The organism is Kitasatospora arboriphila (assembly GCF_039528095.1).
Taxonomy (GTDB): Bacteria; Actinomycetota; Actinomycetes; order Streptomycetales; family Streptomycetaceae; genus Kitasatospora; species Kitasatospora arboriphila.
In genome coordinates this window covers 57,672-112,544 of sequence record NZ_BAAALD010000008.1, presented here as the reverse complement: position 1 = coordinate 112,544, position 54,873 = coordinate 57,672, and the positions used below count along the sequence as shown (strand labels likewise).

General features: G+C 74.6%; 54 protein-coding genes, 1 pseudogene and 1 riboswitch (2 of these 56 running past the window's edge). Of the genes and pseudogenes, 31 read left to right on the top strand and 24 right to left on the bottom strand.

Translation table 11 applies throughout. The annotated features are described in order from the left end of the window. Positions 1-988: the 5' portion of an alpha/beta hydrolase gene (locus tag ABD353_RS06855; protein WP_344622570.1), read on the bottom strand. 197 nt of this gene lie to the left of the window's left edge; 988 of the gene's 1,185 nt are visible here — the first part of the coding sequence; the start codon lies at positions 986-988; its stop codon lies off the left edge, out of view. A gap of 437 nt (positions 989-1,425) precedes the next feature. Here ABD353_RS06855 and ABD353_RS06850 point away from each other — a divergent pair, with 437 nt between their 5' ends. The 6 genes from ABD353_RS06850 to ABD353_RS06825 all read left to right on the top strand — a co-directional run bounded on the left by ABD353_RS06850 (position 1,426) and on the right by ABD353_RS06825 (position 6,666). Further along, a complete protein-coding gene (locus ABD353_RS06850) occupies positions 1,426-3,282 on the top strand; it encodes a phosphatidylglycerol lysyltransferase domain-containing protein (RefSeq protein ID WP_344622569.1) in 1,857 nt (618 codons plus the stop codon). Between the two features lie 119 nt (positions 3,283-3,401). Continuing rightward, the gene (gene folP, locus ABD353_RS06845) at positions 3,402-4,256 is read left to right on the top strand and encodes a dihydropteroate synthase (protein WP_344622568.1); all 855 of its coding nucleotides are present in this window, start codon (positions 3,402-3,404) and stop codon (positions 4,254-4,256) included. 73 nt (positions 4,257-4,329) lie between these two features. Continuing rightward, a complete protein-coding gene (locus ABD353_RS06840; protein WP_344622615.1) occupies positions 4,330-4,806 on the top strand; it encodes a nuclear transport factor 2 family protein in 477 nt (158 codons plus the stop codon). Between the two features lie 207 nt (positions 4,807-5,013). Beyond that, on the top strand, positions 5,014-5,373 hold the full coding sequence (gene folB / locus ABD353_RS06835; RefSeq protein WP_344622614.1) for a dihydroneopterin aldolase: 360 nt from the start codon (positions 5,014-5,016) through the stop codon (positions 5,371-5,373). 40 nt (positions 5,374-5,413) lie between these two features. Next, positions 5,414-6,013, top strand: coding sequence for a 2-amino-4-hydroxy-6-hydroxymethyldihydropteridine diphosphokinase (folK, locus tag ABD353_RS06830; protein ID WP_344622567.1), 600 nt, complete (start codon positions 5,414-5,416; stop codon positions 6,011-6,013). Positions 6,014-6,171: 158 nt separating this feature from the next. Further along, entirely contained in the window at positions 6,172-6,666 is a 495-nt protein-coding gene (locus ABD353_RS06825; RefSeq protein WP_344622566.1) for a DUF3180 domain-containing protein, read from the top strand. A gap of 45 nt (positions 6,667-6,711) precedes the next feature. Here the strand turns inward: ABD353_RS06825 and ABD353_RS06820 are convergent, their stop codons facing one another. Both ABD353_RS06820 and ABD353_RS06815 read right to left on the bottom strand, forming a co-directional pair. Further along, positions 6,712-8,268: an alpha/beta hydrolase gene (locus ABD353_RS06820; RefSeq protein ID WP_344622565.1), complete on the bottom strand. Its 1,557-nt coding sequence runs from the start codon at positions 8,266-8,268 to the stop codon at positions 6,712-6,714. Position 8,269: 1 nt separating this feature from the next. Further along, positions 8,270-8,539: a hypothetical protein gene (locus ABD353_RS06815; RefSeq protein ID WP_344622564.1), complete on the bottom strand. Its 270-nt coding sequence runs from the start codon at positions 8,537-8,539 to the stop codon at positions 8,270-8,272. 179 nt (positions 8,540-8,718) lie between these two features. Between ABD353_RS06815 and ABD353_RS06810 the strand changes: the two genes are divergently transcribed. Beyond that, positions 8,719-9,822, top strand: coding sequence for a hypothetical protein (locus tag ABD353_RS06810; protein WP_344622563.1), 1,104 nt, complete (start codon positions 8,719-8,721; stop codon positions 9,820-9,822). Positions 9,823-9,943: 121 nt separating this feature from the next. Here the strand turns inward: ABD353_RS06810 and ABD353_RS06805 are convergent, their stop codons facing one another. Beyond that, positions 9,944-10,519: a TerD family protein gene (locus ABD353_RS06805; RefSeq protein WP_030268801.1), complete on the bottom strand. Its 576-nt coding sequence runs from the start codon at positions 10,517-10,519 to the stop codon at positions 9,944-9,946. A gap of 138 nt (positions 10,520-10,657) precedes the next feature. Next, positions 10,658-11,146, bottom strand: a complete 489-nt coding sequence (locus tag ABD353_RS06800) for a hypothetical protein (RefSeq protein WP_344622562.1) — start codon at positions 11,144-11,146, stop codon at positions 10,658-10,660. Positions 11,147-11,408: 262 nt separating this feature from the next. Between ABD353_RS06800 and arfB the strand changes: the two genes are divergently transcribed. Continuing rightward, positions 11,409-11,843 carry an alternative ribosome rescue aminoacyl-tRNA hydrolase ArfB gene (arfB, locus tag ABD353_RS06795; RefSeq protein WP_344622561.1) on the top strand — a complete coding sequence of 145 codons (435 nt, stop codon included), beginning with the start codon at positions 11,409-11,411 and terminating at the stop codon, positions 11,841-11,843. A gap of 40 nt (positions 11,844-11,883) precedes the next feature. Here the strand turns inward: arfB and ABD353_RS06790 are convergent, their stop codons facing one another. Further along, positions 11,884-12,411: a flavin reductase family protein gene (locus ABD353_RS06790; protein ID WP_344622560.1), complete on the bottom strand. Its 528-nt coding sequence runs from the start codon at positions 12,409-12,411 to the stop codon at positions 11,884-11,886. A 280-nt stretch (positions 12,412-12,691) separates the two neighbouring features. On the opposite strand from ABD353_RS06790, the gene ABD353_RS06785 reads away from it, so the two are divergent. Together ABD353_RS06785 and ABD353_RS06780 are read left to right on the top strand one after the other, a co-directional pair. After that, positions 12,692-14,488 (top strand): GGDEF domain-containing protein, encoded by a 1,797-nt coding sequence (locus ABD353_RS06785; RefSeq protein WP_344622559.1) that lies wholly within the window; start codon positions 12,692-12,694, stop codon positions 14,486-14,488. Between the two features lie 92 nt (positions 14,489-14,580). Next, positions 14,581-15,495 (top strand): hypothetical protein, encoded by a 915-nt coding sequence (locus tag ABD353_RS06780; protein ID WP_344622558.1) that lies wholly within the window; start codon positions 14,581-14,583, stop codon positions 15,493-15,495. Here ABD353_RS06780 and ABD353_RS06775 read toward each other — a convergent pair. From ABD353_RS06775 to ABD353_RS06760, 4 genes are all read right to left on the bottom strand, one after another. After that, on the bottom strand, positions 15,473-16,336 hold the full coding sequence (locus tag ABD353_RS06775; protein WP_344622557.1) for a class II fructose-bisphosphate aldolase: 864 nt from the start codon (positions 16,334-16,336) through the stop codon (positions 15,473-15,475). The genes ABD353_RS06780 and ABD353_RS06775 overlap by 23 nt on opposite strands. Before the next feature lie 65 nt (positions 16,337-16,401). Beyond that, complete coding sequence (gene nagA, locus ABD353_RS06770; protein ID WP_344622556.1) at positions 16,402-17,577, bottom strand: N-acetylglucosamine-6-phosphate deacetylase; 1,176 nt, start codon at positions 17,575-17,577, stop codon at positions 16,402-16,404. Further along, positions 17,574-18,506 carry an ROK family protein gene (locus ABD353_RS06765; RefSeq protein WP_344622555.1) on the bottom strand — a complete coding sequence of 311 codons (933 nt, stop codon included), beginning with the start codon at positions 18,504-18,506 and terminating at the stop codon, positions 17,574-17,576. Before ABD353_RS06765 ends, nagA begins: the two co-directional genes overlap by 4 nt. 132 nt (positions 18,507-18,638) lie before the next feature. Continuing rightward, a complete protein-coding gene (locus ABD353_RS06760; RefSeq protein WP_344622554.1) occupies positions 18,639-19,571 on the bottom strand; it encodes an SIS domain-containing protein in 933 nt (310 codons plus the stop codon). Between the two features lie 224 nt (positions 19,572-19,795). Between ABD353_RS06760 and ABD353_RS06755 the strand changes: the two genes are divergently transcribed. Then, positions 19,796-20,590 (top strand): DeoR/GlpR family DNA-binding transcription regulator, encoded by a 795-nt coding sequence (locus tag ABD353_RS06755; RefSeq protein WP_344622553.1) that lies wholly within the window; start codon positions 19,796-19,798, stop codon positions 20,588-20,590. 154 nt (positions 20,591-20,744) lie between these two features. Continuing rightward, positions 20,745-22,037, top strand: a complete 1,293-nt coding sequence (locus tag ABD353_RS06750) for an extracellular solute-binding protein (protein ID WP_344622552.1) — start codon at positions 20,745-20,747, stop codon at positions 22,035-22,037. A 31-nt stretch (positions 22,038-22,068) separates the two neighbouring features. On the opposite strand, the gene ABD353_RS06745 is transcribed toward ABD353_RS06750, so the two are convergent. Next, positions 22,069-22,410 (bottom strand): cupin domain-containing protein, encoded by a 342-nt coding sequence (locus tag ABD353_RS06745; RefSeq protein WP_344622551.1) that lies wholly within the window; start codon positions 22,408-22,410, stop codon positions 22,069-22,071. Between the two features lie 93 nt (positions 22,411-22,503). Here ABD353_RS06745 and ABD353_RS06740 point away from each other — a divergent pair, with 93 nt between their 5' ends. Together ABD353_RS06740 and otsB are read left to right on the top strand one after the other, a co-directional pair. Beyond that, on the top strand, positions 22,504-22,731 hold the full coding sequence (locus tag ABD353_RS06740) for a DUF3263 domain-containing protein (RefSeq protein ID WP_030268825.1): 228 nt from the start codon (positions 22,504-22,506) through the stop codon (positions 22,729-22,731). 37 nt (positions 22,732-22,768) lie between these two features. Beyond that, a complete protein-coding gene (otsB, locus tag ABD353_RS06735) occupies positions 22,769-23,620 on the top strand; it encodes a trehalose-phosphatase (protein WP_344622550.1) in 852 nt (283 codons plus the stop codon). A 53-nt stretch (positions 23,621-23,673) separates the two neighbouring features. Here otsB and ABD353_RS06730 read toward each other — a convergent pair whose 3' ends face one another. Then, positions 23,674-25,143: an alpha,alpha-trehalose-phosphate synthase (UDP-forming) gene (locus tag ABD353_RS06730; protein ID WP_344622549.1), complete on the bottom strand. Its 1,470-nt coding sequence runs from the start codon at positions 25,141-25,143 to the stop codon at positions 23,674-23,676. 60 nt (positions 25,144-25,203) lie between these two features. Beyond that, on the bottom strand, positions 25,204-26,208 hold the full coding sequence (locus ABD353_RS06725) for a glucosyl-3-phosphoglycerate synthase (protein ID WP_344622548.1): 1,005 nt from the start codon (positions 26,206-26,208) through the stop codon (positions 25,204-25,206). Between the two features lie 137 nt (positions 26,209-26,345). Next, positions 26,346-26,479, top strand: a riboswitch (SAM riboswitch). A gap of 17 nt (positions 26,480-26,496) precedes the next feature. On the opposite strand from ABD353_RS06725, the gene thrC reads away from it, so the two are divergent. The 7 genes from thrC (at position 26,497) to ABD353_RS06690 (ending at position 32,192) form a co-directional block, all read left to right on the top strand. After that, the gene (thrC, locus tag ABD353_RS06720; protein ID WP_344622547.1) at positions 26,497-27,774 is read left to right on the top strand and encodes a threonine synthase; all 1,278 of its coding nucleotides are present in this window, start codon (positions 26,497-26,499) and stop codon (positions 27,772-27,774) included. A gap of 30 nt (positions 27,775-27,804) precedes the next feature. Then, positions 27,805-28,110 carry a MoaD/ThiS family protein gene (locus ABD353_RS06715; protein WP_344622546.1) on the top strand — a complete coding sequence of 102 codons (306 nt, stop codon included), beginning with the start codon at positions 27,805-27,807 and terminating at the stop codon, positions 28,108-28,110. Positions 28,111-28,628: 518 nt separating this feature from the next. Continuing rightward, positions 28,629-28,835, top strand: coding sequence for a cold-shock protein (locus ABD353_RS06710; RefSeq protein ID WP_030235075.1), 207 nt, complete (start codon positions 28,629-28,631; stop codon positions 28,833-28,835). Between the two features lie 318 nt (positions 28,836-29,153). After that, on the top strand, positions 29,154-30,776 hold the full coding sequence (gene groL / locus ABD353_RS06705) for a chaperonin GroEL (RefSeq protein ID WP_030268836.1): 1,623 nt from the start codon (positions 29,154-29,156) through the stop codon (positions 30,774-30,776). 189 nt (positions 30,777-30,965) lie between these two features. Beyond that, entirely contained in the window at positions 30,966-31,547 is a 582-nt protein-coding gene (locus ABD353_RS06700; RefSeq protein WP_425555088.1) for a Uma2 family endonuclease, read from the top strand. Between the two features lie 19 nt (positions 31,548-31,566). Then, positions 31,567-31,926 (top strand): hypothetical protein, encoded by a 360-nt coding sequence (locus ABD353_RS06695; protein ID WP_344622545.1) that lies wholly within the window; start codon positions 31,567-31,569, stop codon positions 31,924-31,926. Continuing rightward, positions 31,923-32,192, top strand: coding sequence for a DUF4031 domain-containing protein (locus ABD353_RS06690; RefSeq protein WP_344622544.1), 270 nt, complete (start codon positions 31,923-31,925; stop codon positions 32,190-32,192). The genes ABD353_RS06695 and ABD353_RS06690 overlap by 4 nt, the downstream gene beginning before the upstream one ends. Here ABD353_RS06690 and ABD353_RS06685 read toward each other — a convergent pair. Beyond that, the gene (locus ABD353_RS06685) at positions 32,173-32,802 is read right to left on the bottom strand and encodes an HD domain-containing protein (protein WP_344622543.1); all 630 of its coding nucleotides are present in this window, start codon (positions 32,800-32,802) and stop codon (positions 32,173-32,175) included. The two genes, ABD353_RS06690 and ABD353_RS06685, sit on opposite strands and share 20 nt — an antisense overlap. 76 nt (positions 32,803-32,878) lie before the next feature. Here ABD353_RS06685 and ABD353_RS06680 point away from each other — a divergent pair, with 76 nt between their 5' ends. Genes ABD353_RS06680 through ABD353_RS06670 form a run of 3 tightly spaced genes read left to right on the top strand, consistent with a single transcriptional unit; the run spans position 32,879 to position 34,914 of the window. After that, positions 32,879-33,238 (top strand): PadR family transcriptional regulator, encoded by a 360-nt coding sequence (locus tag ABD353_RS06680; RefSeq protein ID WP_344622542.1) that lies wholly within the window; start codon positions 32,879-32,881, stop codon positions 33,236-33,238. After that, the gene (locus tag ABD353_RS06675; RefSeq protein ID WP_344622541.1) at positions 33,235-34,173 is read left to right on the top strand and encodes a hypothetical protein; all 939 of its coding nucleotides are present in this window, start codon (positions 33,235-33,237) and stop codon (positions 34,171-34,173) included. Before ABD353_RS06680 ends, ABD353_RS06675 begins: the two co-directional genes overlap by 4 nt. Positions 34,174-34,227: 54 nt before the next feature. Further along, the gene (locus ABD353_RS06670; RefSeq protein WP_344622540.1) at positions 34,228-34,914 is read left to right on the top strand and encodes a copper homeostasis protein CutC; all 687 of its coding nucleotides are present in this window, start codon (positions 34,228-34,230) and stop codon (positions 34,912-34,914) included. Between the two features lie 60 nt (positions 34,915-34,974). On the opposite strand, the gene ABD353_RS06665 is transcribed toward ABD353_RS06670, so the two are convergent. Then, entirely contained in the window at positions 34,975-37,041 is a 2,067-nt protein-coding gene (locus tag ABD353_RS06665; RefSeq protein WP_344622539.1) for a HelD family protein, read from the bottom strand. Positions 37,042-37,385: 344 nt separating this feature from the next. Between ABD353_RS06665 and ABD353_RS06660 the strand changes: the two genes are divergently transcribed. Continuing rightward, positions 37,386-37,553, top strand: a complete 168-nt coding sequence (locus ABD353_RS06660; protein ID WP_344622538.1) for a hypothetical protein — start codon at positions 37,386-37,388, stop codon at positions 37,551-37,553. An 82-nt stretch (positions 37,554-37,635) separates the two neighbouring features. Here ABD353_RS06660 and ABD353_RS06655 read toward each other — a convergent pair whose 3' ends face one another. Continuing rightward, the gene (locus tag ABD353_RS06655) at positions 37,636-39,270 is read right to left on the bottom strand and encodes a DNA repair helicase XPB (RefSeq protein ID WP_344622537.1); all 1,635 of its coding nucleotides are present in this window, start codon (positions 39,268-39,270) and stop codon (positions 37,636-37,638) included. Positions 39,271-39,368: 98 nt separating this feature from the next. Between ABD353_RS06655 and ABD353_RS06650 the strand changes: the two genes are divergently transcribed. After that, positions 39,369-39,641 (top strand): hypothetical protein, encoded by a 273-nt coding sequence (locus tag ABD353_RS06650; protein ID WP_344622536.1) that lies wholly within the window; start codon positions 39,369-39,371, stop codon positions 39,639-39,641. A 9-nt stretch (positions 39,642-39,650) separates the two neighbouring features. On the opposite strand, the gene ABD353_RS06645 is transcribed toward ABD353_RS06650, so the two are convergent. Next, positions 39,651-42,185 carry a helicase-associated domain-containing protein gene (locus ABD353_RS06645; RefSeq protein WP_344622535.1) on the bottom strand — a complete coding sequence of 845 codons (2,535 nt, stop codon included), beginning with the start codon at positions 42,183-42,185 and terminating at the stop codon, positions 39,651-39,653. Positions 42,186-42,410: 225 nt separating this feature from the next. Between ABD353_RS06645 and ABD353_RS06640 the strand changes: the two genes are divergently transcribed. Further along, positions 42,411-43,325, top strand: a complete 915-nt coding sequence (locus ABD353_RS06640; RefSeq protein ID WP_344622534.1) for a hypothetical protein — start codon at positions 42,411-42,413, stop codon at positions 43,323-43,325. A gap of 16 nt (positions 43,326-43,341) precedes the next feature. On the opposite strand, the gene ABD353_RS06635 is transcribed toward ABD353_RS06640, so the two are convergent. Beyond that, on the bottom strand, positions 43,342-44,400 hold the full coding sequence (locus ABD353_RS06635) for an ABC transporter substrate-binding protein (protein WP_344622533.1): 1,059 nt from the start codon (positions 44,398-44,400) through the stop codon (positions 43,342-43,344). Between the two features lie 65 nt (positions 44,401-44,465). Then, on the bottom strand, positions 44,466-45,599 hold the full coding sequence (locus ABD353_RS06630) for an alpha/beta hydrolase (protein ID WP_344622532.1): 1,134 nt from the start codon (positions 45,597-45,599) through the stop codon (positions 44,466-44,468). A gap of 157 nt (positions 45,600-45,756) precedes the next feature. On the opposite strand from ABD353_RS06630, the gene ABD353_RS06625 reads away from it, so the two are divergent. Next, entirely contained in the window at positions 45,757-45,987 is a 231-nt protein-coding gene (locus ABD353_RS06625; protein ID WP_344622531.1) for a hypothetical protein, read from the top strand. Positions 45,988-46,095: 108 nt separating this feature from the next. On the opposite strand, the gene ABD353_RS06620 is transcribed toward ABD353_RS06625, so the two are convergent. Then, positions 46,096-46,698, bottom strand: a complete 603-nt coding sequence (locus ABD353_RS06620) for an HAD family hydrolase (protein WP_344622530.1) — start codon at positions 46,696-46,698, stop codon at positions 46,096-46,098. Between the two features lie 375 nt (positions 46,699-47,073). Here ABD353_RS06620 and ABD353_RS06615 point away from each other — a divergent pair, with 375 nt between their 5' ends. Beyond that, positions 47,074-47,457, top strand: coding sequence for a cold-shock protein (locus ABD353_RS06615; RefSeq protein WP_344622529.1), 384 nt, complete (start codon positions 47,074-47,076; stop codon positions 47,455-47,457). 30 nt (positions 47,458-47,487) lie between these two features. Here ABD353_RS06615 and ABD353_RS06610 read toward each other — a convergent pair whose 3' ends face one another. The 4 genes and pseudogenes from ABD353_RS06610 to ABD353_RS06595 all read right to left on the bottom strand — a co-directional run bounded on the left by ABD353_RS06610 (position 47,488) and on the right by ABD353_RS06595 (position 50,856). Next, a complete protein-coding gene (locus tag ABD353_RS06610) occupies positions 47,488-48,330 on the bottom strand; it encodes a 1,4-dihydroxy-6-naphtoate synthase (protein ID WP_344622528.1) in 843 nt (280 codons plus the stop codon). Further along, positions 48,323-48,964 (bottom strand): annotated as a pseudogene (locus tag ABD353_RS06605) (futalosine hydrolase); the annotation flags it as partial. The gene ABD353_RS06610 and the pseudogene ABD353_RS06605, both read right to left, overlap by 8 nt. Before the next feature lie 29 nt (positions 48,965-48,993). Beyond that, positions 48,994-49,512 (bottom strand): hypothetical protein, encoded by a 519-nt coding sequence (locus tag ABD353_RS06600; RefSeq protein ID WP_344622527.1) that lies wholly within the window; start codon positions 49,510-49,512, stop codon positions 48,994-48,996. A gap of 60 nt (positions 49,513-49,572) precedes the next feature. After that, positions 49,573-50,856, bottom strand: coding sequence for an MFS transporter (locus ABD353_RS06595; RefSeq protein ID WP_344622526.1), 1,284 nt, complete (start codon positions 50,854-50,856; stop codon positions 49,573-49,575). Between the two features lie 506 nt (positions 50,857-51,362). On the opposite strand from ABD353_RS06595, the gene ABD353_RS06590 reads away from it, so the two are divergent. Then, on the top strand, positions 51,363-52,244 hold the full coding sequence (locus ABD353_RS06590; protein ID WP_344622612.1) for a DUF3027 domain-containing protein: 882 nt from the start codon (positions 51,363-51,365) through the stop codon (positions 52,242-52,244). 111 nt (positions 52,245-52,355) lie between these two features. Continuing rightward, on the top strand, positions 52,356-54,873 hold the 5' portion of the coding sequence (locus ABD353_RS06585) for a sacsin N-terminal ATP-binding-like domain-containing protein (protein WP_344622525.1). It continues 773 nt past the right edge of the window; only the first 2,518 of its 3,291 coding nucleotides appear in the window; its start codon is at positions 52,356-52,358; its stop codon lies off the right edge, out of view.

Sequence of the window (54,873 nt, the reverse complement as noted above, 5' to 3'; positions counted from 1 at the left end):
CCTCCGTCCTGGTGCTGACCACCAGCAGCGAGGCGTGCGGGGCCGGCAGGTTCTTCAGCCGCCAGTTCAGGTCCGACTGCGAGGCGGCCTGCGCGTCGCCCCGGAAGAGGTCGCCGTCCGTCCAGCGGTCGTTCGGCACCTGGTAGTCCGCGTGCAGGGCGGCCGCGTTCGGGAAGGCGTCCGGACTGCGCATCGCCATCCGCAGCGCGCAGCTCCCCCCGGTCGAGTAGCCGAACACCCCCCAGGAGGCGGGGGAGTGGCTCGCCCGGTAGGCGGACCTGATCGCCGTCGGGACGTCCTTGGTGAACCAGGTCTCCGACCGCGGGCCGCCGGCCACGTCCACGCACTCGGTGTTCCGCGGCGGCGCCACCGTCGGCCGGGCCATCACCACGATCGTCGGCGACATCCGGCCGGCCCGCTCCAGCTCCGACACCGTCTGCGGCACCCGCAGCCCCTCCACCAGGTGCAGCGACGGGCCGGGGTAGCCGCCGATCGCCAGCATCACCGGGAACCGTTCGCGGGCGTACTTCGGGACGAAGTACTCCGGCGGCAGGTAGACGAAGACCTGGTCGGACAGCCCCGACTCGGTGCCCGTCACCTTCACCGAGTCGACCCGCCCGACCTCCTCCGGCCTGCCCGCCGGCAGCACGTCCTTCACCGTCTCCAGCCCGCCCTCGGAGGTCGGCTCGACCAGCTTCTGGGAGTCCGGCGCCGCGCCCTTGGCGTGCTCCGAGCTGGTCAGCGCCAGGGCGGCCCCGCCCGGGTGCAGCAGGTCGTTCCACGAGGTGTAGAAGCTGTACGTGTTGTTGACCGCCAGCGCCAGCACCCCCAGCACCGAGACCTGAACCACCGTCAGCAGGCCCAGGCGCCCCAGCACCGGCAGCGGCCGCTGGCGGGCCAACCGGGGCCACAGCCAGAGGGTGGCGGCCAGGCCCGCGACCGCCGTCGCGATCAGCGAGTACACCAGCGACCTGCTGGTCAGTTCCATGGCGGCGCCTTCCGTCGGGCAGGGTGGGGCCAGGGTTCATCGTGCGTTCGCCCACCACCCCGGGCCACCGGGGCTAGCCTGACCGGGCGTCGGATTCCGACGCCGCCCGGGGTGCTGATCCGGGTGCAACCGAGGCCCTAGAATGCGGCGTCCACCGAGTGCAGTGCGTGAACCACCGTCCCCGTCGTGACGGCCGCTGCGCGCCGTCCCCGCGACCGCCGTCCGGTCGCCCGGTCCCCTGCCGGACCGGGCCCGGGAGCGGTCCACCACCCGTCCCCAGGCTCCCCCTCGGCCCGGGAGGCGCCCGACCGGCATGCCCGCCGGCGGGGCCTTCTTGACCAGCGGATTGCCCGATCAAGGAATAGTCATGAAGGTCCATCACAACTCCTACTTCGGAGTGACAGGACGAGCCGGATCAGCCCCTACGCTGAACTTCCATGAGCGTTCCCGTGTCCGTTGAGCCGTCGACCGAGCAGCCCCGCCGAGGCGGGCTGCAGACGCTGCGCACCCAGGCCGCGGCCGTACCCCGCGCCTGGCTTCCGGGCGTGGTCGGCTACGCCTGCCTGCTGATCGGCCTGCTCGACATCTGCAGCGCCGTCTTCCCGAAGCTCCGCCACACCCGGATGCACACCTTCGCCGGGCAGCTGCCCGGCGCGACCACCACGCTCGCCGCGGCGGGCACGCTCATGGTCGGCGTCCTGCTGGTGCTCCTCGCCCACGCCCTGCGCCGCCGCAAGCGGCGGGCCTGGCGCGCGGTCGTCGTCCTGCTGCCCATGGGCGCCGCCCTGCACCTGCTGCGCTGGCACCAGACCGGCCCCGCCGTGATCTCCCTGGTGCTGTTCGCGGTGATCCTGGTGCACCGCCGCGAGTTCTACGCCAAGGCCGACCCGCGCACCCGCTGGCGCGCGCTCGCCAACCTGGTCGTCATGGGCGTCTTCAGCGTCCTGCTCGGCCTGCTGATCGTGAGCGTCCACCCGAAGTCGGAGATCGGCGACCCGTCGACGGTCCAGCGCCTGGAGGAGACGGTCTACGGCCTCTTCGGCTTCGACGGCCCGATCCGCTACGGCTCCGACCGGATCTCCGACCTGGTCGCCTACTCGCTCGGCGCGCTCGGCCTGCTGACCGCCTTCACCTCGGCCTACCTGCTGCTGCGCCCGGAGAAGCCCGAGCCGGAGCTCACCGTCGAGGACGAGGTCAAGGTCCGCGAGCTGCTGGCCCGCCACGGCACCCGCGACTCGCTCGGCTACTTCGCGCTCCGCCGCGACAAGAGCGTCCTCTTCTCGCCCTCCGGCAAGGCCGCCATCTCCTACCGCGTCGTCTCCGGCGTGATGCTTGCCTCCGGCGACCCGGTCGGTGACGTCGAGGCCTGGCCCGGCGCGATCAAGGTCTTCATGGCGGAGGCCCGCGAGCACGCCTGGGTCCCCGCGGTGATGGGCTGCAGCGAGGTCGGCGGCGAGGTCTGGACGCGCGAGGCCGGCCTCGACGCGCTGGAGCTCGGCGACGAGGCGATCGTCGACACCGCGACCTTCTCGCTCTCCGGCCGCGCCATGCGCAACGTCCGCCAGATGGTCAAGCGGATCGAGCGCAACGGCTACTCCTGCCAGGTCCGCCGGGTCGGCGACCTCACCCTGGAGGAGCGCCGGCAGATCGCCGACGCCGCCTGCCGCTGGCGCGGCACCGACACCGAGCGCGGCTTCTCCATGGCGCTCGGCCGCTTCGGCGACCCGACCGACGACCGCTGCGTCGTCGTCACCGCCCACAAGGCCCCGGCCGAGGGCGAGCCGGCCGGCGCGCCCGGCAGCGACCTCAAGGCGGTGCTGCACTTCGTGCCCTGGGGCCCCGACGGCATCTCGCTGGAGCTGATGCGTCGCGACCGCGAGGCCGACCCCGGCCTCAACGAGCTGCTCATCGTCGCCGCCCTGCAGGCCGTCCCCGCCATGGGCGTCAAGCGGGTCTCGCTGAACTTCGCGATGTTCCGCTCCGCCCTCGCCCGCGGCGAGCGGATCGGCGCGGGCCCGGTGCTGCGCGCCTGGCGCGGCCTGCTGGTGTTCCTCTCCCGCTGGTTCCAGATCGAGTCGCTGTACAAGTTCAACGCCAAGTTCCAGCCGGAGTGGGAGCCCCGCTTCCTCGTCTACAAGCAGACCCGGGACCTCCCGCGGATCGGCTTCGCGGCGATGCAGGCGGAGGCCTTCATCACCCTCGGCATGCCGCGCCTGGGCCGCGCCAAGCAGCGCCAGGGCCTCATGCCCGAGCCCGACCAGGCTCGGCTGGCCGCGGTCACCGAGGCCGCCTGACCGACGGCCGCGCGGCACGGCCCGCACCACCCGCCTGCGGCGGGCACCGGACCCCGGTGCCCGCCGCGGGCGCGTTCCGGCGGCCCGATCCGGCCGCCGGGTGGCTCGATAATGGCCCCATGGACAACCTGCCCGGCCTCCCGACCCTCGACCGCTGCGCCGTGATGGGGGTGGTGAACGTCACCCCCGACTCCTTCTCCGACGGCGGCCTGTGGCTCGATCCGGCCGCGGCGGTGGCGCACGGCCTGCGGCTCACCGCCCAGGGCGCCGACCTGATCGACGTCGGCGGCGAGTCCACCCGGCCCGGCGCCCAGCGGGTCACCGAGGAGGAGGAGCTGCGCCGGGTCGTCCCCGTCGTCCGCGAGCTCGCCGCCGCCGGCGCGGTCGTCTCGGTGGACACCATGCGGGCGAACGTCGCCGCCGCCGCGGTGGAGGCCGGCGCCCGGCTGGTCAACGACGTCTCCGGCGGCCTCGCCGACCCCGGGATGGCCGAGGTGGTCGCCGCCACCGGCGCGCCCTTCGTGGTGATGCACTGGCGCGGCCAGTCCGCCGACATGGACTCCCTCGCCGTCTACGACGACGTGGTCGCCGACGTCACCGCCGAACTCACCGCCCGGGTGGCCGCCCTGCTGGCCGCCGGCGTCAAGGAGGAGCAGCTCGTCCTCGACCCCGGCCTCGGCTTCGCCAAGACCTCCGAGCACAACTGGGCCCTGCTCGGCCGGCTCGACGCGCTGACCGCGCTCGGCCGCCCCGTGCTCGTCGCCGCTTCGCGCAAGCGCTTCCTGGGTACGCTGCTCGCCAACCCGGAAACCGGGGAGCTGCGCCCGGCGAGGCAGCGGGACGACGCCACCGCGGCGGTCTCCGTGCTCTCCGCCCGGGCCGGCGCCTGGGCCGTCCGGGTGCACGACGTGGCCGGCACGGCGGACGCCGTACGAGTGGTCGCGGCCTGGCAGCAGGCCGCCCGAAGGGGGTAGGCGTGGCAGGAGCCCGGCAGGAGACACAGTGCGGGACGACGACGAGGCCGGCCCGCCGATCGGAGGCGGCACGATGAGCGGCGACCGGGCGGCGGCCCTGGAAGTGGACCGCGAGGCCGTCCTGGCGGCGAACCAGGCGCTCTACGAAGCACTGGAGAACGGCGACCTGGAGGCCGTCGAGGCCATCTGGCTGGGCGCCGGGGACGCCGACGACAAGACCGGCGTGGTCTGCGTCCACCCGGGCTGGCCGGTGCTGCGCGGGCGGGCCCAGGTCACCCGCTCGTACATGCTGATCATGGCCAACACCGAGTACATCCAGTTCTTCCTGACCGACGTCGAGTGCGAGGTGCAGGGCGATGTGGCCCTCGTCACCTGCACCGAGAACATCCTCTCCGGCGGCGAGGCCGAGGAGGAGGGCGAACTCGGCCCGCTGGTCGGCGGCAAGGTCGTCTCCACCAACCTCTTCCGCCGCACCCAGGACGGCTGGCGGATCTGGTCGCACCACGGCTCACCCGTTCTGACCAGCGGAGACGACGAGGACGAGGACTGACCCCGCAGGAGGGCCCCGCAGCGTCGCCGGAACGGCACGAAACGTTCACGTCAATCGCCGATCCGGCGCGCGTGGCGCCCCGCCCTGCCGGGTAGACGGTCTGGACCGCGGGCACCCGGAGGTAGATTCGAGGGACGGCGGGCGACGGTGCCCGCCTTCGCCCTGTCCTCGGTCGGGGCCGTCTTCCTGGGAGCAGTGATTCGTTTGCTGGACCGCGTCACCCTGCGGGGCCTGCGTGCCCGCGGCCACCACGGCGTCTTCGAACGGGAGCGCCTCGAGGGCCAGACCTTCGTCGTCGACCTCGTGCTCTTCCTGGACACCCGGCCGGCCGCGGCGGGCGACGACCTCACCAAGACCGCCCACTACGGCGTGATCGCCGAGGAGGTCACCGCGGTGATCGCCGGCGACCCCGTCGACCTGATCGAGACGCTCGCCCAGCGCATCGCGGACCAGTGCCTCAAGCACGAGCCCGTCCAGGAGGTCGAGGTCACCGTGCACAAGCCGGACGCCCCGATCACCGTCCCGTTCGACGACGTGACCGTCACCATCCACCGGGGCCGCGCATGACGTGCCGGCTGCCCCGCCCCCGAGCCGCAGAGGGAACCCGATGAGCACCAGTGACCCGACCGCCTCGCCGACCACGTTCGACCTGGAGCGCCGGGTGGACAGTGCCGACTCCACCCTGCAGACCGTCCGCCACGCCGCGATCGCCCTCGGCGCCAACCTCGGCAACCGCCTGGAGACCCTCCAGGGAGCCGTCGACGCCCTCGCCGACACCCCGGGCATCAAGGTGACCGCGGTCTCCGGAGTGTTCGAGACGGACGCCGTCGGCGGCCCCGCCGACCAGCCGTCCTACTTCAACGCCGTGGTGCTGCTGCGCACCACGCTGCCCGCCGAGTCGCTGCTGGAGCGCGGCAACGCCGTCGAGGACGCGTTCGGGCGGGTCCGCGAGGTCCGCTGGGGCCCGCGCACCCTCGACGTCGACATCCTCGCCGTGGAGGGCGTCCTCAGCGACGACCCGCACCTGCTGCTGCCGCACCCGCGCGCCCACGAGCGCGCCTTCGTGCTCGCCCCCTGGCTGGACGCCGACCCCACGGCCGAGGTACCCGGCCGCGGCCAGGTCGCCGACCTCCTGAAGGAGCTCGGCGGCGAGGACGCCCAGGGCGTCCGCCGCCGCGCCGACCTGCAGCTGCGCCTGCCGGAGTAGGACCGCCGCACGGCCCGGCGGGCGGGAACTTCCCCGCCCGCCGGGCCGTCCGTACAGGTGGCGCGCGACGGCCCGGTACGGTGGGCACGCACCGCCGCACCGCGACGGTCCGTCAGGGACAGCAGTCCGTCGCCTCCGCCGGGAAGGACATCGTCCGCGTGAAGCCGCTCCGTCTGCGCCTGCTGCTCGGCATCACCGCCGTGGCGGGGGTGCTCTCCTGGTCCGGGGCCAAACTCTGGGGGTCGCTGGGCAGCCTGCCCGGTGTCCCGGCCGCGGCACCGCTGGTGCTCGCGGCGGTCGCCGTGGTGCTGCTCGCCACCGCGATCTCGCTGCGCTCCCGGCTGAAGGCGGTCCGCGAGCGGCAGCCGGACGCCAAGGGCGTGGACCCGCTGCACGCCGCCCGGGCCCTGGTGCTCGCGCAGGCCAGCGCACTGGTCTCCGCGGTGGTCACCGGCATCTACGCCGGCACCGGGGTCTACCTGCTGGAGCAGCTCGACATCGCCGCCCGCAAGTCGCAGGCGGTCACCGCCGGCTTCGCCGTCCTGGCCGGCGCCGCCGTGATGGCCGCCGCGCTCTGGCTGCAGCACATCCTCCGGCTGCCCGAGGACCACGACAACGGCCGGCGCCACCCGGCCGAGCCCTCCCCGCGCTGACCCGCCCCTTCCGGGGTCCGGCCGTTCCGGACTCCGGCGCGGGGTTCAGCGCGGCGGCACCGCGGTGGTCTCCGCGCCCCGCCCGGCGACCACCCGGCCGATGTTCTCCAGCGAGGCGGACGGCCCGTCCGGTGCCGCGTCGAAGTACGCGGAGTGGCTGGCGAACGGGTGCTCGGGATCGCCCGGTGCCACCTCGAAGCGGTGCGCACCGAAGCCGGCGTCCGCCGGGTCCCGGCCGAACCACAGCTCGTCCGGGCCGGCCGCCTGCCCGAGCGCCGCCGCGGCCGGGCCGCCCAGCAGCATCCCGCCGGCCACCCCGGAACCGGCCGGCAGCCGTCCCACCGGATCGTGCTCGGCCACCCCGACGTACACGTGGCCGGCGCCCACCCTCAGCCGGTCCGCCCGGTCCACCCCGGCCCCGGGACTGCCCACCAGCACCACGTCGTCCATCCCGGTGCCGTCCTGCCGGGCGGCGAGCCCGACGACCAGCGAACCGTAGCTGTGCCCGACCGCGGTGACGTGCGCCGGCTCCCCCGGCCGGGCCGCCCGCAGCCCGCCCAGGAAGCGGTTCAGGTCGGCCGCGCCGGCCTTCGCCCGGGCGTCGCCCGCGACCTCGGCGGAGCGCAGGCTCAGCCCCTCGTTCGGCGGGGCGTCGTAGCCCAGCCACACCATCGCCGCCGTCGTCCGGCCGCCCCCGCAGCGGGCCGCCGCGGTGCGGATCCGCTCCGCCCGCTCGGCGTCCCCGCGACCCGCGGCGGCCAGCTCGGTGCCGAAGCCCGGCACGTACACCGCCACGTCGTCCGCGGTGTCCGGGTCGCCGTACCCGAGGACGGCCCGGCCCTGGCCCTGTGCACCGAGCGCGAGCAGCAGCAGGTCGCCGCCCGCCGGATCGCCCTCGGCCAGCCGGGCGGCGACCGCCCGCAGGCCCTCCCGCAGCGGGCCGGGCAGCACGTCCGGGTGCTCCAGCAGCCGGGACAGCTGCAGCCGGTTGGCACGGTCCCGGTCGCGGGCGGGCAGCCCGTCCAGGGCACCGACCAGGTCCGGTCGACCCTCCGTCAGGGCCGCACGGGCGCCCGGCGCCAGAGCGCGCCACCAGGCGGCGACCTCGCCGGGGCCGGCGCCGGGCGGCGGCAGCAGCGCCCGCAGCGCGGCGTTCAGCGGCTCCCGCGGGTCGGACAGCCGGCCGAGGCCCGCCACCGCCGCGGCCGGCGTCAGCGCCCGGCCGTCCCGGGCCGCCGCGGCCAGTGCCGTCAGCCGCTCGGCGCCGGCGGTGACCGCACTCACCGCCGCCGCGACCGCACCCGCGGGATCGCCCGGCATCGCCGCCTGCGCCACCGCGAAGGCCTCCGCCGCCTGACGCAGCGTCTCCTGGACGAGCGTCAGCTCCACCCAGGCCGCCTGCAGTCGGCCGGTGGCCCGGTCGACCGCGGCACCCGCCAGCTCGGCGGCCCGGCCCTGCCAGCCGGAGCCGTGCACCCCGCCCGCGGTCTGCCGGGCCCACGCCTGGTGGTGCCCCTCCAGCGCGGCGGCCAGGGCGCCGTACGCGGTCGCGGCGGCGGGCAGTTCGGCCGGCCGGGCGGCGGCCAGCGCGGCGGCGTCCACCTCAGCCCGCCGGGGTGAGGCTGCGGCGGACGGACTCGTCGGCGGCGGTGTAGCCGTCGGCCGTCCGCACCAGATCGGCGCCGATCGTGCCGAGGTCGTCCGCCAGCCGCTCGAACAGCCGGTGCCACGCATCGGCGCAGTCCCGCAGCGCGGCGGCCGTCCGCCAGCCCGGCAGCGCCGCGGCCGCCGCGTCGGCCGGACCGAGCACCGCACGGGCATCGGCGCGCAGCTGCTCCGCGGTCCGCCGGGCGGCCTGCCCGGCCGCGGTCAACTCGCCTGGGTGCACACGGAAACCGGGGGACACGGGCACCTCGCTCAACGGTCGGAATGACGCCCGCCATGGTAACGGCACGTGATTGCCCAAGAGCGCCGAGTATTTCCGACGGGCTGTCAAGAGCCGAATGAGTGGCGAGGCTGACAGGGCCCCGATTCGCACGCTAGTTTCTTGGCATGTCTCGTGGACGCCACCGTCATTCCTCCGTCCTCGGCCGCTACGCGCCACCTGTCGCCATCGGTGTGCTCGTGCTCGCCGCCGTGGCCGCGTTGGTGGCCACACCGGATCCGGTGGTGGCGCGTTCCGTCGGCGTCGCCGCCGTGGTCGCGGCCGTCGGACTCGGCCTCCTGCTGCGCCAGCGCGACCGTGCGGCCCGGGCCGCCCTGCAGCTCGCCGCGACCAGGCGGCTGCGCCTGGAGGAGCGGTTCGAGGAGCAGCTCGCCGAGGCCGAGTACGCGGCCGAGGTCGCCGAGGAGCGGGCCACCCGCTTCGGCCGCCGGCTGACCGCCGAGAAGTCCCGGCTCGCCAAGGCCGAGACCGAGATCGCCCGCCTGCTGCGCGAGCGCGCCGTCGCGGTCGCCGAGCAGGCCATGCGCGAGGCCGAGGCCGCCAAGCGCGCCCTGGAGGCCGCCCGCCCCAAGCACCCGGCCAGCCCGGCCGCGTACGTGCGGGCCGCCGCCGCGCTGCGCCACCTGGAGCGCGTCGGCAACGAGGCGGAGGCGCGCCGCCGCGAGGGCGAGGCACGGGCCCAGCTGGAGCTCCGGCCGCGGATGCCCGAGCCGGTGCCCGTCGCCCGCCCGAAGGCCCGGGAGACCGCCCCGGCGGCCGTCGTGCCGGCCCCCGAGCCGGCTGCCGACCGGCCGCTCACCGCACCGCCCGCGCTGCGTCCCCGCACCGGCACCGTCGTGCCCGCCGCCCGCGTCCGGGCGGCCGGGCGGGGCCCCGGATTCAGCTTCTTCGGCCGGCCCGCCACCGCCGCGGCACTGCGGGCCGCCGCCCCGGCGCCCGCCGTCGGCGACCTGGCCGACCTGGCCGACCTGGCCGACGTGGTCGGCGACGAGGCCCTGGCCGAGAGCGTCCGCTACGCGGCCCCCGCGGCGCAGGCCCTCCCCGTGGAGCAGGCGCCTTCGGCCGAGCAGGCCCCTCCGGTGGAGCCGGCCCGGACGGAGCCGGCCCCGCTGGCGGACGCCGAGCACGGCCGCCCCGAGGTGGTCGACCTGACGCCGCACGAGGACACCGAGATGCTGCAGCTCCCCGAGCTGCGCGCCGGGCGCTCCTGACGGCGGACGCAGGCACCGGCACGAACGCAGAACGGGCGATGCCCGGGAATCCGCTGGGATTCCCGGGCATCGCCCGTTCGTGGCGTGCCGGAGGTTGACGGACCGGCAGGCTGCCGGTGCGTCAGACGTTGACGCCGAAGTCCTGCGCGATGCCGACCAGGCCCGAGGCGTAGCCCTGGCCGATGGCGCGGAACTTCCACTCGGCGCCGTTGCGGTAGAGCTCGCCGAAGATCATGGCGGTCTCGGTGGCGGCGTCCTCCGACAGGTCGTAGCGGGCGATCTCGGCGCCGCCGGCCTGGTTGAGCACGCGGATGTAGGCGTTGCGGACCTGGCCGAAGCTCTGGCCGCGGCTGACCGCGTCGTAGATCGAGACCGGGAAGGTGATCCGGGTGACGTCGGCCGGCAGGGCGGCCAGGTTGACGTTGATCTGCTCGTCGTCGCCGGCGCCCTCGCCCGTCCGGTTGTCACCGGTGTGGACGACCGTGTTGTCCGGGGTGGCGGTGTTGTTGAAGAAGACGAAGTGACGGTCGGAGTACACCTTGCCGTCGTTGTTCAGCACGATCGCGCTGGCGTCGAGGTCGAACTCCGCGCCGGTGGTGGTGCGGACGTCCCAACCGAGGCCGACGGTGATGGCGGCCAGGCCGGGGGCCTCCTTGGTCAGCGAGACGTTGCCACCCTTGGAGAGGCTCACGGGCATGGTGTGTGTGTCCCTTCGGTCGCTTTTGTTCGGAAGAACGCTGTTCGCGGGGGCCATGGTTCCAGGCCCGGCCGAATTTCTCGTACGAACCGTCGCTCAGCGGCGTGCCGCGGGCGCGCGGGGCCGGCGGAGCGCCGGTCAGATCCGGGGGAAGCGGCCCTGCACCGACCAGATGTTCGGATTGTCGGCCAGGCCCTCGTGCAGGTCCGTCAGATCGGCCAGCACGTCCTGCAGGAAGTCGCGGGCCTCGCGACGGAAGTCCGCGTGGCGCACCACCAGCGGCTCGGCGTCCCGCAGCCAGGTCGCGGTGACCTCCACCCAGCCGAACCGGCGGGCGAACCGCAGCAGCTCGGTGTTCTGGGTGAAGTCGAGGTCGGCGGTCTGCACGGCGGCGGAGCGGCTGCCCTGCGGGTCCTCGTCCAGCTGCTCGGCGATGTCGCACAGCGCCCAGGCGAAGTCCAGCACCGGCACCCAGCCCCAGCGGGTCTCCACGGCCTCGCCGTCCACCTCCAGGTAGACGTCGCCGCAGAACAGGTCGTACCGCAGGCTCCGGACGGGGGCCTGCCGGTAGTCGGTCTGCGGCGGGTCGGGGAAGCGGTTGGACAGGGAGTACCCGAGCTCGATCACGCCTCATTCTCGCAGGAACGGGCAGTACCCCCGGAGGGCGGCGACCTCGGGGGCAGCCGCCAGGGGCGCGGGGAACTGCGCGATTCGGATGCGGCTCACGGGGCGTACCGGGGCTCGGCCGGATCAGGTCGTGCAGCCACCCCGGGACTGCGCAGTTCTCCCACAGCCTTCGGCCGGGAGGTGCCCCCGCGCGCCCCGAAGTCGTTTCGCTCCGTGCGGTTAACCGGGTGACCTCGGGGCGGTGGGGCGGGATGATGGACGCATGTCCGAGCCCATCCGCGTACGGGGGTCGGTGGTCGTCCCCGACGCCGAGCTCGTCTGGCGCTTCTCGCGTTCCTCCGGCCCCGGCGGCCAGCACGTGAACACCTCCGACACCCAGGTCGAGCTGCGCTACGACCTGGCGGCGTCGGCCGCCCTGCCCCCGGTGTGGAAGGAGCGCGCCCTGGAGCGCCTCGCCCACCGCCTGGTGGACGGCCGGGTGCTGGTCGTGCGGGCCTCCGAGCACCGTTCGCAGTGGCGCAACCGGGAGACCGCCGCCGCGCGGCTGGCCGCGCTGCTCGGCGAGGCGACCGCGCCGCCGCCGAAGGCGCGCCGGGCGACCCGGCCGAGCCGCGGCATGGTCGAGCGCCGGCTGGAGAACAAGCGGCACCGCGCGCAGCTGAAGCAGGGCAGGTCCCGGGTCCGGCCGGCGGACTGACGCCGCGTCGGGCCGCGGGCCGGCGGGCGGCGGCGGTGGTTCAGGCGAGCTTGCGGTAGTCGCCGCGGAAGTACAGCAGCGGCTTGGCGCCGGGCTGCTGCACCCGGGCCTCCAGCACCCGGCCGATCACCAGGACGTGGTCGCCCGCGGTCACCCGCTGCTCGGTGCGGCACTCCACGGTCGCCAGTGCGCCCTCGATCAGCGGGGCGCCGCTGTGCTCCCCGCGGCGGTGCGGGGTGTCGGCGAAGAGCAGCCGGTCGCTGAGCCGGCCCTTCATGGCGAACCGGGAGGCGGCGGTGCGCTGCTCCTCGGCGAGCAGGGAGACGGCCCAGGTCTCGGCGCGGGTGAGCACGTCGTCCATCCGGGAGTCCTCGCGGACCGAGATCAGCACCAGCGGCGGCTCCAGCGACACCGACAGGAACGAGGTCGCCGTCATGCCCGCGTCCTCGCCGTCCTCCGGGTCGTTGGCGGTCACCAAGGCGACGCCCGAGGCGAGCTGCGAGAGGGCGGCCCGGAACTCGTCGGGGCCGGCCGTACGGATGGGCGAGGGTTGCGAGGAGGTGTGCACGTACCGCACGGTAGTCCGCGCCCGCGCGGAGCGGAATCGGGCCCTGGTCGTAGGACCGGGGGCCGGTACGGGCCGCCCTGTCGCGGTCCGTTGTCCGGGTTCGTCATGGTTTGCGGCTGCCCGGAGCGGAGTGGACACGGGCAAGTGGTGTGATTTGAGTCACAAGTGACGGCCTATTGCTGACCGAGCGTGCCTATCGCTGTGCTCGCTGTGATTCAGTTCTTCTGGCAATCGGACGATAACCATCACCGCCAATCCGAAGCAGCCGGGGAGCCCCCGCATGGAAGCCGAGTCGGAGCCCTACGTCCGCCTCGCGACCCTCCGCACCTTGCACCGGGTCGTGGCGGACCTCAACGCTGCCCGCAGCCTGGCCGGCACGCTGCAGGCCGTGGTGGAGGGGGCCGTGCACGGGCTCGGGTTCGACGCGGCCGCGGTGAGCCTCGTCCGGCCCGACGGCGACCTGGTGGTGGCGGCGGTCTGGGAGGTCGAGGAGAGCGGGGTGGGCGGCCCGGCGGTGCTGCTCGGCCAGGTCGGCTCCCGGGAGTCCTGGGACCGCATGCTCGGCGTCAGCGACCACTGGGGCACGCTGCGCTTCCTGCCGTACGACCGGGGCTGGGCGATCGGCACCGACGTGCCGACCTGGACGGGCGACGGCCCGCTGCCGGTCTACGCCAACGACTGGCACCCCCGCGACTTCCTCTTCGCGCCGATGTACAGCGCCGGCGGCGACCTGCTCGGGGTGCTCTCGGTCGACCGGCCGCGCAGCGGCAAGCGGCCCGGCGCCTGGACGCGCGAGGCCCTGGAGATGTTCTCCCTGCAGGCTTCCATCGCGATCGGCAACGCCAGGCTGCGCGCCGAGATGCAGCGCGCGCTCGCCCGACTGGAGAAGGAGCAGCAGGCACTGCGGGCCAGCGAGGAGAGCTTCCGTCAGGCCTTCGAGTACGCGCCCAGCGGGATGGCCATCACCGAGCTGCACGGCGCCGCGCGCGGCCAGCTCACCCGGGTCAACGACGCGCTGTGTCGGCTGCTCGGCCGCCCCCGGGCGACGCTGCGCCGGCAGAGCTTCGCCGACCTCGTCCACCCGGAGGACCTCGCCCTGCTGCAGCGCACCAGTGCCGAGGGCGGCCGCGCCGAGCTGCGGCTCTCCCGCCGGGACGGCGGCTACCAGTGGGTCTGCCTGCGCAACTCGGTGGTGGCGGACGCAGGCGAGGGCCCGAGCTTCCTGCTGACCCACGTCGAGGACATCGAGGACCGCAAGCGCCACGAGCTGCAGCTGGCCCACCGGGCCAGCCACGACGCGCTGACCGGCCTGCCGAACGGCGCCGAGCTGCGCACCCGCCTCGGCCGCCGGCTGTGCAGCCTGCCGCCCGCCGCGGCCGCCGGGCACGGTCCGGCCTTCGCCCACCCCGAGTTCTCCTACAGCGCGCACACCGCCTACGACGGCCCCGGCGGCCCGACCGCCCTGGCGCACGGCTACGGCACCTCGGACCCGGCCTTCGACCGCGACCTGGAGGCCTTCGCCGCGGGCGAGGTGCTCAGCCGCTTCGACCACGACCCGGCGCACGTGCACACCGCGGTGCCCGCGGAGCAGTCGGACGGCCCGGAGCCGTGGAACGCGGGGCACGGGGCGCACCGGGCGCCGGGCGCGCCGGACAAGGGCCTGGCGGTGCTCTTCTGCGACCTGGACGGCTTCAAGTCCATCAACGACCGGTTCGGCCACAACGCGGGCGACGCGGTGCTGATCGAGGTGGCGCGGCGGCTGCAGCAGGCCGTCCGCGAGGGGGACACCGTCGCCCGGCTCGGCGGCGACGAGTTCGTGGTGCTGGCCGACGGCATCGGCCGCGAGGAGGCGAAGGACCTCGCCGGCCGGCTGCGGAACGCGATCATCCCGCCGATGCGGATCGACAACCGGGCGATGCGGGTCGGTGTCAGCCTCGGCATCGGCTGGGCGGGCTGCGGCATGTCGATCGAAGAGGTGCTGCACGCCGCCGACGAGCGGATGTACGACGAGAAGCGGGCGCGTGGAGGTTCGGTGAGGGGAACGCGGGGGGAGCGTTCCCACCGTCGCGCCGGTTAGCACATCCCTTGATCGGCTTTCCCCGCGGTGGGCCCCGGCAGGTAGGGTGCCGCTGGTACGAGCGTCCATCATCTGCCCGGGGAGTGTGCACCGTGACCACGGACGGCAGCAACGGCGCGCCCGAGGGCGCGGGCGACGACGACCCGTTCGCCTACCTCTACCGCCCGGCCGACGGCTCCGCCGCGCCCGCCCAGCCGCGCAGCTCGTACAGCCGACCGATGGAGGTCGGCCGCGCGCAGTACGGCCAGCAGGCGGCGGCCCGCCCCCAGCAGCCCTACCCGCCGCAGCCGTCGTTCGGCCAGGCCTCGCAGACCACGCCGCTGCCGCCGCAGCAGAGCCGGTACGCCGAGCGCTCCCGCCCGCAGCCGGGCGAGGACCGGCAGGGCTCGGGCCGCGGCAAGGGCGCGGTGATCGGTGCGGTGGCCGTGATCGCCGCCGTGGCGATCGGCGTGGGCATCGCGCTCTCCACCGGTGACCCGGGCAAGAAGGACAAGGCCGCGCCGAACCCGACGGCGGCCTCCGCGCAGGCCTCGACGGGTGCCCCGGCCTCGCCCACCGCGTCGGCGAGCCCGACGCCGGACGGCAAGCCGGTCGCCGACGCGTCCAAGCTGCAGGCGCAGAACGCCCCGGCGGCGAGCAGCGTGAAGGGTGCGATCTCCGCCGACGGCAGCTATCTGGCGCTGCAGGGCGGCTCGACGGTGACCTGGACGGTGACCGCCCAGCAGGCCGGCCAGACCAAGTTCTGGCTGCACTTCAACAACACCGGCTCGGACACGCCCGCGCAGGTCACCGTCAACGGCAAGGACCACCCCGGCGGAGTGACCTTCAAGAACTACTCCAAGGGCAATTCGGACGCGAACCGTGCCTGGTACAGCACCAACATATGGCCGCAGCTGGTGGCCGGGACGAACACCCTGACGGTGACCCTCCCGGCCGGCAGCGGCAGCATCCTGCTCGACCAGGTCGCGCTGACGGACATGTCGGTCAGCGAATACCCGAAGAACTGACGACGGCGGCGAGGCGGGCGACCGCGGCGGCGGCCGCCGCGCGCCCGTCCGCGAGGTAGCGGCGCGGGTCGGTGACCCGCCCGTCCGCGGCGAGGTGCTCGCGGACGGCCCGGGTGAAGACGGTGTTGAGCGCCGTCCCGATGTTGATCTTCACCAGGCCGGCGGCGATGCCCGCGGACAGCTCCCCGTCGGGGACCCCGGAGCTGCCGTGCAGCACCAGCGGCACCGGGACGGCCGCGGCCAGGCGGCCGATCAGCGCGTGGTCCAGGACGGCGGTGCGGGTGGTCATCGCGTGCGAGCTGCCGACCGCGACGGCCAGCGCGTCCACCCCGGTGTCCTCGACGTAGCGGGCGGCCTCCGCCGGGTCCGTCCGGGCGCCCGGGTCGTGCGGGGAGAGCGGCGGCTCGCCCTCCTTGCCGCCGATCCGGCCGAGCTCGGCCTCCAGGTGCAGCCCGTGCCGGTGCGCCCAGGAGACGGCCTCGGCGGTCGACTTGACGTTGTCGTCGTGCGGCAGCCGGGAGGCGTCGTACATGGCGGAGGAGAAGCCGGCCGCCGGTGCGGCGTGCAGCAGGTCGAGGTCCTCGACGTGGTCGAGGTGGAGCGAGAGCGGCACCCCGGCGGACGCGGCGATCTCGGCGCAGGCGCGCGCCAGCGGCAGCACCCGGCCGCCGTGGTGGCGGACGGCGTTCTGACTGATCTGCAGCACCGCGGCGGTACCGGCGCGTTCGGCGCCCTCGGCGACGGCCTGGGCGTGCTCCAGGCTGATCACGTTGAAGGCGGGCAGGCCGCGGCGGTCGGCCGCCGCCTGGGCGAGCAGGTCGGCGGTGGCGGCAATGGGCATGGGTGTCCCCCAGGGGGTGAGTGACGGGACGCAGTGCCGCCACTCACCCCCGGTGGGACGGGGGATCAGACCGAGGAGACGGTCCTGGCGAGGCGGTCCGCGCCGGTGATCCACTCGCCGCGGCGCATCACCGCGACGAGGTCGTACGTGAGCGAGTCGAGGACGACGAGGTCGGCGTACTTGCCGGTCTCCAGCGACCCGACCGAGTCCGCCAGGCCGAGCAGCCGGGCCGGAACGGTGGACAGGGACTCGACGGCCTGGCCGAGGCTCAGGCCGTTGACGGTGACGGAGCGCCGGAACGCCACGTCGAGGGTGAGGGTGGAGCCGGCGATGGAGCCGCCCTCGACCAGCCGCGCGACCCCGTTCTCCACCCGGACCTCCAGCGGCCCGAGCGGGTAGAGGCCGTCGCCCATGCCGGCCGCGCCCATCGCGTCGGTGATCAGCGCGACCCGGCCGGAGCCGGCGGTGCCGTAGGCGAGGTCCAGCACCGAGGGGTGCAGGTGGACGCCGTCGTTGATCAGCTCGACGGTGACCCGCTCGTCCTCCAGCAGGGCGACGATCGGGCCGGGGGCGCGGTGGCCGATGGCGGGCATCGCGTTGAAGAGGTGGGTGGCGACGGTCGCGCCCGCCTCGATGGCCTCCAGGGTCTTCGCGTAGTCGGAGTCGGTGTGGCCGACCGCGGCGATCACGCCGAGGTCCGCGAGCATCCGCACGGACTCCAGACCGCCGGGCAGCTCCGGGGCCAGGGTGACCATGCGGGCGGTGCCGCGGGCGGCGTCCACTACCTTGCGGACGACCGCCGGGTCCGGGTCGCGCAGCAGCGCCGGGTCGTGCGCGCCGCAGCGGCCCGGCGAGATGAACGGGCCCTCGAAGTGCACGCCGGCCAGCACGCCGTCCTCGACCAGCTCGGAGAGGACGGCCGCCTGCCGGCAGACCTCGTCGATCTCGCCGGTGACGGTGGAGGCGACCGTGGTGGTGGTGCCGTGCGCCAGGTGGGTGCGCGCCGCGACGAGCGCCTGCTCGGCGTCGCCGGCGGCGTACGAGGCGCCGCCGCCGCCGTGCACGTGCAGGTCGACGAAGCCGGGGACGACCGTGTACCCGGTGAGGTCGACGTCGGCGAGGTCCGGCTCGCCGCCCAGGGCCGCGATGCGCGGGCCCTCGACGGTGATCCGGCCGTTCTCGACGACGCCGCCGGGGAGGACGAGTCGGGCGCCGGCCAGGGCAATGCGGTCCGCGGTCACGCGGTCACCTCCGTGGAGAGCAGGTCCCAGGCGAGCAGACCCGCTCCCAGGGAAGCGGCGGTGTCTCTGAGTTCGGCCGGGACGACCACGGGGGGCATCTGGAAGGTCAGCCGCTCGGAGACCGCCGTACGCAGCGGTGTGAAGAGCGTGTCACCGGCCTCGGCCAGCCCGCCGCCGACGATCACCGTGGACGGGTCGAGCAGGCTCTGCGCCAGCACAATGCCGTCCGCGAGGGCGTCCACGGCGGTCCGCCAGACCTCGGCCGCCCGCGGGTCACCGGCCTCGACGGCGGCCGCGCAGGCCGCCGCGTCCGCGTCCGGGTCGCCGCAGGCGTCGGCCCAGGCCCGGGAGACCGCGGAGGCCGAGGCCAGGGTCTCCAGGCAGCCGCGGGCGCCGCAGCCGCAGGCCGGTCCGCCGGGGCGGACCACCACGTGGCCGATCTCGCCGCCGTAGCCGTGCGCGCCCGCCTCGATCCGGCCGTCGATGCCGATGGCGCCGGCGATGCCGGTGCCCAGCGCGACGAACAGGAAGCGGTCCACGCCGCGGCCGGCGCCGATCCGCCCCTCGGCCAGTCCGCCCGTGCGGACGTCGTGGCCGAGGGCGACGGGCAGGCCGCCGAGCCGCTCGCCGAGCAGCTTGCGCAGCGGCAGGTCGCGCCAGCCGAGGTTGGCGGAGAAGACCGCGATCCCGTTCTTCTCGTCGATCGTCCCCGGCACCGCGACACCGGCGGCGACGGGAGCGCTCCCGAGACGGGTGCGGCCCTCGTCCGCCAGTTCGGCGGCGAAGTCGAGGATGGCGGTGACGACGGCGTCCGTGCCGTGCTCCCGCCCGGTCGGCCTCCGTGCTTCGAGCAGCACTGAGCCGTCCTGGGCGAGCAGCGCGGCTTTCATGCCGGTGCCGCCCACATCGAGTGCGATGACGTGCTTCACGGGGGACAGTCTCCCTTGAGCCGGTCCGAGAGGTCTAGTCCAGTTGCGTGATTGGTCTGGTCCATGACGGTGACGTTTGTCGCCATTGCGCCGCAGCTGAGAGGTTTGCTCCTTCCCGGCCCACCACCCTTCTCATGCCCCGTCCGGGGCCAGTACCACCGACCGGGTCAGGTTCCGGGGCCGGTCCGGGTCCAGCCCGCGGGCCGCGGCGACCGCCAGGGCGAGGCGCTGCGCCCGGACGAGGTCGGCCATCGGGTCGATGCCGTCCGGCCCCGAGCCGGCCACCAGCAGCGCACCGGTCGCGCCGACCTGCGCGGCCAGCCCGGCGGGCAGCGTGCCGAAGGCGACCACCGCGCGGCCGGGTGCGGCGATGCTGATCGGCCCGTGCCGGTACTCCATCGCCGGGTAGGCCTCCGTCCAGGAGAGCGAGGCCTCGCGCATCTTGAGCGCCGCCTCCTGGGCCAGGCCGGCCGTCCAGCCGGTGCCGAGGAAGGAGAACTGCTCGCAGCCGACCAGCCCCGCCGGCAGTGCGTCCTCGACCGCGGCGCGGGCGTCCTCGGCGGCGCGGGCCACCGTGCGGACCCCGGCGGGCAGCGCGCCCTCGGTCTCCAGGTGGGCCCGGAGCAGCGCCAGGGCCGTGGTGGCGAACCGGGTCTGCACCACCGAACGCTCGTCGGCGAAGCCGAGGTCGACCACGGCCCCGGCGAGCGCGGTGACCGGCTGCGAGGTGTCCGCGGTGATCGCGGTGGTCGGCGCCTTCGCCTGCCGGAGCAGGTCCAGCACCTCGGTGGTGGTGCCGGAGCGGGTGATCGCCAGCACCCGGTCGTAGCCGCGGCCGGCGGGGAACTCGGAGGCGGCGAAGGCGTCCGTCTCGCCGTGGCCGCCGGCCTCGCGCAGCGCGGCGTACGCCTGGGCCATGAACCAGGACGTGCCGCAGCCGACCACGGCCACCCGCTCCCCGCGCTGCGGCAGTGCGGTGGACGACTCGGCGGCCAGGGCCGCCGCCGTGCGCCAGTCGGCGGGCTGGGTGGCCAGCTCCTCGGCGGTGAGGGAGGGCAGGGGCATGGGGCGGCTCCTCGGGCAGATGCGCCGGATCGGACAGGAACTGCAGGAACTGCGTGAAGATGATTGATTTATAGCCCTTTCGCGCAGCAATGTGCAACGGTGCGCGCCGCGGAGCGGCGGAAACCGGCCGCCGACCGGGCGCGCCGCACCACCGGTGTGCAAAGCTGTGCAGGCTTCGCGCAGGTGCGCGCAGCGGTCGGACGTGGTCGGGAGGGCGGCGCGGGGTGTCCAGGTACGAGCGGTGGAACGCACTGCTGGAGCTGCTGGCCGAGCACGGACGGCTGGAGGTCGAGGAGGCCGCCGAGGCCCTGCAGGTCTCCGCCGCGACCATCCGCCGCGACCTCGACCAGCTCGCCCGCCAGCAGATGGTCACCCGCACCCGCGGCGGCGCCGTCGCCCACCACGTCTCCTACGACCTGCCGCTGCGCTACAAGACCGCCCGGCACGCCGACGCCAAGCAGCGGATCGGCGCCGCGGTCGCGGGCCTGGTCGCCCCCGGCGAGGTGGTCGGCCTGAACGGCGGCACCACCACCACCGAGGTCGCCCGGGCGCTCGCCGTCCGGCCCGAGCTCACCGAATCCCCCGAGGGCGGCGCCGGCCAGGGCCTCACCGTGGTCACCAACGCGCTCAACATCGCCAACGAGCTGACCGTCCGCCCGCAGGTCAAGATCGTGGTCACCGGCGGCGTCGCCCGGCCGCAGTCCTACGAGCTGATCGGCCCGCTGGCCGGCCTGATGCTCGCCGAACTCGCCCTGGACGTCACGGTGCTGGGCGTCGACGCGATCGACGTCGAGCACGGCGCGACCGCCCACCACGAGGGCGAGGCCGGGGTGAACCGGCTGCTCGCCGAGCGCGCCCGCCGGGTCGTCGTCGCCGCGGACTCCTCCAAGCTCGGCCGCCGCGCCTTCGCCCGGATCTGCGGCCTGGACGCGATCGACACCCTGGTCACCGACTCCGGTGCCGACCAGGAGCTGACGCGGGCCTTCACGGAGGCCGGCGTCCAGGTGGTCACCGTCTGAACGCGCGGCCGGACTGTCCGGATTCGCCCGGTTCCGATTGCAGCCGGTGCAACGACGTCTGACACTTCGATAACTACCGCGCGAACAGGTCTGGACCACATGTGCGGGTGCTTGGGAGGGTGGCGCAGCTTCCCCTCCCGAAGGCGGTCCCCGCGTGAACACCCTCACCCGCACGAACCCGCTCCGCGCCGGTCGCGTCCTGGCGCCCGCACTCGTCCTCGTCCTCGCCACCGGGTGCGGCGCCTTCGGCTCCGGCGACGCCGGCGGCGACGTCACGCTGCGCCTGGTCGCCGCCGACTACGGCGACAGCGAGGCCAACAGCACCTCGCGCTTCTGGGGCGACGTGATCGGCCGCTTCGAGGAGGCCAACCCCGGCATCAAGGTCGAACTCGACCTGCAGAGCTGGAACGACATCGACAAGCGGGTCGCGAGCCTGATCGCCTCCGGCCGCACCCCGGACCTCGTGCAGACCGGCGGCTTCGCCGACCAGGTCGCCGCCGACCGGCTCTACCCCGCCACCGACGTCCTCTCCATCGACACCCAGGCCGGCATGATCGACGCGTTCTCCCGCGCCGGCCAGGTGCTCGGCAGCCAGTACGGCATCCCGTTCGTCGCCTCGACCCGGGTCTTCTTCTACAACAAGACCGTCTTCGCCAAGGCCGGCATCACCGCCCCGCCCACCACCTGGGACGAACTCCGCCGCGACGCCGAACTGATCAAGGCCAAGGTCCCCGGCGTCACCCCGTACGCGCTGCCGCTCGGACCCGAGGAGGCCCAGGCCGAATCCATGATCTGGGCCATGGGCGGGGGCGGCGGCCTCGCCGACAACGCCGGCAACTACACCTTCGACTCCCCGCAGAACCGGGCCACCTTCGCCTGGCTGCGCACCAACCTGGTCGAGAAGCACCTCACCTACGCCGAGCCGGCCGCGACCGACCGCAAGACCGCCTTCAACGACTTCGCCGCCGGCAAGGTCGCGATGCTCAACGGCCACCCCGGACTGGTCGCCAAGGCCGTCGCCGCGAAGATCGACTACGGTACGGCGGCGATCCCGCGCAAGGACGCCACCGTCAAGCCCGCCACCTTCGGCGTCGCCGACTGGATGATGGCCTTCAAGGCCAACGGCCACCGCACCGAGCTCAAGAAGTTCCTCGGGTTCCTCTACCGCACCGACAACCAGCTCGCCTTCGACGAGCAGTACAACCTGCTGCCCGTCACCCAGGAGACCCGCACCGCGATGACCGGCAGCGGCCGCCACCGGGACCTCGCCGAATTCCTCAACGCCCTGCCGACCGCCAACTTCTACCCCTACGGCGACCCGTCCTGGGACAAGGTCAGCGGCCTGGTCAAGCAGCAGATCGGTGCCGCGGTGAAGCGCGACGGCAACGACGCGCTCGCCGCCCTGCAGGCCGCCGCGGCCACCGAGGCGGGCCGCAGCCACCGCTGAGGGCCGGCCGCGGCCCCGGCCGGAGCCGGCCTCAGGGCAGGGTGATCGCGTACGCCTTGCGGAGCGTCTCGTGCACCGTCCAGGTGGTGCGGTCGCCCGCGTGCAGCACGGCCGCGTCGCCCGGACCCACCTCCAGGACGGGGCCGCCCTCGACCTCGATCGTCGCCCGGCCGCTCACCACCACGAACAGCTCGTCCGCCTCGGTGTCGGTCACCGTGCCCGGCGTGATCTGCCACAGGCCGCGCAGCTGCCGGCCGTCCGGCGAGGACCACAGCACCCTCCCGGTCACCTCGGGCGTGCCGGCGACGATCTGGTCGGGGTCGAGCGGCTCGGGTTCGAGCTCGGCGTCGGGGACGTGCAGTGCGAAGGTCATGGACCGACGCTAGCCCGGCCCGGCCCCGGCCCGGGCGGGCAGAGTGTGTCGCACCGGGCGGGCAGAATGACACCTCGTAAGAGGAGGTGGACGATGGCCGCCCTGACCGAGCGGGACCGCGCGGTGCTCGCCCTGGAGGCCCGGCCCTGGCGCACGGCCGGCGCCAAGGAACGGGCGATCCGCGCCGAGCTCGACATCTCCGCGACCCGCTACTACCAGCTGCTCAACGCCCTGCTGGACAACCCGGAGGCGCTGGCCGCCGACCCGGTGCTGGTCAACCGGCTGCGCCGGATCCGCGAACGGCGGCGCGCCGAACGCTGACGGTGTCCGGCGCCCGAGCCTGGGTACCGTCCCGGACATGGGCATTCCTGAGCAGTTCACTCCGAGCACGGCCGCCGGGCGGGACGGCCTGGCGGCGCTGCTGGCCGCACCCGGCGAGGCCGTGGTGGCCCTCGACTTCGACGGCACCCTGGCGCCGATCGTCGCCGACCCCACCGCCGCCCGCGCCCACCCCCGGGCCGCCGCCGTGCTCTCCGCGCTCGCACCCCGGGTCGGCGCCGTCGCCGTGGTCACCGGCCGGCCCGCCGCCGACGCGGTGGCCTACGGCGGCTTCGACGGCGTCCCCGGACTGGAGCACCTGACCGTCCTCGGGCAGTACGGCGCCGAGCGCTGGGACGCGCACACCGGGGCGCTCACCGCCCCCGAACCGCCGGCCGGCGTGGCCGCGGCCCGCGCCGAGCTGCCCGCCCTGCTGGCCCGCGAAGGCGCCCCCGAGGGCACCTGGACGGAGGACAAGGGCCGCGCGCTCGCCGTGCACACCCGCCGCACCGCCGAACCGCAGCCCGCGATGGACCGGCTGCGCACCCCGCTGGCCGCGTTCGCGGCCGCGCACGGACTGGTCGTCGAACCCGGCCGGTTCGTCCTGGAACTGCGGCCGCCCGGCGTCGACAAGGGCGCCGCCCTGGAGGGGTTCCTCGCCGAGCACGCGGCCCGCGCGGTGCTCTACGCCGGCGACGACCTGGGCGACCTCGCCGCCTTCGCCGCCGTCGAGAAGCGCCGCGGCGAGGGCCTGCCCGGTCTGCTGGTGTGCAGCGGGCCGACCACCGGGGAGGCGCCCGTGCGGGAGCTCGCCGACCGGGCGGACCTGGTCGTCCCGGGCCCGGCCGGCCTGGTCGACCTGCTCGCGGCCCTCGCCGCGGAACTGGGCTGAACCTCGGAGGCGCCCCCGGCGCCCCTCATGGCGCGCCCCTCGTGGGTTGCCTCTCAGCCGAGGGCGTCGAGCTGGTCGAGGAACCACTGCTGCGGGGGCAGGGCGGTGGCCGCGGCGGCGAGCCGCTTGGTGCGGTCGGTGCGTTCCTCCGCGGGCATGGTCAGCCCCCGGTGGAGCGCCTCCGCGGTGGCGATCACGTCGTACGGGTTGACGGTGATCGAGTCCTCGGCGAGCTCGGCGAAGGCACCGGCCTCCCGGGACAGCACCAGCGCGCAGCCCGCGTCGGAGACCACCGGGACCTCCTTGGCGACCAGGTTCATGCCGTCCCGGATCGGGTTGACCAGGGCGACGTCGGCCAGCCGGTAGGCGGCCAGCGACCGCGGGAAGTCGTCGTTGACGTGCAGGATCAGCGGCTGCCAGTCGGGGGTGGCGAACTCGTCGTTGATCTCGCGGGCGATCCGCTGCACCGCCGCGGTGTACTCCCGGTACTCGGGCAGGTCGTGCCGGGACGGGTAGGCGAAGGCGATGTGCACCACCCGGTCCAGCCACTCGGGGCGGCTGCGCAGCAGGTGCCGGTAGGCGAGCAGACCGCGGACGATGTTCTTGCTGAGTTCGGTGCGGTCGACCCGGACGATCGTCCTCCGGTCGCCCACCGCCTCGCGCAGGGCGGCCAGCCGGGCGTCCACGTCCGGCCGGTGCGCGCGTTCGCGCAGGAAGTCGGCGTCGGCGCCGAGCCCGTGCACGCCGAGCCGGGTGGTGCGCCCGGCGTGGGTGACGGTGCGGGCCGCGCGGTCCACCTCGGCGCCGAGCACGGCCTCGCAGCAGTCGGCGAAGGCGAGTGCCCAGCGTTCGGTGAGGAAGCCGGCCCGGTCGGCCCCGAGGATGCCGGTGAGCACCTCGGCGGCGACGTCGTCGGGCAACAGCCGGTAGTACTCGGGCGGGGCCCACGGGGTGTGCGAGAAGTGCCCGATCCGCAGGTCGGGGCGGAGCGTGCGGAGCAGCGCCGGGGCGAGCGACAGGTGGTAGTCCTGCACCAGCACGGCGGCGCCCGGTGCGGCCTCGGCGGCGAGCGCCTCGGCGAAGGCGGTGTTGTACGCGGTGTAGGACTCCCACTCGCGGCGGAACCGGTCGTCGAAGACCGGCGAGACCGGGGTGTCGTACAGCAGGTGGTGGACGAACCACAGGGTGGAGTTGGCGATGCCGTTGTAGGCGCGGGCGAAGGTGCCGGGCTCGATGTCCAGCATCCGGACGGCCTGTCCGCCGACGTCGTGGCCGGCGAGGTCGAGCCGGCCGTCCGGCGCCTGCCGGGCGGCCGTCCGGTCGGCGTCGCCGAGGGCGGCGCAGACCCAGACCGCCGAGGGGTCGTCGATCGCGGAGAGCCCGGACACCAGGCCGCCGCCGCCTCTCTTCAGGGTGAGCGCACCGTCGTCCCCGCTGCTGAAGGACACCGGGCCGCGGTTCGAGGCCACCAGGACGGGGGCGGCGCCGGACTGCTGCGTACGTTCGAACGCGAGATCGGCCATATCCCCTAGCTTGCCGCGCGACCGGTCCGGCAAACCATCCGGCGGCCCCGCGGGCCCCGCTCAGCGCGCGGTGTACTCCGGCACCGTGCGCATCGGCGGGCGCTCCAGCGCGGTCACCTCGTGGGTGTGGGCGGTGAAGCCCCGGGTGCCCGGGTCGCGGCTGAACTGGGTGATCAGCGGGTGCACGAGGTCCTCGCCAGCCTTCAGCCGGTGGGTGCGGTCGAGCCGTTCCAGGGCCGTCCGGTAGATCGTGGCGGCCATCCGACCGAGCGCCTGGCCGTCCTGGTGGCGGTGGTGCCGGACACCCACGTCGACCTGGGCCAGCGCGTCCAGCCCGACCTCCTCCAGGGCGTCCACCAGCAGGCCGAGCTCCACCCCGTACCCGGTCGGGAAGGGCAGTCGTTCCAGCAGGGTGCGGCGGGCCGCGTACTCGCCGCCGAGCGGCTGGACGAAGCCGGACAGCTGTGGCCAGTGCAGGTTGATCAGCGGCCGGGCGACGAGCTCGGTGACCCGTCCGCCGCCGGCCGGCACCACCGCGCCCTCGGTCTCCAGCGGCCGGTCGTACATCGCCTTGACCAGCTGCAGCGAGGGGTCGGTGAGCAGCGGGCCGACGATCCCGGTGACGAAGGCCGGGTCGAACTCGCGCAGGTCGGCGTCGACGAAGCAGACGATCGCGCCGGACGTCGCCAGCAGCGACCGCCAGAGCACCTCGCCCTTGCCGGGGGCAGCCGGCAGCCGGGGCAGGATGTCGTCGCGGTGGACCACCCGGGCGCCCGCCGTCCGGGCGGTCTCCGCCGTCCGGTCGACCGAGCCGGAGTCGACCACCACCAGCTCGTCGACCAGCGGGTGACGTTCCATCAACTCGCGGCGGACGGTGGCGACGATCTCCCCGACGGTGGGTTCCTCGTCGAGGGCGGGCAGCACCACGCTGACCGTTCCGGCGCTCCCCGCCGCCCGCTTGGCGGCGAGCAGCCGCTCCACCGGGTAGTCCGCCGCCGCCCAGGAGCGGCGACGCAGCCAGGACGCGACCTCGGGGAGGACGTCGGGACGGGGCTGCTCGGTCACGGTCTCGCTCCTCGTAACTTCCATCTCGCGGATCGGACGCCGCCTTTCGGCGCCGGGGCCTTCGGATACAGTCTTCGTACTGCGGTCGAGCCTTCGCACGCCGGGGTCACCGCAGCGAACAACACACAACTTCACAGAGCTCATCCAGAGGGACTGAGGGAACGGCCCGTCGACGTCCCGGCAACCTTCTCGCAGCGGCGGTCGCAGGCCTCCCGCGGGACAGGTGCCAATTCCGGCCTGTGGCGCAACCGCGCCGCGGGGAAGATGAGGAGAGAGGCCTCCGCCACCATGGCTACCGCTACCCCTGCATCCGCTGCCACCGTCGACCTCGGTCCGGCCGCAGCGCTTTCCTGTCGCGAGTGCGGCACCCGCTTCCCGCTCGGCCCGAGCTTCGCGTGCCTGGAGTGCTTCGGCCCGCTGGAGATCGCCTACGACTTCGGCGGCTACGACGCCGCGGAGCTCCGCAAGCGCATCGAGGCCGGCCCGGCCAGCATCTGGCGCTACGCCCCGCTGCTGCCGGTGCCCGCCGACGTGGCCGGCAAGCCCAACCTCAACCCCGGCTGGACCCCGCTGGTCAAGGCGGACAACCTGGGCCGCGAGCTCGGCTTCACCGCCCAGCTGCACGTCAAGGACGACTCCGGCAACCCCACGCACTCCTTCAAGGACCGCGTGGTGGCCTGTGCGATCGAGGCCGCCCGCGCCTTCGACTTCACCACGCTCTCCTGCTCCTCCACCGGCAACCTGGCCGGCGCGGTCGGTGCCGCCGCCGCCCGGGCCGGGTTCAAGTCCTGCGTGTTCATCCCGCACGACCTGGAGCAGGGCAAGATCGTCATGGCCGGTGTGTACGGTGGCGCCCTGGTCGGCATCGACGGCAACTACGACGACGTGAACCGCTTCTGCTCCGAGCTGATCGGCGACCCGGCCGGCGAGGGCTGGGGCTTCGTCAACGTCAACCTCCGCCCGTACTACGGCGAGGGCTCCAAGACGCTGGCCTACGAGATCTGCGAGCAGCTCGGCTGGCGGCTGCCGGAGCAGATCGTGATCCCGATCGCCTCGGGCTCCCAGCTCACCAAGATCGACAAGGGCCTGCAGGAGCTGATCAAGCTCGGCCTGGTCGAGGACCGGCCGTACAAGGTCTTCGGCGCCCAGGCCGAGGGCTGCTCCCCGGTGTCCGCCGCCTTCAAGGCCGGCCACGACGTGATCCGGCCGGTGAAGCCGAACACCATCGCCAAGTCGCTGGCGATCGGCAACCCGGCCGACGGCCCGTACGTGCTCGACATCGCCCGCCGCACCGGCGGCGCGGTCGAGGACGTCACCGACGCCGAGGTGGTGGCCGCCATCAAGCTGCTGGCGCGCACCGAGGGCATCTTCGCGGAGACCGCGGGCGGCGTGACCGTCGGCGTCCTCAAGAAGCTGGTCGAGACCGGGCAGTTGGACCCGTCGAAGGAGACCGTCGCCATCAACACCGGTGACGGCCTGAAGACCCTCGACGCGGTCGCCGACGCCGGACTGACCGCCACCATCCGTCCGACGCTGGAGTCCTTCCGCGCCGCCGGCCTCGCCTGAGCAGCCCACCCCTTCCGCCAAGGAGCACCCATGAGCGCCACCGTCCGCATCCCGACCATCCTGCGCACCTACACCGGCGGTGCGGCCGAGGTCACCGCCGAGGGCGACACCCTGGCCGCCGTCGTCGCGGACCTGGAGCAGAACCACACCGGCATCTCCGCGCGCATCCTGGACGACGCCGGCAAGCTCCGTCGGTTCGTGAACGTCTACGTGAACGACGACGACGTCCGCTTCGCCGAGGGCCTGGAGACCGCGATCAAGGACGGCGCCACGGTGTCGATCATCCCCGCGGTGGCCGGCGGCTCTCGCCGTGCCGGGTGCAATTCGACCGCCTGACGGGGAGTAGAGTTCGGGGCGGTGGCAGTACTCCCCTCCGCGCCGCCCGCCCTGATCAGCGCCAATACCCGGAATTGCGCGCCTAGGCCCGGCCGGTCGGATCGTGTGCGCAAGGCTCCGGAACGGGTCGCGGGGACGTCCGCCCGCTGAGACGGGCCGCGGACGGCGCGGGGACGAACCTGTCAGGCAAGTGTCAGAATTCATGCGGCTATATGTCGTTTTCTGCCCGTTATGTCCGGCGTGAAATGCCGAGATCTGCGGCCTTCATCCCGTCATATCCCTTGTCATGGCTGCCGATTTCCCCGAAGTTGGGCCTGTTGCACAGGGCTCCTGTCCGGATACATTCAGCCGCGGTCGACGCATTCACCCGTCCGCCGGGCCCGCGAAGGGCCTCGGGCGGTGGTCTGCGGCGTGCAGGGCCGTGCCCAGGGGGGGTTCCCTCGGGCCGGCCCACCGGACCTGGGCCCGCAAAGACTGCGGACCCGTGAATGGCCAGCACAGCACAAGGGGAGTTCGGAATGGCTCAGGGCACCGTCAAGTGGTTCAACGCGGAGAAGGGCTACGGCTTCATCGCGGTCGACGGTGGTGCGGACGTGTTCGTCCACTACAGCGCGATCCAGATGGACGGCTACCGCACCCTCGAAGAGGGCCAGCGGGTCGAGTTCGAGATCTCCCAGGGGCAGAAGGGGCCGCAGGCGGACATGGTTCGTGCCGCCGCGGGCTGACCCTCGAAACCTGCGGAGCCCTCGGCTCGTCACGAGCTGGTCGGCGATTCTTCGCGACAGGCCCGTACGACACGTCGTACGGGCCTGTGCCGTGTCCGGAACCGGTGCGGCCGCGCCACGGGACACGGCGAACGGGCTTGCACTCGCCACCGGCGAGTGCTAATCATTGGCGTTAGCACTCACAGCTTGAGAGTGACAAGCGGACCGGGTCGGTGAGGCCCCGGCGAGCGGTAGGGGAAAGGACCCCCGCTCACAGGGCCGTCCGTCGCGGGCACCTCTGGTCCGAGCAGTCGACCGTGTCCCGGAGGACCACTTCAGATGGCCAAGATCATCGCTTTTGATGAGGAAGCTCGCCGCGGCCTTGAGCGCGGCATGAACCAGCTTGCCGACGCCGTCAAGGTCACGCTCGGCCCCAAGGGCCGCAACGTCGTCCTTGAGAAGAAGTGGGGCGCCCCCACGATCACCAACGACGGTGTCTCCATCGCCAAGGAGATCGAGCTCGAGGACCCGTACGAGAAGATCGGCGCGGAGCTCGTCAAGGAGGTCGCCAAGAAGACCGACGACGTCGCGGGTGACGGCACCACCACCGCCACCGTGCTCGCCCAGGCGCTCGTCCGCGAGGGTCTGCGCAACGTCGCCGCCGGCGCCAACCCGATGGCCCTGAAGCGCGGCATCGAGAAGGCCGTCACGGCCGTCTCCGACCAGCTGCTCGCCCAGGCCAAGGACGTGGAGACCAAGGAGCAGATCGCCTCCACCGCCTCCATCTCGGCCGCCGACACCCAGATCGGCGAGCTCATCGCCGAGGCGATGGACAAGGTCGGCAAGGAAGGCGTCATCACCGTCGAGGAGAGCAACACCTTCGGCCTGGAGCTCGAGCTCACCGAGGGCATGCGCTTCGACAAGGGCTACATCTCCGCGTACTTCGCCACCGACCTGGAGCGCATGGAGACCAGCTTCGAGGACCCGTACATCCTCATCGCCAACTCCAAGATCTCCTCGGTCAAGGACCTCCTCCCGCTGCTCGAGAAGGTCATGCAGAGCGGCAAGCCGCTCGTCATCATCGCCGAGGACGTCGAGGGCGAGGCCCTGTCGACCCTGGTCGTGAACAAGATCCGCGGCACCTTCAAGTCCGTCGCCGTCAAGGCTCCGGGCTTCGGCGACCGCCGCAAGGCCATGCTCGGCGACATCGCCATCCTCACCGGCGGCACGGTCATCTCCGAGGAGGTCGGCCTCAAGCTGGAGAACGCGGGCCTCGACCTGCTGGGCACCGCCCGCAAGGTGGTCATCACCAAGGACGAGACCACCATCGTCGACGGTGGCGGCGACAGCGAGCAGGTCGCCGGTCGCGTGAACCAGATCCGCGCCGAGATCGAGAACAGCGACTCGGACTACGACCGCGAGAAGCTCCAGGAGCGCCTCGCCAAGCTGGCCGGCGGCGTGGCCGTCATCAAGGCCGGCGCGGCCACCGAGGTGGAGCTCAAGGAGCGCAAGCACCGCATCGAGGACGCCGTCCGCAACGCGAAGGCCGCCGTCGAGGAGGGCATCGTCGCCGGTGGTGGCGTCGCGCTGCTGCAGGCCGCTGTCGCCTTCGACAAGCTGGAGCTGGAGGGCGACGAGGCCACCGGTGCCAACATCGTCCGCGTGGCGCTCGAGGCCCCGATCAAGCAGATCGCGACCAACGCCGGCCTCGAGGGCGGCGTCGTGGTGGAGAAGGTGCGCAACCTCCCCGCCGGCCACGGCCTGAACGCCGCCAGCAACGAGTACGTCGACCTCATCGCCGCGGGCATCATCGACCCGGCCAAGGTCACCCGCTCCGCGCTGCAGAACGCCGCCTCCATCGCGGCGCTCTTCCTCACCACCGAGGCCGTCATCGCCGACAAGCCGGAGAAGGCCTCCGCGGCCGCCGGCGGCGGCATGCCGGGCGGTGACATGGACTTCTGATCCTCCCGAGGATCGGCAAGCCCGGAACGCTCCGCGAGGGCGGTCTCCCCACACGGGGAGGCCGCCCTCGCGGCATTCCCTCCGCCACTCACTCCTTCGTGGGACGCTGGGCCCATGACCGGATGGGGCACCTCGGACGATCCGTACAGTGACGACCACGAGCGTCGAACGGGAGACAGGAGGTCGGCGGTGACTGCGATGTCGGTCGAGCCGGGGCGTCAGTGGGACTACCTGCTGAACACCTGGCTGGAGCTGGACGTCCCCGAGGGCTGGCGCGCGGAGATCGACGAGGGGGAGATCCGCTTGGTGCCGCCGCCCAACGTGGGCCACAACGTGATTGCCGGAAGGGTGCACCGGGCGCTGCTCGCGTGCCTGCCGCCGGAGGTCGGGGTCTACCAGACCCTGGGGACGGAGATCGTTCCGCTGGAGAAGCTGTACGTGCCCGACCTGGTGGTGGTCGATGATGCGCGTCTGGTGGCGCAGGAGGCGTCGATCGACGCGGCCGGTCTGCTGATGGCGGTGGAGATCACCTCGAAGCGCACCGCCCGGCTCGACCGCACGAAGAAGCTCTGGGCGTACGGTCACGCCCCCGTCCCGCTCTTCCTGCTGGTCGACCGGTTCGACGAGGAGGGGCCGACGGTCACCCTGTTCTCCGAGCCGGACCAGGGGCGGTACCAGCGGGGTGTCCGCACGCCGTTCGGGCAGCCGGTCGAGCTGCCCGAACCGTTCGGGATCGTGTTGGCGACGGAAGGCTTCCCGGCCGACAAGTGAGCTGCGGGAGAATGGGCGGATGGCCAGTCCTGAGATCGAAGCCGCCCTGCACGGTGCCCGTGCGCTGATCCTCGCCGACCTGACCGCCCGGGACGTGGCGGACGCGGCGGTGGTGTCCCTGGTGGAGGACGCGGTGACGCACCGGCGGTGGTGGCTGGAGCAGTGGCCCGACGGCACCGGGTTCGTCCTCGGGCTGGTCGCCCAGGACGTCCAGGACGCCCTGCTGGAGGCGTACGGGCGCTGGCCGCTGTGCGCGGCCTGCGCCGCCGAGGACGACGACCCGCACGCGCTGAGCGTGGAGCCGGAACTCGGCCCCGACCCGCACTGGGTGTGCGGCAAGCGCGGCGTGGTGGTGGCTGCGGTCGGGGAGCTCTCGTGATCCTGGTGGACCCGCCGACCTGGCCCGGCCACGGCAAGTACTGGTCGCACCTGGTGAGCGACGTCAGCCTCGAGGAGCTGCACGACTTCGCCGCGCGCCTCGGCGTGCCCGCGCGCGGGTTCGAGCGCGACCACTACGACATCCCGGCCGACCGGTACGAGCAGGCCGTCGCGCTCGGCGCCGAGCCGGTCGGCAGCAAGGAGCTGGTCGCCCGGCTCACCGCGGCCGGCCTGCGCCGCCGCAAGGTCAGCTCTCCAGGCTCCTGAGCTCCGCCGCGAGGTTGGCCCGGGCGGCGGCGTCGAACCGGGCCAGCGCCTCGGGCGTGCGGTAGAGCGCGGGCAGCTCCAGCAACTGCCGCAGGATCGCCGCCCGCCCGGCCCGGAAGGCCTCCTCGGGGACGAAGGCGTACTCCTCGCGCACCGCCGCCGTGTAGGCCGCGTACCGCTCCGGGCCGGAGCCGAGGACCGCGAGGTCGGCGTCGCAGAGCACCTCGCCGTTCCGGTCGCCCGGCTCGCAGCCGTGACCCACCGTCAGCCGCACCAGCCGGGCCGTCTCGGCGACCAGGTCCTCGGCCAGCCCGGCCTCGCGCAGTGCCCGGACGGCCAGTTGGGCGCTGCGCTCCTCGTTCTCCGAGCGGTCCGGGCGGTAGACCGCGTCGTGGAACCAGGCGGCCAGCCGCACCGCGTCGGCGTCCTGCGCCCGCTCGGCCAGCGTGTCCACGTGGCCGAGGACGGCGGCCAGGTGCTCCACCGTGTGGTACTTGCGCTGCGGCTCCGACCAGCGGGTCAGCAGGTCCCGCCCGTACGGCTCCGGGTCCACCGCCGCCCCGCAGCGGCGCAGCAGTTCGTTCCAACGGTCGAGCAGCGCATCGGTCATGACACCCATTCTGCTCCGGACCCGATTCGGCGGTTCGCCGGACACAATATGTCGGCGACCGGTATATGTAGTCGACATGACGGAACGAAGCATGCAGGAGCCCACGCTGCTCCTGCTCACCGCGCTGGCGGACACGCCCCGGCACGGCTACGCCCTGATCCAGGAGATCGACGCCATCTCCGGCGGCCGGGTCCGGATGCGCACCGGCACCCTCTACGGCGCCCTCGACCGGCTGCTCCAGCAGGGACTGATCGAGGTCGACCGCGAGGAGGTGGTGGACGGCCGGGCCCGCCGCAGCTACGCGCTCACCGGCGCCGGTCGGCAGGTGCTGGCCGCCGAGGCCGCGCGGCTGCGCGCCGTGGCGGCCGAGGCGGTGCGCCGGATGGCCGCCGCCGGCCCGAAGCCGAACCCGAGGGTCAGGGGGGCCTTCGCATGACGACACGTCCGTTCACCGCCGCGATGCGGCTGTATCCCGCCGCCTACCGCGCGGAGCGCGGCCCCGAACTCGCCGCCGTCTACGCGGACACCACGGCCGGCGCCGGACGCCTCGCCGCCGCCCGCGAACTGACCGGCATAGCCGGGTACGGACTGCGGCTGCGGACCGGGCTCACCTCGGCCGCGCCCGGCGGGCGTTTACCGGCCGCCGCCGCACCGCTGCTCCTCGCGGCGGGGGCGGGAACGGCCGTCCCCGACTTCCTGATGCTGGTGCTGGAGAACAGGTGGGGGGCGCCCGTGCCCGGCGGCGACAGGTGGCTGTTCCTGCTCGTCGCCGTCGGCCAGCTCGCGGCCGCCGCCGCGGGCCTTGCCGGCCGGTGGGCCGCCGCCCGGCTCCTGGTGCCGCCCGTGGTCCTCGGCGTCGCCGGGCTGGCGTACCTGCGGATCGGCCACGTGATGAGCCCGACCTACCCCCGGTTCGACGTCGCCACGGTCGTGTGGCTCGGGGCGACCCTGCTGCCGCCGCTGATCTGGTCCGCCCTGCTGCTGGCCGCGCCGCCCGACCTGCTGCCCCGGCCGTCCGTGCGCCGCATGCTCGGTGCCGCGGCCCTCGCCGCCGCTTCGCTGGAGCTGTACTCCGAGTTCAGCCCGCTCCTGCACGGCGGCCCGGAGGCGTTCCTGCTGCCGCCGCTGCTCTCCGCGGCGCTGATCGCGCTCGGTCTGGTGGCCGCCTCCCGCGGCCGCGTCCTGCCGGTCGCCGTCGTCCTGGCGCTGGTGCCCGCGATGGCGGGCGAGACCCTCGGGCAGCTGTACGTGGTGTTCGGCAATCTGCGCTCGTCGGAGCTGGTGCTCGTCGCCGCCGCGGGCGTGGCCGCGTCCGTCGCCCTGCTGGTCCGCCGCGGCCGTTCCGCGGAGCTGCCGCCGGCCGTCGGCTGAGCTATCGGGGAGGGGGGCTCGCCCGGCGGGCCCCCCATGTGGCAGGGTACGCATATGTCTAGACCAATTGTCGAAGTCATCGCGCTGACCGCCCAGGACGCCCGGGCCGCCGAGTCCGGCGGCGCAGACCGGCTCGAGCTGGTCACCGACATGGCCGCGGACGGGCTCACCCCGTCGGTGGCCGACTTCGCCGGGATCCGGGCGGCGGTCTCCCTGCCGCTGCGCGTGATGCTGCGCATTCGCGACGGCTTCACCCCCGGTGACCTGGACGACCTGCTCGCCAGAACGTCCGCGCTGCGCGCCGAGGGGGCCGAGGAGTTCGTCTTCGGCTTCCTCGACCCGCAGGGCGAGGTCGACCTGGCCGCCACCGCGGCCGTCGCCGAGGCCGTGTCCGGCTGCCCGTGGACCTTCCACCGCGCACTCGACCACAGCGCCGACCGGGCGGGCGTCCGGGCCGCGGTCTCCACACTGCCGGGCCTGGACACCTTCCTCACCTCGGGCGCCCCGGCCGGTGTCGACGCCGGCCAGGGCGTCCTGGAGGGCGAGCTCGCCAAGGACGGCGAGCCCGGCTACACCCAGCGGATCCTGGTCGGCGGCGGCCTGCGGGCCGACCACGTGCCGGGCCTCAAGGCGGCCGGGTTCGACGCCTTCCACATCGGCGGCGCCGCCCGGGTGGACGGCTGGACGACCCCGGTCGACCCGGCCAAGGTGGCCGCCTGGCGCACCCTGGCCGACACCTGACGCCTGACGCCTGACGCCTGACGCCGGACACCCGATGCCGGGCGTCCGGCGCCCGCGCGGTCAGCCCAGCCGGTCCGGCAGCGGAGCCGAGTGCAGCACCTGCAGCCCGGAGACCGCCCGGGTGAGCGCCACGTACAGCCGGCGCAGCCCCGTCCGCTCGTCGGGCTCGCCCGCCACCACCTCGGCGGGTTCGTCGAGCACCACGTAGTCGTACTCCAGACCCTTGGCCAGCGAGGCCGGCACCAGGGTCAGCCGGGCCTCCGCGGTGGTCTCCACACCCGGCTCGACGAACGGCAGGCCGGCCTCGGCCAGCGCCTCGGCGAACAGCGGGATCCGGGCGTCCGCGGCGATCAGGCCGGTCGAGCCCTCGTGGCCGAGCGCGGCCCGGCAGGCCGCCACCACCTCCGTGACGTGGTCGCCGGTCACCCGGCGGACCGTCAGCGACCCGGGCGCCTCGCGGACCGAGGTCGCCGGCGCCAGCCCCGGCGCGATGGCGGGCAGCAGCCGCGAGGCGTACGCGATGACCTCCTCCGGCACCCGGAAGCCCTGGGTGAGCTCCTCGATGTGCGCGTCCGACTTGCCGAGGTGGCGCAGCGCCTCCGGCCAGTCGGTGGTCGCCCACGGGGTGGTGCCCTGGGCGAGGTCGCCGAGGACGGTCGCCGAACCGGTCGAGCAGCGCCGGCCCACCGCGCGGTACTGCATCGGCGAGAGGTCCTGCGCCTCGTCGAGCACCACGTGGCCGAGCGAGGGGGTGCGCTGCACCAGGTCGGTGGCCTCGTCCACGAGCACCGCGTCGGCCGCCGACCAGCGGGTGGTCCTCGGTGAACGGGCGGGCTTCTCCCAGAGGATCGTCCGCTGTTCCTCCTCGGTCAGCAGGCCGTCCGCGCAGCGGGCGAGGAAGTCGGCGTCCGAGAGCAGCCGGTGCACCAGCTTCACCGGGTCGGCCGGCGGCCAGCAGGCCTTCACCACGGCCTTGACCGCGGTGTTGCGGGCCACCGAGTCCTGCACCCGGTCGTCCGGCGCCTCCCCGGACTGCTCCATCTTCACCAGGACGGCGTGCGCGATCCGCTGCGGCAGCGCCTCGGCGGCGGCCCCGTAGCGGATCTCCCGGCCCTGCAGCTCCTCGATGATCCCGGTGAGTTCGTACGCCGGGACGCGCCAGCGCCGGGCGCCGCGGACGACCACGCACGGCTCGGTCGGCAGCGTGATGCCCGAGCGCACCGCCCGCTTCAGCACCTCCGCCATCCGCGCGTCGCCCTTCACCAGGGCGGCCGCGGCGGGGTCCTCGCCGCGCACCTCCACGTGCCCGACCAGCTGCTGCACGGTCGCCTGGGCGACGTCCAGCTCGCCGAGCGCGGGCAGCACCTGCTCGATGTACTGCAGGAAGGAGTTGTTGGGGCCGATCACCAGCGTGCCGGTGCGGGCGAGGCGCTCCCGGTGCGCGTACAGCAGGTAGGCGACACGGTGCAGGCCGACGGCGGTCTTCCCGGTGCCCGGGGCGCCCTGGACGCAGACCGTGCCCGAGACGTCGGCGCGGACGATCTCGTCCTGCTCCGGCTGGATGGTGGCGACGATGTCGCGCATCGGGCCGACGCGCGGCTTCTCGATCTCCGCCGCGAGCAGCGCCGAGCGGGTGTCGCCCTCGGCCGGGTCGGTGAGGTGCTCGTCCTCGTACGCCGTCAGTTCGCCCGCCGTGTAGCCGAACCGGCGGCGCCGCTCGACGTCCATCGGGTCCTTGCGGCTGGCGCGGTAGAACGGCTGCGAGACCGGCGCCCGCCAGTCGATCACCATCGGGTCGCCGTCGGCGTCGTGCACGTGCCGGCGGCCGATGTAGAACCGCTCGCCGGTGCCGCCCTCCGCGAGTTCCTCGCTGATCGCGTGCAGGTAGTCGAGGCGGCCGAAGAACAGCGGGGTGTGCGCCAGGTCGGCGAGCGCGGCGATCCGCTGCTGGATCTGGTTGTGCAGCACGGCGGCCGACACCCAGGTGCCGGTCACGTCGCGGAGGTCCAGCGACTCGACGTCCTCGCGCATGGCGCGCAGGGCGGCGCGCGAGGAGGCCAGGTGGTCCCGCTCGCGCTGCAGCGGATCGGTGCCGGCGGCAGCGGCGTCGGTGGTGGGGGAGTGCACGGCGAACCTTCCCGGCTGCCCCGCCCGCGCACGCAGGCGCGGGGGCAGCGGACTCATGGTGGTAGCTCACGGCAGAGGAACACCGGCCGGTTGCCGACCGGCCGGACCTCCCCCGGCTGCCGCACGACGGGGCACCACGGTTCGGGAGGGGGGGCAGACCGGCGATCATAGACCGCTCCCGGTGGCCGCACCAAACATTTCGCACACTTCCGGCCCAAGGCCGGTCTCAGGGTCGCCACCGCCGATCCTCGGGGTCGCCCTACGCCTGGAGGACGACGTCCGGGACCCGTGGAAACGGACTTCGGGCCGATGCGCCCGAATGGCCGAAAACCTACGGTGGAAGCATGAGGAACAGAACACAGCACGCAGCAGACCGCCGCTCCGCCGACCGCCCCGACCAGGACGACCACCGCCACCGCGGCCCGGTGGCGAAGGCCGTCCGCAACGTCGGCATCATGCTCGACACCGCCGCCCGGGTGGTCTTCCTCGGCCGCGACGGCGTCTCCTACTGACCGCGCGCCCGACCCCGAGCCCGACCCTGAGCCCTGCCGGGACCGCGGGCCCGAGCCCGGCCGCCGGCCGGGCCCGTACGCCTCAGACGTCGTCCGCGTCGACGATCCGGTACGCGTAGCCCTGCTCGGCCAGGAAGCGCTGCCGGTGCGCCGCGAAGTCCTGGTCCACGGTGTCCCGGGCGACGACCGAGTAGAAGTGCGCCATGTGCCCGTCCGCCTTGGGCCGCAGCACCCGGCCGAGCCGCTGCGCCTCCTCCTGGCGGGAGCCGAACGTCCCCGACACCTGGATGGCCACGGTGGCCTCCGGCAGGTCGATCGAGAAGTTCGCCACCTTGGAGACCACCAGCACGGAGATCTCCTTGTTCCGGAACGCGTCGAACAGCTTCTCGCGCTGCGCGTTGGTCGTCTCGCCCTTGATCACCGGGGCGCCGAGCACCTCGCCCAACTCGTCGAGCTGGTCGATGTACTGGCCGATGATCAGCGTCTGGTCCTTCTCGTGCTTGCGGACCAGCGACTCCACCACCCGCCGCTTGGTCGCCGTGGTCGAGCAGAACCGGTACCGCTCCTCCGGCTCGGCGGTCGCGTACGCCAGCCGCTCCGAGTCGGAGAGCGTCACCCGCACCTCGACGCAGTCCGCGGGTGCGATGTAGCCCTGCGCCTCGATCTCCTTCCACGGCGCGTCGAAGCGCTTGGGGCCGATCAGCGAGAACACGTCGCCCTCGCGGCCGTCCTCGCGCACCAGCGTCGCCGTCAGGCCGAGGCGGCGGCGGGCCTGCAGGTCCGCGGTGAACTTGAACACCGGGGCCGGCAGCAGGTGCACCTCGTCGTACACCACCAGGCCCCAGTTGCGGGCGTCGAACAGCTCCAGGTGCGGGTAGACGCCCTTCCGGCGGGTGGTCATCACCTGGTACGTGGCGATGGTGACCGGCCGGATCTCCTTGCGGGTGCCGCTGTACTCGCCGATCTCGTCCTCGGTCAGCGAGGTGCGCTTCACCAGCTCGTGCTTCCACTGCCGGGCCGAGACGGTGTTGGTCACCAGGATCAGCGTGGTCGACTTGGCCTCCGCCATCGCCGCCGCGCCGACCAGCGTCTTGCCCGCGCCGCAGGGCAGCACCACCACGCCGCTGCCGCCGTGCCAGAAGCCCTCGACCGCCTGCTTCTGGTAGGGGCGCAGCTGCCAGCCGTCCTCCTCCAGGTGGATCGGGTGGGCCTCGCCGTCCACGTAGCCGGCGTGGTCCTCGGCGGGCCAGCCGAGCTTCAGCAGCACCTGCTTGATCTGGCCGCGCTCCGAGGGGTGCACGACCACGGTGTCCGGGTCGAGCCGGGCGCCCACCAGCGGGGCGATCTTCTTGGAGCGGAGCACCTCCTCCAGCACCGGCCGGTCGGTGCTGGACAGGACGAGGCCGTGCACCGGGTGCTTCTGCAGCTGCAGCCGGCCGTAGCGGGCCATGGTGTCGGCGATGTCCACCAGCAGGGCGTGGGGCACCGGGTAGCGGGAGTGGCTGACCAGCGCGTCCACCACCTGCTCGGCGTCGTGGCCGGCCGCCCGGGCGTTCCACAGGCCGAGCGGGGTCACCCGGTAGGTGTGCACGTGCTCCGGGGCGCGCTCCAGCTCGGCGAACGGGGCGATGACGCGCCGGCAGTCCGCCGCCCTCGGGTGGTCGATCTCCAGCAGAAGCGTCTTGTCGCTCTGGACGATGAGCGGTCCGTCGTTCACGCGGGCAACCCTCCGTGTGGTCGTGTCGCAGACTTTCCAGTGTCCCGCACCCGGGCGGTGCCGGGTGACCGGGCGGCCGCAGCCTCGTTGATCAGGGCATGAACAAGCCGAACCGCCTCCTTGCCGGCCTCGCCCTCTCCGGCGCGGCCTTCGCCACCGTCCTCGGCGCGAGCCCCGCGCAGGCCGCCGAGCCCGGCCTCGACCAGGTCGCCGACATGGGCCAGCCCGGCGGCCTGCTGGGCGCCACCGCGTTCACCGCGACCGGACTGCTGACCGGGGTGCAGCCCAAGATCCCCGACCCGCAGTCCTTCGTGGAGCAGGCCAAGCAGCAGAAGGCCGAGCAGGACGCCAAGGCCGCCCGGGGCCACTGACCCGGGCCGTCAGGCCTGGTCGTCGACCTCGGCCACCCCGGTGATCCGGTGCAGGGCGAAGGTCCGCACCTCGTCCGCATGGTGGTCGTACGCGGTGACGAAGCCGCCCTCCACCTTCACCGGGTCGACCACCCGCTGGGAGGCGATGCCCTCGGCGTTGATGTAGCCGATCCACATCCGCTCGCCGAGCAGCACCGCGGTCTGCAGCGCGGCCAGCGTGTCGGCGGCCGCGGTGCGCGGCAGCTGCCGCAGGTCGGTGCGGGCCGGACCGGACTGCGGCAGGAGCGCGGCCGGTCCGGCCACCGTCTCCCGGCGGACGGCGGTGGCCGCCCGGTCGCCGGCCCTGATCGCCTTCACCGCCGCGCCGAGCAGCGCGTCGTCGGGGCGCGGCGGCCCGTCCGGCACCGGCACGGGCGCACTGCGCGGCGGGGTCCGCCGGCTGTCCGGACGGGTGATCAGCACATCGCCCTCGGCCGACTCCGCGGCCGGCGCGTAGCCCATCCCCCGGAGCACCGCGAGCAGCGTGTCCGGCGGCGCCTGCGCGGCCAGCACCGTCGGCGCCAGCAGCCGCAGCCGCAGCTCCGCGGCGCGGCGGTCCGCCAGCACCTCGTTCAGCAGCTGCGGGTCGTCGCAGCGCAGGTACGAGGAGGCCGCCCCGACCCGCAGCACGCCGTGCCGCCGGGCCACGTCGTCGATCAGGTAGTCGAGCGGTTGCGGCACCGGGGTCCGCGAGTGCTGCGCGAGGAAGGCGTGCAGGTCGGACGCCGTCCGGCCGGCGTCCAGCGCCCGCCGCACGGACTCCGCGGTGAACCGGTACACCGTCGCCCCGCCCTTGGACTCGATGTCCGCGCAGAGCGCCAGCGCCTGGGAGAGCGGGGTGAGCAGCGGCCCGGGCGCGATCGCCGTCAGATCGGGCTGCAGGATCACATGGTCCAGCGGCTTCGGCAGCAGCGGGTCCAGCACGGCCGCCGGGTCGCCGTCCGCCAGCAGCGCCCGGGCGGCCGCGCAGAGCGCGCCGCGACCGGTGATGCCGAGCAGCTCGGCCTCCTGCAGCGTCCAGTCGGTGAGGTGCTCGCGCAGGTCGCGGCCGTCCGGCCCGGTGGCGCCACCGCGCAGCGGGCGCTGCCAGCGCAGCGCCGGCAGCAGCCGCTCGGCCCCGGCCGTGCCGCCCGGCGGCAGTTCGGCCAGCAGCTCCAGCACCGCCCGGCGGACGGACGGCGCCAGGGTGCGGTCGAGCTCCGGGCCGAGGGCCGCCCGCGGCCTGCCCTTGGCGTCCGGGCTGCCGGTCAGCCCGGCCACCCGGGTGGCGGCAATCCAGCCCCGGACGAGCACCTCCCACCGCTCGGCGACCGAGTCCTGCAGCCAGCCGTCGTACGCCGGGGTGGGTGCCCAGTGCTCGTCCGCCTCGCCGTCGGGGGCGAGCAGCCCGGCGCCGTAGGCGAGTTCCAGCCAGAACGCGGCGACCTGCTCCGAGCAGTCCAGGGCGAGCGCGGTCCGCTTGAGGTCGCGGACACCGAGCCCGCCGGCCCGCAGGGTGGGCGGCGGCTGCAGCCCCCAGCCCTCCAGCAGCTCCTCGACGGTCCGCACCGCGGTGTACGCCTGCCCGGCCGCGGTCGCCTCCACCGTGGCCGGGTCCCGGTCGGCGGCGGACTCCACGACCGGCGGCGCCGGCTCCACCGCGCGGTGGCTGCGCCCGCCGCGCAGGTGCAGGGCGAGCTCGCGGGGCAGCACCACCGAGCCGGGGCCGGACGGCAGCAGCATGCCGCGGGCGAGCAGCCACTCCAGCGGGGTGTGCGCCTGCTCGGCGGTGACCGGGCGGGCCGCGTCCGGCAGGGTGCCGGTCGGCGGGCCCCAGACCAGCCGGTCCAGCAGGGCGAGCGCGGGCGGCGGCGCCTGCTCCAGCAGCGCCGCGCAGCGCTTGCGGTCGGCGAACAGCCCGGCCAGGGCGGCCACCGCGGTCACCGGGTCGGGCGTGGCCGGCAGCCCGGCCCCGGCCAGCAGCTCCTGCAGCCGGGCCGGCGACATGCCGACGGTGGCCTCCGACACCGTCGGGCCGAGCCCCGTCCGGCCCGGGTTGGCCGCGCTCGGTGCCAGGGCCTCCCGGACGGCCAGCACCAGGCGCAGCGCCGAGTCGGGCCCCCACAGCAGCGCCCGGGCCCGGAGCGTCTCCAGTGCCCCGGGCAGGGCGGCGGTGACGGCGGCGCGGTCCACCGGATCGGCGCCGGGGTGCGGCTTCACCCGGGCCGGGCCGGCCAGCAGGTTGCGGACGACGGTGTCGCCGGTGGCGTCCGGTGCGGCGGCGAGCGCCTCGGCGACCTGCAGGGTGAACCGGTCGAGGCGTTCCAGCGCGCGCAGCGCCGAGGCCCGGCTGGAGAGCCGCGCGGAGAGCTGGGTCAGGTCCCCGGGCACCGGGTTCAGCAGGTCGGGCCGTGCGCGCAGCAGCCCGGAGAGGGCCTCGTCGCTGCTGGCGCGGAGCTCCTCGGCGAGCGTGCGGGGTGCGGCGGCGGCCCGGGCGCGGGACGGTCCGCTCTGCTGGGTGGTCATCCGACCCAGACTAGTCCGCCCTCCTCACCCGGGCCCAGTGCCGAACGGCGCCCGGCCCGGGGAGGGGGAGGGGGAGGGCCGACGCGGGCGAGGACCGACGCGGGGAGGGCCGGAGCACGAGGGCGGCCGGCCGGTGTCCGGCGACGGCGGCGCCTCTCGCCCGCGCGGCCCGCCAGTCGGTACCGTCAGCGGTGGGCGGGCCGGTGAGCGAGTGGGGTGCGGGACATGGCGGACGCCGGGCCGGACGGCGGGACGGGCGGAACGGCGGACGGCGCCGGACAGGGCGGCGGGGGCGGCCGCCGGGCCGGCGGCGAATGGTGGCGGTCCGAGCAGCCGTGGCGGGTGATCGGCCCGCCGCGTCCGGCCGCCGACGACACCCCGGCCGCGGCCTCGGGCCCGGCCGACGAGCAGAGCGTTTACGCCGCCGACGGCACGCCCGCCGCGGCGCCGCCGCGGCCCGCACCGGCCGGCCCCGCGGACGGCCTGCTCCCCGGCGGCCCCGGCGGCGGGCTCAGCCTCCCCGGCTGGGAGGTGGTGCAGTACCCGGACGGCGTCGACCTGCTCGGCCATCGGACGGCCGACCTCCCCGCCCCGCGCACCGAGGCCGAGGCCGCGGCAGCGGCCGCCGCCCCGGCACCGGAGGCGCCAGCCGCCCCGGCCCGGGTCAAGCTCCGCAAGGGCCGCGGCCGCAAGGACGCCGGGGACGCCGGGGGAGCCGGAGGCGCAGACCCCGCCGCCGGCGCCGCCCCGAAGGCGGACCCGGCCGGGAAGGGCGGCCTGCTGGCCGGCCGCCGCCCCTCCCCGCTGCTGCTGTTCGCCGCGGCCGCCCTGCTGGCCGGCGCCGCGACCGGGCAGCTGCTGGCGATGCTGCTCGGCTGGGGCGCCGCCTACCTCTCCCGGCAGTTCTCCGACCTCGCCCGCAAGACCGTGGTGCTCGGCATCCCGCTGGCCACCATGTTCGGCTCCGCGGTCTGGTACTGGGGCCGCACCAAGGGCCGCTGGGGGCAGCCGCTCGCCGAGGGCGCGGCGATGAACCACGCGGTCTGGACGGCCGCCCCCGACGTGCTCCGGGCCGCCGCCGTGATCACCGCGGCCGCCCTCCTCGTGGTGACGCTGCGCCGCCGCAAGGCGGCCGGCTGACCGGCCGCCGCGGCGCTCAGCCGCCGAGGAAGCGCTGCAGCTCGCCGAGCACCAGGTTGGCCCCGGTGTAGCCGACGCCCTGGAACCACAGCCCGTCCTCCACCGGGAAGGCCCGGTGCGCCCGGACGGCGCCCAGCGCGAGCCAGGCCGGGCTGCGCAGCACCGCCGTCGTCCCGGCCCGGTCCGGGTCGCCGTAGGTGGCGTAGAAGAGGAAGTCGGCGTCGGCGCGGGCGAGCTGGTCGAGCGGCAGGTCGATCTCGTCCTGGTCGGTGTTCTGCGCGTCGGGGCGCCCGAGGCCGACGTCGGCGAGGACGCTGCCGAGCCAGCTCTGCCGCCCGCAGGTGCGGATGCCCGGCGGCGGGCCCTCGACGAAGCGCAGCACGCTGATCCGGCGGCCGCCCGATCCGGCGTCCCGGATCGCCTTGGTGGCGCGCTCGGTGTGCCGGCGGTACTCGGCGGTGACGGCGGCGGCCTGCTCCTGGCGGCCCAGCGTCTGGGCGTGCAGCTGGAAGTTGTCCTTCCAGGGCGGGCCGGGCGCGCGGCTGAACACGGTCGGGGCGATCTGCTGCAGCTCGGCCAGCCGGGCGCCGTCCCGGGCCTGGCTGCCGAGGACGACCTGCGGCTCGACCGCGCGGATCCGCTCCGGGTCGGGGCTGCCGGTGTCGCCGACATAGGCGATGCCGCCGAGGCGGGAGGCCGGCCAGTAGTCCGGCAGGCCCTGGTCGAGCGCGGAGCGGGTGGCGCCGACCGGGGTGATGCCGAGGGTCATCGCCGAGTCCAGCTCGGGGGTGCCGAGCACCACCACGCGGATCGGGCCGCCCGGTACGGTGACCGGCCCGGTCGCGGTGGTCACCGTGGTGCTCGGGGTGGGCCGCGGGACGGGGCTGCCGGTCGCCGAGCCCCCGGTGCCGGACGCGCCGGACGCGCCGGACGCGCCGGACGCGGCGGGGGCGGCACCGCGGACGGCGGGCCGGGTGCACCCGGCCACGGCGGTGCCGACGCTCGCGGCGATCGCGGTCAGGACCGCCCGGCGGGTCGGCCGGTGGGGCATCGGGACCTCCCGGAGGTCGGGCATGTGCGTCCGATTATGAACGAAATGCCCGATCCTTCTGAGGAGCCGTCACCCCGCCGCGGCCGGGATCAGCGCGGGTCGGTGAGGTGTTCGCCCAGCCAGCCCAGCGAGGCCGGGAGCATCCGCGACCAGGTGTTGAAGTTGTGGCCGCCGGTGGCCAGGGTGATCGAGGAGACCTTCGTCTGCCCGCCCTTGGCGGCGGCGACGAACTTCTCGGTGCTGCCGTAGTAGTCGCCGTCGCCCTCGCGGCTTCCGCCGACGAGCAGCGAGACCGCCGGCCGGGGCCGGTGGGTGAGCCGCCAGGTCAGGTCGGCGTCCTCGCGGCGGTGGGCGTCGCCGCCGAAGAGGTCCCCGGTCGTGGCGTCCTCGGCCGCCTTGTAGTACCCGGAGAGGGAGACCGCGGCGGAGAACACGTCCGGGCTGCGCAGCGCCAGCTTGAGGGCGCAGTAGCCGCCGGTGGAGTTGCCGATCGCACCGAAGCTGCCGGGGCCGTCGGCCACCCGGTAGGCGGCCCGGATCGCGGCGGGCACGTCGGCGGTGAAGTAGGTCGCCGCCTTCGGACCGCCCGGGACGTCCTCGCACTCGGTGTCCCGCGGCATCGCCGGCGAGGGCCGCATCAGCACCAGCACCGTCGGCTTCATCCTGCCCTCGCGGATCAGCTGCAGCTCGGTGCCGGGGTAGTTCAGCTTGGTGATCAGGTTCTTGGCGTCGCCGGGGAAGCCGGTGATGGCGATCGCGGCGGGGAAGCGCTTGTCCTTGTACTCCGGCTGGAAGTACTGCGGCGGCAGGTAGACGTAGCCGTCGGTGGCCAGGCCGGTGGAGGCGCCGGGGATGCGGATCCGCTCCAGCTTGCCGACCTGGGCCGCGTCCCGGCCGACGGTGTTGGTGCCGCGGACGTTCTCCGCGGACAGCCGCTGCACCCCGTGCGCCCGGCCGTCCAGCCGGTTCTGGATCGTCACCGGGCCCTGGTCGCCGGTGCCCAGCAGGTCGTCCCAGCTGCTGTAGAAGGCGAAGTAGTTGTTGGCCAGCAGGCCGAGGGTGCACATCACCGCCAGCTGCGTGCCGACGATGGTGCCGATCCGCCCCAGCACGGCCGCCCACGTCCGCTCGGCCAGCCGCGGCCAGAGCCAGACCGTGCCCGCGATCGCCGCCACCGCCACCAGGGCGGACAGCGCCAGCACTTTGTGGCTGGTGAGTCCCATTCTCCGCTCCCCCGTAAGCCCCGATTCCGGTCTCAGTGTCAAGGATCGCTGGGAGATTCCTGGGAGGACTCGGCGCGCAGGGTGAATCGTCCCCCGCCGAACGGCGGGGGGCGGAGAGCTGGGAGACTGATGGGGTCCGTGCTGTGAGGAGCCCGCTGTGAGCAAGCAGACCGCCGACCGTGGCGACGCCCTGGTCCGCGCCGGGGCGATCGTGTTCGCCGTCGGCGCGGTGGCGACCCTGGTCACCTTCGTCCCGCTGTTCTTCGACCTGACCAGGCTGCCCACCGCGGCCTACTGGATCTGCATGCTGATGCCGCTCGGCTTCCTGCTGTCGCTGGCCGGCCTGCTCGCCACCGCCCGCGCCGAACGCCGGCGCGCCCGGGACTGACGGCCGCCGGGGCCCGCCTCGAAGGGCGTACGGGTGCCTCACGGGCACATGGGAGCAGTTCCCCGCGCTCCCGAACCCGTCGGCCGAGCGCCCCGTGGACGCCGTCCCCTACAGGGCGTCCGCCAGCCAGGCCGGGAAGGCCGTGAGGTCGTCCAGGACGGCGTCCGCGCCGGCCGCGCGGAGCTCCTCGGCGGTGTACGGCCCGGTGGCCACCGCGACCGCGACGGCGCCCGCCGCCCGGGCACCGGCGATGTCGCCGAGGTGGTCGCCCACGTAGACGCCGGCGCCGTGTTCGCGCAGCGCGGCGCCCTTGGTCTCCGCCCACAGGTCACCGACCAGGACGTCCACCTCCAGGCCGAAGTGCTCCAGGTGCAGCCGCGCGTTCCGCTCGTACTTGCCGGTGATCACCGCGACCCGGCCGCCGTGGGCCCGGACGGCGGCGACCGCCTCCAGGGCGCCGGGCAGCACGAGGGTCCCGGGCAGCGCGTACTCCCGGTACATCTCGCGGTACCGGTCGGCGATCTCGTCCAGCCGCTCGGCCGGGAACCAGTTGGCGAGCTCGCGCAGCAGCGGCGGCCCGAGCCGGCTGACCGCCAGCTCGCTGTCGATCCAGGTGCCGGTCTCGGCGGCGAGCGCGTCGTAGGTGGCCCTGATCCCGGGCCGGGTGTCCAGCAGCGTCATGTCGAGGTCGAAGCCGACGGTGAGAGCCATGCCCGCCAGCCTAGGCCGTGCCGGCCGTCCGCCGGCCGCCGTGCGGACCCCCCGCCACGTGCTCTCCGTCACTGCCCGCAGTTCCCCGGGGACCCAAAGTTTCGACCGCGGGCCCGGCCGGGTATGCAGCCCTCGCACGGGGTGGTCGATCACCCCGCTTCGTCTCCGGGGGGTGTCTGCCTGTGGATCGCGCCGTGCCGCGTCCCTGCCGGGCCGTGCCCCCGTCCGGACGTGCCGCTCGGGAGTGAGCGGCTGAGGGATCATTAATCCGCTGAGCGTCGCCGACCACCCGCGTAGGGTGGTCGGCTCGCCGTCCACCCGACGGGATCCGGCCACCGCCGGTCCCGCCCACACCCACAACGAGGACAGTTCGAGATGCCCACCGGCCAGGTCAAGTGGTTCAACGAGACGAAGGGATTCGGCTTCCTGTCGCGCGACGACGGGGGCGACGTCTTCGTCCACACCAAGGCGCTGCCCGCCGGGGTCACCACGCTGAGGCCGGGCCAGCGCGTCGAGTTCGGGATCGTCGCGGGCCACCGCGGCGACCAGGCGATGGGCGTCACGCTGCTCGACGCCCTGCCGTCGGTCGCCGCCGCCCAGCGCCGCAGCCCCGACGACATGGCACCGATCGTGCAGGACCTGATCACCACGCTGGACGCCGTCCTGCCGGGCCTGCAGCGCGGCCGCTACCCCGCCAAGCCGGCCGGCCAGAAGCTCGCCGTGATGCTGCGGGCGGTCGCGGACCAGTTCGACGTCTGACCGGACCGCCCGCACCAGGGCGTCAGGACCTCAGAAGCGCAGCGCACCCGGGTCGACCGAGGGCACCAGCCCCTCCGTGGCGGCCCGGGTGAGCAGCGTCTCGACCGCCGCGTACCCCTCCGCGCCGAGGTCCTCGGTGAACGCGTTGACGTAGAGGCCGATGTGCTGGTCGGCCACCGCCGGGTCCATCTCCTGTGCGTGCTCCAGCACGTACGCCCGGGAGTCCTCCGGGGCGTCCCAGGCGGCCCGCACCGAGGCGCGCAGGGTGTCGGCCAGCTCCTTCAGCCGGTCGGCGCCGAGCGAGCGCCGGGCCACGATCGCGCCGAGCGGGATCGGCAGCCCGGTCTCCCGCTCCCAGGCCTCGCCCATGTCGGCGAGGCGGTGCAGCCCGTACCGCCCGTACGTGAAGCGGGCCTCGTGGATCACCAGTCCGGCGTCCACCCGGCCGTCCCGCACCGCGGGCATGATCTCGTGGAAGGGCATCACGACGATCCTCCCGAAGCCGCCGGGCACGGCCTTCGCGGCCCAGAGCCGGAACAGCAGGTAGGCCGTCGAGCGCTCGCTCGGCACCGCCACCGTGCCGCCCGTCAGGTCGGCGTCCGGCTCCCGGGTCAGCACCAGCGGGCCGCAGCCGCGCCCCAGCGCCCCGCCGCAGGGCAGCAGCGCGTACTCCTCCAGCACCCAGGGCAGCTGCCCGTAGCTGATCTTCAGCAGGTCGAGCTCGCCGCGCTCGGCCATGCCGTTGGTGACGTCGATGTCGGCGAACAGCACCTCGGGCGCGTCGGCGCCGGGCACCAGGCCGTGCGCCCAGGCGTGGAAGACGAAGGTGTCGTTGGGGCACGGCGAGTACGCGACCCGCAGCGGCTCAGCCATCAGCGGCCTCCTGGAGCAGTTCGGGGTACGGCAGCGCCGCGAAGGCCCGCTCCAGGGCCCCGAGCGCCTCGCCGATCCGCCAGGCGGCGCGGTCGCGCGGGCCGACGGGGTTGGACACGGTCCTGATCTCCAGGACGGGCAGGCCGGACCGGGCGGCGGCCTCGGCCACGCCGAAGCCCTCCATCGCCTCCGCGACCGCACCCGGATGACGGGCCGCCAGCGCGGCGGCCCGTTCGGCGCTGCCGGTCACCGTCGAGACGGTGAGCACCGGGCCGACCACGGCGTCCAGGGCCTTCGCCGCCAGGGCGGCCGCGTCCGGTGCGGGCCGGTGCCGCACGCTGCCGAAGCCCAGCTCGGTGACGTCCCGGAAGCCCTCCGGGGTCTCGGCGCCGAGGTCGGCCGCCACGATCCCGGAGGCGACCACCGTCGCGCCGACCGGCGCGTGCGGGGCGAAGCCGCCCGCGATGCCGGCCGACACCACCAGCCGGAACCGGCCGGTGGCCAGGGCCGCCGCCGTCGCCGCGGCCGCCGCGGCCGGGCCGACCCCGCCGGCCAGCACCTCGACCGGAACGCCCGGCGCCCCGGCGCGCGCGAGCCCGCGCAGCACCGCGTCGGCCTCGGCCTGGCTGCTCGTCGTCGTACCTGGGGCTCATCGCCGGAGGGTCAGTCCTGGGTCTTCATGTCGAAGTACCAGATGCCCAGGATCTCCTGGGTCTTCTGGTCGGCCTCGACGACCGTCACGGTCGTGGTGCCCGAGGAGTTCAGCACCTGCGAGGCCGCCACCGAGCCGGACCAGGTGGTGCCGCGGGTGTCCTGCGCGAGCGGGGTCTGGCCCTGGGCGCCGCCGTCGGTGAAGGCGAACCAGCCGCGGTCCGCGACGGACGGCGGCACACCCACGCCGATCCGGTCGCTGGCCTGCACGTCGGTCGACGGCAGGGTGTTGGCCTCGCGGGCCTTCTTCGCGTCCACCTGGCACTTGGCGAGGACGTCCTGCGGCAGCGCCTTGCCGTCGTTGTAGCAGAACGGCGCCGAGGTGATCGACGAACGGCCGACCGTCAGGGTCACGACGTGCTCGTCGGGCTTGCCCTGGTCGGCAGCGTGCGCGATGGAGATGCCGACCGTGCCGGCGCCGATCACGACCACGGCGCCGATGGCGGCGATTGCACGGGTGCTGAGGCTCATGGGCAAGAGGCTACCGGGCTTTCGCGATCACGCGACGCGGGGGTGGCCGAGTCGCCGCGGCTATGCCACCCGTGGCCGAGTGGCCGTCCCGCGCAACCCCACCTTGAACAGCGAGCGCAGCGTCCACAGCAGCATCACCGTCATCACCGCCGCCGCCAGTGCCAGGCCCAGCGTCGCGTTCAGCGGCAGCGAGATGCCGACCACGCCGCCCACGACCCAGCACAGCTGAAGGACCGTCTCCGACCGCGCGAAGGCGGACGTCCGCACCGCCTCCGGCACGTCCCGCTGGATCACCGCGTCCAGCGCCAGCTTCCCCAGCGAGGCCGCCATGCCCGAGGCCGCCGCCACCACGGCGATCGTCAGCAGGCTGTACCAGATCGCCGCCGCTGCCGAGGCCAGCGCCGCGAGCAGCAGCATCGCGGCGACCGTCGCCTCCGAACCGCGGGTCTTCAGCCAGGAGCCGAACACCGACCCCAGCGCGTTGCCCACCCCCGCCGACGCGGCCACGATGCCCAGCGCCGCCGTCTCCGGCACCCCGCTCACCGGCTCCTTGCGGACCAGGAACGCCAGGAACATCACCAGGAACCCCACCAGCCACCGCAGCGAGGACACCGCCCGCAGCGCCAGGATCACCGACGGGCCGACCGTCCGCAGGATCGCCTTCGACGACCGGGCGCCGTGCCCCTCGGCGTGCATCACCGCACGCTGCTCGCCCTTGGCCGAGTCCACCTTGTGCGGCAGGTGAAACGCCATCAGCGTGCCGATCACGAAGACCAGGAACGCCCCGCGCAGCGGCCACCCCGGACCGGCCAGGTGCAGCAGCCCGCCCACCCCGGCCGCGACCATCGTCGCCAGCAGGCCGGCCAGCGTCACCCGGGAGTTCGCCTTCACCAGCGACAACTGCGGCGGCAGCAGCCGCGGCACCACCACGCTGCGCACCACCCCGTACGACTTCGAGGCGACCAGCACGCCCAGCGCTTCGGGATAGAGGGCGATCCCCCCTCCGGCGATCGACCCGGCCATCGTCCAGGCCAGGATCGCCCGGGCCAGCATCGACATCGCCATCGCCGAACGGCGGCCGTGCGGCAGCTTGTCGAGCAGCGGACCGATCACCGGTGCCAACAGCGCGAACGGCGCCATGGTGATCAGCAGGTAGAGCGCGACCCGGCCGCGGGCCTCGCCGGTAGGCACCGAGAAGAAGATGGTGGAGGCCAGCGCGATGGTGATGAGCATGTCGCCGAAGGAGTTCAGCGCGTGCAGCTCGATCAGCTTCGCCAGCCCCGACTCGCCGGCGCCCTCCGCCGACGTCGCCCGCCGGATCCGCCGGCCGGTGCCGTGCACCATCCGGCCGGTCCGCACACCCGCCGCGGAAGCTCCCCTGACCAGTGCGTTCTTCGGCCTGCCGGCCTTCGGCGGCGTCCGCTCCCCGGCAGCTCCGGCGTCGGTGTCCGGATCCTGCGGCGGCACAGCCCTCACTCCCGAGGGACCCTCCGGCTGCGGAGCGTCCACGCCGTGCTGCGAGGGGGTCTCGTCCGCCACATACGCCATCCTGCCCGAGAATCAGCGACCGTACGACTGTTGACCCGGTGCGGCTTCCGCGGAACGCCGCGCGCGGCCCCGGACTGTGCCCGGACGCCGACCGGCGGGTAGCCTGCACTACGCGCACGGGGTTGGGACGGACCGGGCGGGGCGGCGCGGCCGGTGCCGGGGACGGACCCGGGTCGCGCAGAATAAGAAGTGCCCCTCGTACAGCTTCGGCGGGCGGGGCACCACCCCGGACGGCCCCGGCCGTGCGCGGGACCGCCGCCGGACAACAGGACTGGGAGAGAATCGACGCCGTGAGCGCTGCGATGCGAAGCCGTACCCCCGACCGGCTCTGTGCCGAGGCCGTCGAACTCGCCCGCCAGGCCGCCGTCGAGATGGTCGGACCGGAGACCGTCGGCGCCCACCTAGGCGTCCGCGCCGAGGCCGACCGCGTGGTCACCCACACCTTCGAGTGCCTTGACGCCGCCTACCGCGGCTGGCACTGGGCGGTCACCGTGGCCCGTGCACCACGCGCCAAGAACGTCACCCTCGACGAGGTCGTCCTGCTGCCCGGCGACGACGCCGTCCTCGCCCCGCAGTGGGTGCCGTGGAGCGAGCGCCTGCGCCCCGGCGACATGGGCCCCGGCGACCTGCTGCCCACCGGCGCCGACGACCTCCGGCTGGAGCCCGGCTGGAGCGGCGAGGACGAGCCCGCCCCCAACTCCGCGATGAGCGAGGCCGCGGAGGAGGACGTCGTCCTCACCGATCCGCACGTCCAGCCCGCCCCGGCCCGCGCCCGGATCGGCGCCGTCGCCGAGGAGCTCGGCCTCGCCCGGCCCCGGGTGCTCTCCCGGCTCGGCCTGCACCTCGCCGCGGAACGCTGGGACTCGGCCTTCGGCCCGCAGACGCCGATGGCGCAGGCCGCCCCGGCCAACTGCGACACCTGCGGCTTCCTGATCCCGATCGGCGGCTCGCTCGGCCAGGCGTTCGGCGTGTGCGGCAACGAGTTCGGCCCCGCCGACGGCCAGGTCGTCGCCTTCGGGTACGGCTGCGGCGGCCACTCCGAGGCCGCGGTGCTGCCCGCCCCGCCCACCCCCTCCGAGCTGATCCTCGACGAGACCGTCGTCGAGCCGCTCACCCTCCACCCCGACCGCACCGGCGGCTCCGTCGAGCCCGACGCCCCCGCCGAGGAGCTCGGCCACTCCTGACGGAGCGGACACCCGCCCCGCGTGCGCCGTCCCCTGCGGTCGGAACTGTCCGTCCGGCAGGGGAGAATGCGGACGTACGCAGGGTGCGGACGGCGGAAGGCGGCAGGGCCAGTGGAGCCTCGGATCATCGGCGGTACGGACGGGCAGACGGCGGACGTCTTCGACACGGCGGGCCTGCGCCACCGCGTCCTGGACGCGTGGACGGCCGCGCCCGCACGCTTCCGGGAGGACGCCAACGCCGAGGAGGAGCTCGCCCTCGGCGGCTACCGCGACCGCCTGATCGTCGAGCTCGCCCAGAACGCCGCCGACGCCGCCGCCCGCAACGGCACCGCCCCGGGCCGGCTGCGGCTGATCCTCCGCGACGGCGTGCTGGCCGCCGCCAACACCGGCGCCCCGCTGGACGCCACCGCGGTGGAGTCGCTCTCCACCCTCCGCGCCTCGGCCAAGCGCCCCGAGGACGTCCCCACCGTCGGCCGCTTCGGCGTCGGCTTCTCGGCCGTGCTGGCGGTCGCCGACGAGCCCGCGGTGCTGTCCACGCACGGGTCCGTCCGCTGGTCGCTGTCCGAGGCCTCCGCGCTGGTCGGCGCCCGCCCGCAGCTCACCGAGGAGCTGCGCCGCCGCGAGGGCCACGTCCCGCTGCTGCGCCTGCCGTTCCCCGCCGAGGGGTCCGCCCCGGACGGCTACGACACGGTGGTGGTGCTGCCGCTGCGGGACGCCGCCGCCGAGGACCTGACCCGCCGTCTGCTCGCCGAGATCGACGACGCGCTGCTGCTGACCCTGCCCGGCCTCGCCGAGATCGTGGTGGAGACGCCGGAGGGCGTCCGCACGCTGACCCGGTCCGCGGACGCCCCGCGTCCGGACGGCATCACCACCGTCACCATCACCGACGGCGACCGGGCCACCGTCTGGCAGACGGTCGGCGCCGAGGGCACCGTCGCCGCCCCTCTGCTGGCCGACCGGACGACCGAGGAGCGCGCCCGCCCGTACTGGTCGGTGGTCTGGGCGGTGCCGGTCTCCGACACCGGAATGCCGCAGCCGCTGCGGACCACCGCGGTGGTGCACGCGCCGACGCCCAGCGACGAGCCGCTCGGCGTGCCCGCGCTGCTGATCGCCGGCTACCCGCTGGACTCCACCCGCCGCCACGTCGCCCCCGGCCCGCTCACCGACTTCCTCACCGAACGCGCCGCGGACGCCTACGCCGAGCTGCTGAAGGCCCGCGGGGCGGACCTCGGCTCGCTCTCCCTGGTGCCCGGCCGCCTCGGCCACGGCGCGCTGGACAACGCGCTGCGCGCCGCGATCCTGGACCGGCTGCCCGGCACGCCGTTCCTGCCGCACCCGGGCCCGGTCGAGGAGGGCACCCCGGCGCTGCGGCCGCGCGACGCGACGCTGCTGGAGGGCGCGGACGGCTCGGTGGTGTCCGCGCTGGCGCCGATCTTCCCCGGCCTGCTGCCGGCCGGCCTGGAGCGCCGCCCCGAGCTGCGGGCACTGGACGTCCGCCGGGTGCCGCTGGCCGAGGTGGTCGACCAGCTCGGCGGCCTGGACCGGGAGCCCGCCTGGTGGCGCAACCTGTACGCGGCGCTGGCCGGGGCCGACCCGGAGGCGCTGGGCGCCCTGCCGGTGCCGCTGGCCGACGGCCGGACGGTGACCGGCCCGCGCCGGGTCCTGCTGCCCTCCGACCCGGCGGACTGGGCCGGCTACGAGGGGTACCCCGACTCGCTGGCCGAGGCGCTCGGCCTGCTCGACCTGCGGCTCGCCCACCCGGAGGCCGCCCACCCGCTGCTGGCCAAGCTCGGCGCCGTGACGGCGACCCCGGCCGGCGTGCTGGACACCCCGGAGGTGCGGGCCGCCGTCGCCCGCTCGCTGGAGGTCGGCGAGGACGACTTCGACGCCGCGGTCGACCTGGCCGACGCGGTGCTCGCGCTGGTGAAGGCCGCCGAGGCCGGCCCGGGCGACCACCCGTGGCTGGCCCGCCTGGCACTCCCGGACGACGAGGGCGAGCTGACCCGGGCCGGCGAGCTGATCATCCCGGACTCCCCGTTCGCCGACCTGGCCCGGGACGGCGACGCCGCCTACGTCGACGAGGACCTGCTGGAGCGCTGGGGTCCGGACGTGCTGGCCGCCGCCGGTGCACTGGCCGGCTTCGTGCTGGTCCGCGCCGAGGACGTGGTGCTCGACCCGGACGACCTGGAGCGGCTCGACCCGACCGTGCCCGCCGACCGGGCCGCCGGCGGCTCCCCCACGGGCCTGGTCGACGAGGCCCCGGACGGCCTCGCCGAATGGTGCGAGGACACCCTGGAGGCGCTGCACGCAGACGACAGCGGGGAGATCGGCGTGCCGCCGGTCGCCGCCGAGCTGCTCGCCGTCCGCGACCTCGACCTGGTCGACGACGCGGCCTGGCCGCAGGCGCTGAAGGTGCTCGCCCGCCCGCCGTACCGGGACGCCGTGGTGAACCCGGTGCGCACCCTGCTGCCGGACGGCCGCTACGTCGACCTGCCGCCGTACACGGCGTGGTGGCTGCGCGACCACCCGGTGCTGGACGGCCGGGAGCCGGCCGGCCTGCGCGCGGCCGGCGCCGACCCGCTGCTGCGCGGCCTGTACGACGAGGCCCGCACCGACCTGGACGAGCAGT

Bases quoted from the DNA above. Each gene is read 5' to 3' on its own strand.
- ABD353_RS06850 (WP_344622569.1), top strand. From the start codon at position 1,426: ATGAGCGTTCCCGTGTCCGTTGAGCCGTCGACCGAGCAGCCCCGCCGA.
- folP (WP_344622568.1), top strand. From the start codon at position 3,402: ATGGACAACCTGCCCGGCCTCCCGACCCTCGACCGCTGCGCCGTGATG.
- ABD353_RS06840 (WP_344622615.1), top strand. From the start codon at position 4,330: ATGAGCGGCGACCGGGCGGCGGCCCTGGAAGTGGACCGCGAGGCCGTC.
- folK (WP_344622567.1), top strand. From the start codon at position 5,414: ATGAGCACCAGTGACCCGACCGCCTCGCCGACCACGTTCGACCTGGAG.
- ABD353_RS06810 (WP_344622563.1), top strand. From the start codon at position 8,719: ATGTCTCGTGGACGCCACCGTCATTCCTCCGTCCTCGGCCGCTACGCG.
- ABD353_RS06805 (WP_030268801.1), bottom strand. From the start codon at position 10,519: ATGCCCGTGAGCCTCTCCAAGGGTGGCAACGTCTCGCTGACCAAGGAG.
- arfB (WP_344622561.1), top strand. From the start codon at position 11,409: ATGTCCGAGCCCATCCGCGTACGGGGGTCGGTGGTCGTCCCCGACGCC.
- ABD353_RS06785 (WP_344622559.1), top strand. From the start codon at position 12,692: ATGGAAGCCGAGTCGGAGCCCTACGTCCGCCTCGCGACCCTCCGCACC.
- ABD353_RS06775 (WP_344622557.1), bottom strand. From the start codon at position 16,336: ATGCCCATTGCCGCCACCGCCGACCTGCTCGCCCAGGCGGCGGCCGAC.
- ABD353_RS06760 (WP_344622554.1), bottom strand. From the start codon at position 19,571: ATGCCCCTGCCCTCCCTCACCGCCGAGGAGCTGGCCACCCAGCCCGCC.
- ABD353_RS06745 (WP_344622551.1), bottom strand. From the start codon at position 22,410: ATGACCTTCGCACTGCACGTCCCCGACGCCGAGCTCGAACCCGAGCCG.
- ABD353_RS06740 (WP_030268825.1), top strand. From the start codon at position 22,504: ATGGCCGCCCTGACCGAGCGGGACCGCGCGGTGCTCGCCCTGGAGGCC.
- otsB (WP_344622550.1), top strand. From the start codon at position 22,769: ATGGGCATTCCTGAGCAGTTCACTCCGAGCACGGCCGCCGGGCGGGAC.
- ABD353_RS06730 (WP_344622549.1), bottom strand. From the start codon at position 25,143: ATGGCCGATCTCGCGTTCGAACGTACGCAGCAGTCCGGCGCCGCCCCC.
- thrC (WP_344622547.1), top strand. From the start codon at position 26,497: ATGGCTACCGCTACCCCTGCATCCGCTGCCACCGTCGACCTCGGTCCG.
- ABD353_RS06715 (WP_344622546.1), top strand. From the start codon at position 27,805: ATGAGCGCCACCGTCCGCATCCCGACCATCCTGCGCACCTACACCGGC.
- ABD353_RS06710 (WP_030235075.1), top strand. From the start codon at position 28,629: ATGGCTCAGGGCACCGTCAAGTGGTTCAACGCGGAGAAGGGCTACGGC.
- groL (WP_030268836.1), top strand. From the start codon at position 29,154: ATGGCCAAGATCATCGCTTTTGATGAGGAAGCTCGCCGCGGCCTTGAG.
- ABD353_RS06695 (WP_344622545.1), top strand. From the start codon at position 31,567: ATGGCCAGTCCTGAGATCGAAGCCGCCCTGCACGGTGCCCGTGCGCTG.
- ABD353_RS06685 (WP_344622543.1), bottom strand. From the start codon at position 32,802: ATGACCGATGCGCTGCTCGACCGTTGGAACGAACTGCTGCGCCGCTGC.
- ABD353_RS06680 (WP_344622542.1), top strand. From the start codon at position 32,879: ATGACGGAACGAAGCATGCAGGAGCCCACGCTGCTCCTGCTCACCGCG.
- ABD353_RS06675 (WP_344622541.1), top strand. From the start codon at position 33,235: ATGACGACACGTCCGTTCACCGCCGCGATGCGGCTGTATCCCGCCGCC.
- ABD353_RS06670 (WP_344622540.1), top strand. From the start codon at position 34,228: ATGTCTAGACCAATTGTCGAAGTCATCGCGCTGACCGCCCAGGACGCC.
- ABD353_RS06660 (WP_344622538.1), top strand. From the start codon at position 37,386: ATGAGGAACAGAACACAGCACGCAGCAGACCGCCGCTCCGCCGACCGC.
- ABD353_RS06650 (WP_344622536.1), top strand. From the start codon at position 39,369: ATGAACAAGCCGAACCGCCTCCTTGCCGGCCTCGCCCTCTCCGGCGCG.
- ABD353_RS06645 (WP_344622535.1), bottom strand. From the start codon at position 42,185: ATGACCACCCAGCAGAGCGGACCGTCCCGCGCCCGGGCCGCCGCCGCA.
- ABD353_RS06640 (WP_344622534.1), top strand. From the start codon at position 42,411: ATGGCGGACGCCGGGCCGGACGGCGGGACGGGCGGAACGGCGGACGGC.
- ABD353_RS06635 (WP_344622533.1), bottom strand. From the start codon at position 44,400: ATGCCCGACCTCCGGGAGGTCCCGATGCCCCACCGGCCGACCCGCCGG.
- ABD353_RS06630 (WP_344622532.1), bottom strand. From the start codon at position 45,599: ATGGGACTCACCAGCCACAAAGTGCTGGCGCTGTCCGCCCTGGTGGCG.
- ABD353_RS06620 (WP_344622530.1), bottom strand. From the start codon at position 46,698: ATGGCTCTCACCGTCGGCTTCGACCTCGACATGACGCTGCTGGACACC.
- ABD353_RS06615 (WP_344622529.1), top strand. From the start codon at position 47,074: ATGCCCACCGGCCAGGTCAAGTGGTTCAACGAGACGAAGGGATTCGGC.
- ABD353_RS06610 (WP_344622528.1), bottom strand. From the start codon at position 48,330: ATGGCTGAGCCGCTGCGGGTCGCGTACTCGCCGTGCCCCAACGACACC.
- ABD353_RS06600 (WP_344622527.1), bottom strand. From the start codon at position 49,512: ATGAGCCTCAGCACCCGTGCAATCGCCGCCATCGGCGCCGTGGTCGTG.
- ABD353_RS06595 (WP_344622526.1), bottom strand. From the start codon at position 50,856: ATGGTGCACGGCACCGGCCGGCGGATCCGGCGGGCGACGTCGGCGGAG.
- ABD353_RS06590 (WP_344622612.1), top strand. From the start codon at position 51,363: ATGCGAAGCCGTACCCCCGACCGGCTCTGTGCCGAGGCCGTCGAACTC.